54 protein-coding genes and 1 riboswitch (1 of these 55 cut by a window edge) are annotated in these 55,984 nt (G+C 73.3%); of the genes, 23 read left to right on the plus strand and 31 right to left on the minus strand.

From position 1 onward, the window contains the following. Positions 1-83: 83 nt before the first annotated feature. Positions 84-1,193 carry a pyridoxal-phosphate-dependent aminotransferase family protein gene (locus ACZ4MF_RS03330; RefSeq protein ID WP_467489304.1) on the minus strand — a complete coding sequence of 370 codons (1,110 nt, stop codon included), beginning with the start codon at positions 1,191-1,193 and terminating at the stop codon, positions 84-86. A gap of 169 nt (positions 1,194-1,362) precedes the next feature. Between ACZ4MF_RS03330 and ACZ4MF_RS03335 the strand changes: the two genes are divergently transcribed. The 5 genes from ACZ4MF_RS03335 to ACZ4MF_RS03355 all read left to right on the plus strand — a co-directional run bounded on the left by ACZ4MF_RS03335 (position 1,363) and on the right by ACZ4MF_RS03355 (position 6,074). Then, positions 1,363-2,217: a basic amino acid ABC transporter substrate-binding protein gene (locus tag ACZ4MF_RS03335; protein ID WP_467489306.1), complete on the plus strand. Its 855-nt coding sequence runs from the start codon at positions 1,363-1,365 to the stop codon at positions 2,215-2,217. A gap of 4 nt (positions 2,218-2,221) precedes the next feature. Further along, positions 2,222-3,058, plus strand: coding sequence for an amino acid ABC transporter permease (locus ACZ4MF_RS03340; protein WP_467489308.1), 837 nt, complete (start codon positions 2,222-2,224; stop codon positions 3,056-3,058). Then, on the plus strand, positions 3,055-3,849 hold the full coding sequence (locus ACZ4MF_RS03345; protein ID WP_467489310.1) for an amino acid ABC transporter ATP-binding protein: 795 nt from the start codon (positions 3,055-3,057) through the stop codon (positions 3,847-3,849). Before ACZ4MF_RS03340 ends, ACZ4MF_RS03345 begins: the two co-directional genes overlap by 4 nt. Positions 3,850-3,867: 18 nt before the next feature. After that, positions 3,868-4,959 (plus strand): amidohydrolase family protein, encoded by a 1,092-nt coding sequence (locus tag ACZ4MF_RS03350; RefSeq protein WP_467489312.1) that lies wholly within the window; start codon positions 3,868-3,870, stop codon positions 4,957-4,959. A 164-nt stretch (positions 4,960-5,123) separates the two neighbouring features. Then, entirely contained in the window at positions 5,124-6,074 is a 951-nt protein-coding gene (locus ACZ4MF_RS03355) for an SCO1860 family LAETG-anchored protein (protein WP_467489486.1), read from the plus strand. A 100-nt stretch (positions 6,075-6,174) separates the two neighbouring features. Here the strand turns inward: ACZ4MF_RS03355 and cobC are convergent, their stop codons facing one another. Genes cobC through cobM form a run of 6 tightly spaced genes read right to left on the minus strand, consistent with a single transcriptional unit; the run spans position 6,175 to position 12,657 of the window. Next, positions 6,175-7,257, minus strand: a complete 1,083-nt coding sequence (gene cobC / locus ACZ4MF_RS03360; RefSeq protein WP_467489314.1) for an Rv2231c family pyridoxal phosphate-dependent protein CobC — start codon at positions 7,255-7,257, stop codon at positions 6,175-6,177. After that, positions 7,247-8,182 (minus strand): sirohydrochlorin chelatase, encoded by a 936-nt coding sequence (locus ACZ4MF_RS03365; protein WP_467489316.1) that lies wholly within the window; start codon positions 8,180-8,182, stop codon positions 7,247-7,249. Before ACZ4MF_RS03365 ends, cobC begins: the two co-directional genes overlap by 11 nt. Further along, positions 8,179-8,766 (minus strand): precorrin-8X methylmutase, encoded by a 588-nt coding sequence (locus ACZ4MF_RS03370; RefSeq protein WP_402063280.1) that lies wholly within the window; start codon positions 8,764-8,766, stop codon positions 8,179-8,181. Before ACZ4MF_RS03370 ends, ACZ4MF_RS03365 begins: the two co-directional genes overlap by 4 nt. Continuing rightward, entirely contained in the window at positions 8,763-10,475 is a 1,713-nt protein-coding gene (cobJ, locus tag ACZ4MF_RS03375) for a precorrin-3B C(17)-methyltransferase (protein ID WP_467489319.1), read from the minus strand. The genes ACZ4MF_RS03370 and cobJ overlap by 4 nt, the downstream gene beginning before the upstream one ends. Then, a complete protein-coding gene (gene cbiE / locus ACZ4MF_RS03380; RefSeq protein WP_467489321.1) occupies positions 10,472-11,830 on the minus strand; it encodes a precorrin-6y C5,15-methyltransferase (decarboxylating) subunit CbiE in 1,359 nt (452 codons plus the stop codon). Before cbiE ends, cobJ begins: the two co-directional genes overlap by 4 nt. Then, on the minus strand, positions 11,827-12,657 hold the full coding sequence (gene cobM / locus ACZ4MF_RS03385; protein ID WP_467489323.1) for a precorrin-4 C(11)-methyltransferase: 831 nt from the start codon (positions 12,655-12,657) through the stop codon (positions 11,827-11,829). Before cobM ends, cbiE begins: the two co-directional genes overlap by 4 nt. A 117-nt stretch (positions 12,658-12,774) precedes the next feature. Between cobM and ACZ4MF_RS03390 the strand changes: the two genes are divergently transcribed. After that, on the plus strand, positions 12,775-13,509 hold the full coding sequence (locus ACZ4MF_RS03390; RefSeq protein WP_467489325.1) for a ZIP family metal transporter: 735 nt from the start codon (positions 12,775-12,777) through the stop codon (positions 13,507-13,509). Between the two features lie 245 nt (positions 13,510-13,754). Here ACZ4MF_RS03390 and cobI read toward each other — a convergent pair whose 3' ends face one another. The 10 genes from cobI to ACZ4MF_RS03440 all read right to left on the minus strand — a co-directional run bounded on the left by cobI (position 13,755) and on the right by ACZ4MF_RS03440 (position 27,488). Next, entirely contained in the window at positions 13,755-14,504 is a 750-nt protein-coding gene (cobI, locus tag ACZ4MF_RS03395; protein WP_467489327.1) for a precorrin-2 C(20)-methyltransferase, read from the minus strand. Beyond that, entirely contained in the window at positions 14,501-15,883 is a 1,383-nt protein-coding gene (locus ACZ4MF_RS03400) for a cobyrinate a,c-diamide synthase (protein ID WP_467489329.1), read from the minus strand. The genes cobI and ACZ4MF_RS03400 overlap by 4 nt, the downstream gene beginning before the upstream one ends. Then, positions 15,883-16,482, minus strand: a complete 600-nt coding sequence (gene cobO, locus ACZ4MF_RS03405) for a cob(I)yrinic acid a,c-diamide adenosyltransferase (protein WP_467489330.1) — start codon at positions 16,480-16,482, stop codon at positions 15,883-15,885. Before cobO ends, ACZ4MF_RS03400 begins: the two co-directional genes overlap by 1 nt. After that, complete coding sequence (locus ACZ4MF_RS03410; protein WP_467489332.1) at positions 16,482-18,572, minus strand: putative cobaltochelatase; 2,091 nt, start codon at positions 18,570-18,572, stop codon at positions 16,482-16,484. Before ACZ4MF_RS03410 ends, cobO begins: the two co-directional genes overlap by 1 nt. Further along, entirely contained in the window at positions 18,569-22,219 is a 3,651-nt protein-coding gene (gene cobN / locus ACZ4MF_RS03415) for a cobaltochelatase subunit CobN (protein ID WP_467489334.1), read from the minus strand. Before cobN ends, ACZ4MF_RS03410 begins: the two co-directional genes overlap by 4 nt. Beyond that, positions 22,216-23,724 (minus strand): cobyric acid synthase, encoded by a 1,509-nt coding sequence (locus ACZ4MF_RS03420; RefSeq protein WP_467489336.1) that lies wholly within the window; start codon positions 23,722-23,724, stop codon positions 22,216-22,218. The genes cobN and ACZ4MF_RS03420 overlap by 4 nt, the downstream gene beginning before the upstream one ends. Beyond that, on the minus strand, positions 23,721-24,683 hold the full coding sequence (locus ACZ4MF_RS03425) for a cobalamin biosynthesis protein (RefSeq protein ID WP_467489338.1): 963 nt from the start codon (positions 24,681-24,683) through the stop codon (positions 23,721-23,723). The genes ACZ4MF_RS03420 and ACZ4MF_RS03425 overlap by 4 nt, the downstream gene beginning before the upstream one ends. A 101-nt stretch (positions 24,684-24,784) precedes the next feature. Beyond that, positions 24,785-24,923: riboswitch (cobalamin riboswitch) on the minus strand. A 131-nt stretch (positions 24,924-25,054) separates the two neighbouring features. Continuing rightward, positions 25,055-25,282 carry a hypothetical protein gene (locus ACZ4MF_RS03430; protein ID WP_467489340.1) on the minus strand — a complete coding sequence of 76 codons (228 nt, stop codon included), beginning with the start codon at positions 25,280-25,282 and terminating at the stop codon, positions 25,055-25,057. 34 nt (positions 25,283-25,316) lie between these two features. Beyond that, a complete protein-coding gene (locus ACZ4MF_RS03435; RefSeq protein WP_467489342.1) occupies positions 25,317-26,588 on the minus strand; it encodes an inorganic phosphate transporter in 1,272 nt (423 codons plus the stop codon). 156 nt (positions 26,589-26,744) lie between these two features. After that, a complete protein-coding gene (locus ACZ4MF_RS03440) occupies positions 26,745-27,488 on the minus strand; it encodes a lysozyme (RefSeq protein ID WP_467489344.1) in 744 nt (247 codons plus the stop codon). Between the two features lie 268 nt (positions 27,489-27,756). Here ACZ4MF_RS03440 and ACZ4MF_RS03445 point away from each other — a divergent pair, with 268 nt between their 5' ends. The 3 genes from ACZ4MF_RS03445 (at position 27,757) to ACZ4MF_RS03455 (ending at position 31,285) form a co-directional block, all read left to right on the plus strand. Then, positions 27,757-28,419, plus strand: a complete 663-nt coding sequence (locus tag ACZ4MF_RS03445; protein ID WP_467489346.1) for a class II aldolase/adducin family protein — start codon at positions 27,757-27,759, stop codon at positions 28,417-28,419. 135 nt (positions 28,420-28,554) lie between these two features. Then, positions 28,555-29,682, plus strand: a complete 1,128-nt coding sequence (locus ACZ4MF_RS03450) for an alpha/beta hydrolase (RefSeq protein WP_467489348.1) — start codon at positions 28,555-28,557, stop codon at positions 29,680-29,682. Between the two features lie 181 nt (positions 29,683-29,863). Continuing rightward, positions 29,864-31,285 carry a hypothetical protein gene (locus ACZ4MF_RS03455; protein ID WP_467489350.1) on the plus strand — a complete coding sequence of 474 codons (1,422 nt, stop codon included), beginning with the start codon at positions 29,864-29,866 and terminating at the stop codon, positions 31,283-31,285. A gap of 32 nt (positions 31,286-31,317) precedes the next feature. Here ACZ4MF_RS03455 and ACZ4MF_RS03460 read toward each other — a convergent pair whose 3' ends face one another. Next, positions 31,318-31,731 carry a VOC family protein gene (locus ACZ4MF_RS03460; RefSeq protein WP_467489352.1) on the minus strand — a complete coding sequence of 138 codons (414 nt, stop codon included), beginning with the start codon at positions 31,729-31,731 and terminating at the stop codon, positions 31,318-31,320. A gap of 217 nt (positions 31,732-31,948) precedes the next feature. Here ACZ4MF_RS03460 and ACZ4MF_RS03465 point away from each other — a divergent pair, with 217 nt between their 5' ends. From ACZ4MF_RS03465 to ACZ4MF_RS03475, 3 genes are all read left to right on the plus strand, one after another. Beyond that, complete coding sequence (locus ACZ4MF_RS03465; protein ID WP_467489354.1) at positions 31,949-33,547, plus strand: ABC-F family ATP-binding cassette domain-containing protein; 1,599 nt, start codon at positions 31,949-31,951, stop codon at positions 33,545-33,547. Positions 33,548-33,870: 323 nt separating this feature from the next. After that, on the plus strand, positions 33,871-34,092 hold the full coding sequence (locus ACZ4MF_RS03470) for a helix-turn-helix domain-containing protein (RefSeq protein WP_004002281.1): 222 nt from the start codon (positions 33,871-33,873) through the stop codon (positions 34,090-34,092). 134 nt (positions 34,093-34,226) lie between these two features. Beyond that, on the plus strand, positions 34,227-35,030 hold the full coding sequence (locus tag ACZ4MF_RS03475; RefSeq protein ID WP_467489356.1) for an enoyl-CoA hydratase/isomerase family protein: 804 nt from the start codon (positions 34,227-34,229) through the stop codon (positions 35,028-35,030). Positions 35,031-35,075: 45 nt separating this feature from the next. Here ACZ4MF_RS03475 and ACZ4MF_RS03480 read toward each other — a convergent pair whose 3' ends face one another. Then, positions 35,076-35,792, minus strand: a complete 717-nt coding sequence (locus ACZ4MF_RS03480; RefSeq protein WP_467489358.1) for a nucleopolyhedrovirus P10 family protein — start codon at positions 35,790-35,792, stop codon at positions 35,076-35,078. An 87-nt stretch (positions 35,793-35,879) separates the two neighbouring features. On the opposite strand from ACZ4MF_RS03480, the gene ACZ4MF_RS03485 reads away from it, so the two are divergent. From ACZ4MF_RS03485 to amaP, 5 genes are read left to right on the plus strand one after another with little or no spacing between them, the layout of a single operon-like run. Beyond that, positions 35,880-36,362 (plus strand): Asp23/Gls24 family envelope stress response protein, encoded by a 483-nt coding sequence (locus tag ACZ4MF_RS03485; RefSeq protein WP_467489360.1) that lies wholly within the window; start codon positions 35,880-35,882, stop codon positions 36,360-36,362. A gap of 50 nt (positions 36,363-36,412) precedes the next feature. Further along, complete coding sequence (locus tag ACZ4MF_RS03490) at positions 36,413-36,607, plus strand: hypothetical protein (protein ID WP_467489362.1); 195 nt, start codon at positions 36,413-36,415, stop codon at positions 36,605-36,607. Between the two features lie 6 nt (positions 36,608-36,613). Continuing rightward, complete coding sequence (locus tag ACZ4MF_RS03495) at positions 36,614-36,985, plus strand: Asp23/Gls24 family envelope stress response protein (RefSeq protein WP_467489364.1); 372 nt, start codon at positions 36,614-36,616, stop codon at positions 36,983-36,985. Next, entirely contained in the window at positions 36,985-37,584 is a 600-nt protein-coding gene (locus ACZ4MF_RS03500) for a DUF6286 domain-containing protein (RefSeq protein ID WP_467489366.1), read from the plus strand. The genes ACZ4MF_RS03495 and ACZ4MF_RS03500 overlap by 1 nt, the downstream gene beginning before the upstream one ends. A 5-nt stretch (positions 37,585-37,589) precedes the next feature. Beyond that, the gene (gene amaP / locus ACZ4MF_RS03505; RefSeq protein WP_467489368.1) at positions 37,590-38,171 is read left to right on the plus strand and encodes an alkaline shock response membrane anchor protein AmaP; all 582 of its coding nucleotides are present in this window, start codon (positions 37,590-37,592) and stop codon (positions 38,169-38,171) included. Positions 38,172-38,177: 6 nt separating this feature from the next. Here the strand turns inward: amaP and ACZ4MF_RS03510 are convergent, their stop codons facing one another. From ACZ4MF_RS03510 to ACZ4MF_RS03530, 5 genes are all read right to left on the minus strand, one after another. Continuing rightward, positions 38,178-38,933 (minus strand): SDR family oxidoreductase, encoded by a 756-nt coding sequence (locus ACZ4MF_RS03510; protein WP_467489370.1) that lies wholly within the window; start codon positions 38,931-38,933, stop codon positions 38,178-38,180. Positions 38,934-38,938: 5 nt separating this feature from the next. Then, entirely contained in the window at positions 38,939-40,723 is a 1,785-nt protein-coding gene (locus tag ACZ4MF_RS03515) for a glycoside hydrolase family 15 protein (protein ID WP_467489372.1), read from the minus strand. 78 nt (positions 40,724-40,801) lie between these two features. Then, positions 40,802-41,605: an SURF1 family cytochrome oxidase biogenesis protein gene (locus ACZ4MF_RS03520; RefSeq protein ID WP_467489374.1), complete on the minus strand. Its 804-nt coding sequence runs from the start codon at positions 41,603-41,605 to the stop codon at positions 40,802-40,804. 47 nt (positions 41,606-41,652) lie between these two features. Then, complete coding sequence (locus ACZ4MF_RS03525) at positions 41,653-41,886, minus strand: hypothetical protein (RefSeq protein ID WP_467489376.1); 234 nt, start codon at positions 41,884-41,886, stop codon at positions 41,653-41,655. A gap of 114 nt (positions 41,887-42,000) precedes the next feature. After that, positions 42,001-42,984: a DEDDh family exonuclease gene (locus ACZ4MF_RS03530; RefSeq protein WP_467489377.1), complete on the minus strand. Its 984-nt coding sequence runs from the start codon at positions 42,982-42,984 to the stop codon at positions 42,001-42,003. 200 nt (positions 42,985-43,184) lie between these two features. Between ACZ4MF_RS03530 and ACZ4MF_RS03535 the strand changes: the two genes are divergently transcribed. Together ACZ4MF_RS03535 and ACZ4MF_RS03540 are read left to right on the plus strand one after the other, a co-directional pair. Continuing rightward, positions 43,185-43,895 carry a VIT1/CCC1 transporter family protein gene (locus ACZ4MF_RS03535; protein ID WP_467489379.1) on the plus strand — a complete coding sequence of 237 codons (711 nt, stop codon included), beginning with the start codon at positions 43,185-43,187 and terminating at the stop codon, positions 43,893-43,895. 200 nt (positions 43,896-44,095) lie between these two features. Next, positions 44,096-45,142, plus strand: a complete 1,047-nt coding sequence (locus ACZ4MF_RS03540; protein WP_467489381.1) for a zinc-dependent alcohol dehydrogenase family protein — start codon at positions 44,096-44,098, stop codon at positions 45,140-45,142. Between the two features lie 65 nt (positions 45,143-45,207). Here the strand turns inward: ACZ4MF_RS03540 and ACZ4MF_RS03545 are convergent, their stop codons facing one another. The 3 genes from ACZ4MF_RS03545 to ACZ4MF_RS03555 all read right to left on the minus strand — a co-directional run bounded on the left by ACZ4MF_RS03545 (position 45,208) and on the right by ACZ4MF_RS03555 (position 49,347). Beyond that, a complete protein-coding gene (locus ACZ4MF_RS03545) occupies positions 45,208-46,218 on the minus strand; it encodes a CopD family protein (protein ID WP_467489383.1) in 1,011 nt (336 codons plus the stop codon). Positions 46,219-46,318: 100 nt separating this feature from the next. After that, on the minus strand, positions 46,319-47,731 hold the full coding sequence (locus ACZ4MF_RS03550) for a CoA transferase (RefSeq protein ID WP_467489385.1): 1,413 nt from the start codon (positions 47,729-47,731) through the stop codon (positions 46,319-46,321). 77 nt (positions 47,732-47,808) lie between these two features. Continuing rightward, positions 47,809-49,347, minus strand: a complete 1,539-nt coding sequence (locus ACZ4MF_RS03555) for a S8 family peptidase (RefSeq protein WP_467489387.1) — start codon at positions 49,345-49,347, stop codon at positions 47,809-47,811. A 263-nt stretch (positions 49,348-49,610) separates the two neighbouring features. On the opposite strand from ACZ4MF_RS03555, the gene ACZ4MF_RS03560 reads away from it, so the two are divergent. From ACZ4MF_RS03560 to moaA, 3 genes are all read left to right on the plus strand, one after another. Beyond that, positions 49,611-49,967: a DUF485 domain-containing protein gene (locus ACZ4MF_RS03560; RefSeq protein ID WP_356031060.1), complete on the plus strand. Its 357-nt coding sequence runs from the start codon at positions 49,611-49,613 to the stop codon at positions 49,965-49,967. Next, positions 49,964-51,589, plus strand: a complete 1,626-nt coding sequence (locus ACZ4MF_RS03565; RefSeq protein WP_467489389.1) for a solute symporter family protein — start codon at positions 49,964-49,966, stop codon at positions 51,587-51,589. The genes ACZ4MF_RS03560 and ACZ4MF_RS03565 overlap by 4 nt, the downstream gene beginning before the upstream one ends. 171 nt (positions 51,590-51,760) lie before the next feature. After that, positions 51,761-52,750 (plus strand): GTP 3',8-cyclase MoaA, encoded by a 990-nt coding sequence (moaA, locus tag ACZ4MF_RS03570; RefSeq protein ID WP_362819174.1) that lies wholly within the window; start codon positions 51,761-51,763, stop codon positions 52,748-52,750. Here moaA and ACZ4MF_RS03575 read toward each other — a convergent pair. Further along, on the minus strand, positions 52,747-52,965 hold the full coding sequence (locus ACZ4MF_RS03575) for a hypothetical protein (protein WP_467489391.1): 219 nt from the start codon (positions 52,963-52,965) through the stop codon (positions 52,747-52,749). The genes moaA and ACZ4MF_RS03575 overlap by 4 nt on opposite strands. A gap of 218 nt (positions 52,966-53,183) precedes the next feature. Then, positions 53,184-53,573, minus strand: a complete 390-nt coding sequence (locus tag ACZ4MF_RS03580; protein ID WP_467489393.1) for a DUF3099 domain-containing protein — start codon at positions 53,571-53,573, stop codon at positions 53,184-53,186. A 241-nt stretch (positions 53,574-53,814) separates the two neighbouring features. On the opposite strand from ACZ4MF_RS03580, the gene ACZ4MF_RS03585 reads away from it, so the two are divergent. Continuing rightward, the gene (locus ACZ4MF_RS03585; RefSeq protein WP_467489395.1) at positions 53,815-54,096 is read left to right on the plus strand and encodes a GlsB/YeaQ/YmgE family stress response membrane protein; all 282 of its coding nucleotides are present in this window, start codon (positions 53,815-53,817) and stop codon (positions 54,094-54,096) included. Positions 54,097-54,192: 96 nt separating this feature from the next. On the opposite strand, the gene tyrS is transcribed toward ACZ4MF_RS03585, so the two are convergent. Together tyrS and ACZ4MF_RS03595 are read right to left on the minus strand one after the other, a co-directional pair. Continuing rightward, on the minus strand, positions 54,193-55,461 hold the full coding sequence (tyrS, locus tag ACZ4MF_RS03590; protein WP_356031068.1) for a tyrosine--tRNA ligase: 1,269 nt from the start codon (positions 55,459-55,461) through the stop codon (positions 54,193-54,195). Between the two features lie 56 nt (positions 55,462-55,517). Continuing rightward, positions 55,518-55,984, minus strand: partial view of a metallopeptidase TldD-related protein gene (locus tag ACZ4MF_RS03595; protein ID WP_467489397.1) — the final stretch only. Its footprint extends 928 nt past the window's final position; 467 of the gene's 1,395 nt are visible here — the last part of the coding sequence; the start codon falls outside the window, past its right edge; its stop codon occupies positions 55,518-55,520.

The raw sequence follows: 55,984 nt of genomic DNA on the forward strand, positions 1-55,984 counted from the left end.
GGAGGTGTCGGGGGTGCGGCGTGGCCGTCGGCCGTCGTGAGGGAGCTTCCGGCCACGTGGCGGAGTGCCGTAGCGGCGGCGCGCTACCGTCCCTGGGTCCAGGCCTTGTCCACGGCCCGCCGTGCCGCCTCCAGGTCCACGCCCAGGCCCTGCTCGGCGAGCGCCCCGCCCAGGGCCGCGAGGGAGCCCTGGACCGCGCCCGGCGTGGCATCCGCCCCGTAGTGGTTGACCCGGATCATCTCCTTCGCCAGCGCACCCCCGCCCGCGACCAGCGGCAGCGTGGGGTCGCTCGCCAGGGCCCGGGCCACCAGCTCCGAGGCCACCACGCCCGCCGGCACCCGCAGGGTCGTCGCGACCGGCGCCGCGTCCCTCTCCTCGTACACGTACGGCTCCAGGCCGCCGCCCAGCGCCACGGCACCGGCCCGCGTGGCCAGCGCCGCGCCGCGATGCCGGCCCATCACGGCGTCGAGGCCCGCCGACTCGATCCGCTCCAGGCACGCCTGAAGCGCCAGCATCTCCAGCTGGGCCGGAGCGTGCGGCAGCACCGCGCGGCCCGCGTCGGTCCAGCGCTCCTTCCAGTCCAGCAGGGACAGGTAGGAACGGCGCGGCGCGTGCGGGTTGGCCGCCATCCGGGTCCAGGCCCGCTCGCTCACCGAGATCGCCGACACACCGGCCGGACCGCCCATCGCCTTCTGAGCCCCGATCACACACAGGTCCACGCCCCACGCGTCCGGCAGCACCGGCTCCGCGCCCACCGAGGCGACCGCGTCCAGGTAGAAGAGCGCGCCGTGCTCGCGTACCACCTCGCCGATCTCCGCGACCGGGTTGGTGTTGCCGGTCGCCGCCTCGGCGTGGACGAGGGACACGAAGTCGATCCCGGGGTGCTCGGCGAACGCCTCGCGGACCTGCTCGGCCGTGACCGCCGTGTGGAAGGGGACCGCGATGTCGTGCACGGTCGCGCCGCAGGAGCGCAGCCAGTCGCCGAAGGTCTGCCCGTAGGGGCCCGTGATCACGTTCAGGGCCACCGTGCCCGGACCGGCCGCGCCGCGGATCGCGCCCTCCAGCGGCAGCAGCGCCTCGCCCTGGGTGATCAGCACGTCCTGTCGGGTGTCCAGCAGCCGGGCCACCCCGTCCTCGATGGCGGCGAAGCGCTCGGCACTCAGCGGGGGCAGGTCGAGGAAGGGGTGCGTCACGGCGGGCTCTCTCTTCTCGTTCTCGGGTGGTTCCCGGATCTTCGGCCGGTGGGGTCGACTCCATCGATCTTAAGTGGAATGCCCCTGTTACCATCAGTTTGGTTTGAGCTACTCAAACTCTTCCTTATAATCGGAACCCAAAGGTCCCCCACAGAGAAGATCACTCCCCATGAAGACGTTCCTCGGGCGCCGGTCCCGCTTCCTGGCCGCCACCACCGCGACCGCCGCGCTGGCGCTCGTGGTCGCCGGCTGCTCCTCCAGCGGATCGGGAGGCGGTCCGACGACCGTCAAGGGGGTCCACCTCGTCAAGGGCGGCCAGCTGACCACCTGCACCCACCTGCCGTACCCGCCGTTCCAGTCGGAGGTCGACGGCAAGGTGCAGGGCTTCGACGTCTCCCTGATCGACCTCGTCGCCAAGAACCTGGGCGTCAAGCAGCAGATCCTGGACACGCCGTTCGAGAACTTCAAGACCGGCGCCTTCCTGAACTCCGGCCAGTGCGACCTGGCCGCCGCCGGCATGACGATCACCGCCGAGCGCAAGAAGAACGTCGACTTCTCCGACCCGTACTTCGAGGCCACGCAGGCCGTGCTCGTCGCCAAGAACAGCGGCATCACCTCGTTCGCCGGCCTCAAGGGCAAGAAGCTCGGCGCGCAGGCGCAGACCACCGGTGAGGACTACGCCCGCGGCAAGGGCTACGACCCGGTCTCCTTCGCCTCCTCCGACGCGGTCCTCAACGGCCTGCGCACCGGCCAGGTCCAGGCCGTCGTCATCGACTACCCGGTGGTCCAGGGGTGGCTGAAGGACAAGGCCAACGCGAACGCGTTCAAGGTCGTCGACAACCTCAAGACCGGTGAGCAGTACGGCTTCACGGTCAAGAAGGGCAACAAGGCCCTGCTCGACGCCATCAACACGGCCCTGAAGGACGCCAAGGCCGACGGCACGTACAAGAAGATCTACGAGAAGTGGATCGGCCCGTACAGCGCCTCCGTCGCCTCCCCGGCCGCCTCCGCCTCCGCGTCCTGACCCCATGGCCATCGACACGGACGCAGAACTCCAGCCGAGGAGAAGCGGTCTGACGCCCCGTCAGAAGCGTCGGCTGTCGCGCGGGGCGCAGTACGTCGTCTTCGTCGCCGCGGTGGTCGCGCTCGCGGCCGGCGCGGACTGGGGGCGGCTGAAGAACCAGTTCGCGCAGGCCCACATCGCGCGCCAGCTGTTCCCTGACCTCATCACGGTGGCCCTGAAGAACACCGTGCTGTTCACCCTGTCCGGGTTCGTGGTCGGGCTCGCCCTCGGCATGGTCATCGCCCTGATGCGCCTGTCGTCCGTGGGGCCGTACCGCTGGCTCGCCGGCGTCTACATCGAGATCTTCCGCGGCCTGCCCGCGCTGCTGATCTTCATCTTCGTGGGCACCGGCGTGCCGCTGGCCTTCCCGAGCATCGAGTACCCGGGCGGCATCTACGGCAAGGTCGCCGTCGCGCTCGGACTGGTCTCCGCCGCCTACATGGCGGAGACGATCCGCGCGGGCATCCAGGCCGTACCCAAGGGGCAGATGGAGGCGGCCCGTTCGCTCGGGTTCTCGCCCGCCAGGGCCATGGTCTCCATCATCCTGCCGCAGGCCTTCCGCATCATCCTGCCGCCGCTGACCAACGAACTCGTCCTGCTCTTCAAGGACTCCTCGCTGGTGCTGTTCCTCGGCGTCACACTGGAGCAGCGCGAGCTGTCCAAGTTCGGCAACGACCTGGCCAGTACGACGGCCAACTCCACGCCGATCCTGGTCGCGGGCCTGTGCTACCTGCTGATCACGATCCCGCTCAGCCTCGTCGTGCGCAGGATGGAATCCAAGGCCAAGAGGGAGATCAGGTGAGCCGCCCCGAGATCCGTGTCCGGGATCTGCACAAGTCCTTCGGCGACAACCAGGTGCTCAAGGGCATCGACCTGGAGATCGACCAGGGTGAGGTCGTCTGTGTCATCGGCCCCTCCGGCTCCGGCAAGTCCACGCTGCTGCGCTGTGTGAACCTGCTGGAGGAGCCCACCAAGGGGCAGGTCTTCGTCGGCGGAACCGAGATCACCGACCCCGACGTGGACATCGACGCCGTACGCCGCCGGATCGGCATGGTCTTCCAGCAGTTCAACCTCTTCCCGCACCTCAGCGTCACCGAGAACCTCACGCTGCCCCAGCGCCGGGTCCTCGGGCGGGACAGGGCGAGCGCGGCGAGGACCGCCGCCGAGAACCTCGCCCGCGTCGGCCTGTCCGAGAAGGCGGAGGCGTATCCAGCCTCCCTCTCCGGCGGGCAGCAGCAGCGCGTGGCCATCGCCCGGGCCCTCGCCATGGGCCCCCAGGTGATGCTCTTCGACGAGCCGACCTCCGCGCTCGACCCGGAACTGGTCGGCGACGTCCTCGCGGTCATGCGCCGGCTCGCCCGCGAGGGCATGACCATGATGGTCGTCACGCACGAGATGACCTTCGCCCGCGAGGTCGCCGACCGGGTCGTCTTCATGGACGGCGGCGTGATCGTCGAGGACGGCACCCCGGCCCAGGTCATCGGCAACCCGCGGCACGAGCGCACCCGCCACTTCCTGTCCCGGCTGCTCGACCCGGCGATGGCCGAGGTGGAGGAGGAGACCTCCGACCAGGTGGGCGGGCCCGCGCAGTAGCTCATTAAGGTGCAGTACATGAGCGATGGCGCCGTGCTGCACGTGAAGGGGCGGGTCCTCGTCGGGCCCGAGGACGTCCGCGACGAGCTGTGGGTGGTCGGGGGCAGGATCTGCCACGACCGCCCCGTCGGGGCCCGGGACGTCACCACCGTCGAGGGCTGGGTGCTGCCCGGCCTCGTGGACGCGCACTGCCACGTCGGCCTCGACGCGCACGGCCCGGTCGACGCGGACACCGCCGAGAAGCAGGCGCGCACCGACCGGGAGGCGGGCGCCCTGCTGCTGCGGGACGCCGGCTCGCCCTCCGACACCCGCTGGATCGACGACCGCGACGACCTGCCGAAGATCATCCGGGCCGGCCGGCACATCGCCCGCACCCGCCGCTACATCCGCAACTACGCGTGGGAGATCGAGCCCGAGGACCTGGTCGCCTACGTCGCCCAGGAGGCCAGGCGCGGCGACGGCTGGGTCAAGCTCGTCGGCGACTGGATCGACCGCGACCTCGGCGACCTGTCCGCCTGCTGGCCGCGCGAGGCGGTCGAGGCCGGGATCGCGGAAGCCCACCGCCTCGGCGCCCGCGTCACCGCGCACTGCTTCGCCACGGACTCCCTGCGCGATCTGGTCGAGGCGGGCATCGACTGCGTCGAGCACGCCACGGGCCTCACCGACGACCTGATCCCGCTCTTCGCCGAGCGGGGCGTCGCGATCGTCCCCACCCTCGTCAACATCGCCACCTTCCCGCAGCTCGCGGCCGGCGGCGAGAGCAAGTTCCCGCGCTGGTCCGCGCACATGCGCCGACTGCACGAACGCCGCTACGACACCGTGCGCAGTGCCTACGACGCGGGCATCCCGGTCTACGTCGGCACGGACGCCGGCGGCTCACTGGCCCACGGTCTGGTGGGCGCCGAGGTCGCCGAACTGGTCACCGCCGGCATCCCGCCCGTGGCCGCCCTGTCCGCCACGACCTGGGGCGCCCGCGCCTGGCTCGGCCGGCCCGGACTGGAGGAGGGCGCACCGGCCGACCTGGTGGTGTACGAGGGCGACCCGCGCGCCGACGTACGGGTGCTGGCGGCGCCGCGCCGGGTCGTGCTGAACGGGAAGGTTGTGGAGTAGGAGAGGCGCCGGGGAACGCATGTGCTTCACGATTCGAAGAGGCGTGCGGAAACGGCCCGATTGAGTGAAGTAACCGGGGAACACTGACCGTTCACCCGTAGTGCGTACAAGGTTGACGGGTCCCAAGCACGTTTCTTCCGGGGAGTCCCACCGCCTTGAACACCTTGACCAGAGCGAACTTCCGCATGCCCGCCCGTCGTCTCGCCGCCGTGGCGACGGTCACGGCCCTCGCCGCGGCACCCGCGGTCCTGGGCGCGGGCGCCGCGCACGCGACCGGTGACCACGGTCGCGCCTCCGCCGTCGTCCTGCGCACCGGGCTCGACGTGTCCCTGCTCAACAAGACCGTCGACGTCCCGCTCGCCCTCTCCCTCAACGAGGTCCGGGCGCCGCAGAGCGCGGACAGGACCGCGCTGTCCGCCCGGCTCGACGGCGTGGACGGCGGCAGGCCGTTCACCGTCCTCGGCGCGGACGTGGCCTCGGCGAAGGCCACGGTGACCGCGCGGCGCGCCGAGGGCTCGGTCCGGCTCGCCCACGCCCGTCTGCACGTCCCCGGCCTGCCCCTGCTGTCCCTGATCGAGGCCGACGCGGTCACCGCACAGGCGGTCTGCGAGGCGGGCAGGACGCCCGTCGCCGCCGCGAACGTCCTCGGCGTCACGGTCCTCGGCAAGCGCGTCACCCTCACCGCCGACGGCCCGACCGAGGTGAAGGTGCCCGGCGTCGGCGAGGTCCGCCTCGATCTGTCCCAGCGGCGCACCACGACCCGTACGGCCGCCGCCACCGCCCTCCAACTCAAGGTCTCCGTCAACCCGTTGAAGCTCAACGTCGCCGACGTCGAGGGCGCGGTCACGCTCGCCCGGGCGACCTGCGAGTCCCCGACGGCCGCGTCCTCGGGCGACCCGGTGCCGAGCCACGACCCGGCCGCCGGCACGACGTCCGGGGACGCGCCCGGCAAGGCCGCCCCCGCCTCCGACGTGAAGCCCCAGGGCGGCACGTCGAAGAGCAACCTCGCCGAGACCGGCGGCAGTTCGGCGACCCCCTACCTCGCGGGCGGCGCGCTGGCGCTCGTCCTGGCGGGCGGGGGAGCGGTGGCCGTGGCCCGGCGCCGCAGGAGCTGACGCAAGGCTGAGGCAGGGCTGACGCGGCGCTGACGCCCTGGCACCGCCCCCTTCCCGGCTGTCCCACCGGGAAGGGGGCGGCGCCGGAGCGGAGCCCCGGTCACGGGAGTGCGGCGGACAGGGCCGAGAGGAACCCGTTGACCGTGGCCCGGTCGCGCACGGCCACCCGCACCCACTGATCGCCGAGCCCCGGAAACGTGTCACCCCGGCGCACGGCGTAGCCGGCCTCGCGCAGCCGTCGCCGTACCTCCGCCGCCCCCGCCATCCGGACCAGCACGAACGACCCCTCCGCCGGACCGGCCACCGAGACACCCCGGTCGGCGAGCGCCGTCAGCCCCGCCACCAGGTGGGCCCGGTCGGCCGCGATGCGATGCGCCGCGTGCCCCGCCTCCGCCAGCGCCCGCGGTGCCACACACGCCTCGGCGGCGGCCAGCGCCGGCGTCGACACCGGCCACAGCGGCTGGGCCTGCTCCAGCGAGGCGATGATCTCCGGCGCGGCCAGGACGTACCCGATCCGCAGCCCGGCCAGCCCCCAGGTCTTGGTCAGGCTGCGCAGGACGACCAGCCCGGGCACGTCCGTGCGCCCGGCCAGCGCCTCCCGCTCGCCCGGCACCGCGTCCATGAACGCCTCGTCGACCACCAACGTCCGTCCGGGACGGGCGAGTCGGGCGATCCCGTCCGCCGGATGCAGGACCGACGTGGGGTTGGTCGGATTCCCGATCACCACCAGGTCGGCGTCCTCCGGCACCGCCGCCGGATCCAGCCGGAACCCGTCCGTCTCCCGCAGCAGCACCCGCTCCACGGTGTGCCCGGCGTCCCGCAGCGCGGCCTCCGGCTCGGTGAACTGCGGGTGCACGACCACCGGCCGGTTGACCTTCAGGGCCCGGGCCAGCAGCACGAACGCCTCCGCCGCCCCGGCCGTCAGCAGCACCCGCTCCACCGGCAGCCCGTGCCGCGCCGCCACCGCCGCCCGCGCGGCCCGCCCGTCCGGGTAGGCCGCGAGCGAGCCCAGCGACGCGGCGATCCGCTCCCGCAGCCAGGCCGGGGGCGTGTCCGCGCGCACGTTGACGGCGAGGTCGACCAGCTCCGAGCCGTCGTCCCGCACCTCGGCGTCGCCGTGATGCCGCAGATCGTGCCCGGTGTCCCTGATGTCCCCGGTCTCTCCGGTGTCCTCAGTGCGCATGGCTGTGCGTGTGCCCCCCGTGATGGTGATGCCCGTGCCCGTGGTCGTGCCCGTCGTCGTCCGGGTGGAAGTGCGGCTGCTGCGGCAGCCCCACCTTGTCCTCGAAACCGGGCAACGCGATCCGGTACACGCACGAGTCGCAGTTCATCCGCAGATCGCCCTCGACCGCCTCCGCGTACCGCTCCATCACCAGGTCCAGCAGTTCCGGCTCGGGCCCGATGACGTCGGCGGACCGCACCTCGACCTCCGGGTGCGCGGCCGCCCAGCCCTCGGTCTGCTGCCGCACCCGGTCCGGCAGGATCCCGGTGAACAGGAAGTAGGGCAGGACGACGATCCGCTTCGCCCCCAGCCGCGCGCATCGGTCCAGCCCGCTCGGCACGTCCGGCGCCGCCAGCGACACGAACGCCGTCTCCACCCCGGCGTACCCCCGGCCCTCCCACAGCAGCCGCGCCGCCTTGTGCACCTCGGCGTTGGCGTCCGGGTCCGTCGAGCCGCGCCCGACCAGCAGCACGGTCACATCGGCCCGGTCCCCGGGCGTACGGGCGCCGCCCCCGAGGGCCTCGTCCAGCCGCCGCTCCAGCACGCCCAGCAGCGAGGGGTGCGGGCCCAGCGGACGGCCGTAGGTGTACGAGATCCCCGGGTGCCGTTCCTTCTCGCGGGCCAGCGCGGCCGGGATGTCGCCCTTGGCGTGCCCGGCGGACACCAGCATCAGCGGCACCGCCGCGAACCGGCGTACGCCCCGCTCGACCAGCTCGGTGACGGCGTCGCCGAGCGGCGGCGGGGACAGCTCGATGAAGCCGCCCGCGACGGGCAGTTCGGGGTGGCGGCGGCCCAGCTCCCGCACGAAGTCGCGGAACGCCTCGGCTCCGGCCTCGTCCCGGGTGCCGTGGCCGGCGATGAGCAGGGCGGGCGGCGGGGTGGTCACGGGGTCTCCTCGGGTGAAGTGGGGTGGTACAACAGGGCGTTGAGCGCGGCGGCGGCGACCGCCGACCCGCCCTTCTCGGACACGTTGCTCACGGCGGGCAGCCCGCTCTCGCGCAGCGCGGCCTTGGACTCGACCGCGCCGACGAAGCCGACCGGCAGCCCGATGACGAGCGCCGGGGCGGCGTCCAGGGTGAGCAGCTCCTCCAGCGCGGTGGGGGCGTTGCCGATCACCCACAGGGCGCCGGGCCCGACCTGCTCGTACGCCAGCCGGATGGCGTGGGCGGAGCGGGTGAGCCCCGCGACGGCCTCGGCATCCCTGAGCCGGCACACGGTCTCGCGGCGGGTGATCCCGGCGCCGACCATCTCCACGTCCACGACGACGGGCGCCCCGGCGTGCAGTGCGGCATGCGCCCTGACCAGGTCGTCCTCGTCGGTCACGAGGTCGGTCGCGTACTCCAGGTCGGCGGCGGAGTGGATGACCCGCTCCACCACCGCCCGGGTCAGCGGCGGGAAGTGCGAGGTGTCCAGGCGGGCGCGCAGCCGCCGATAGGACTCCTGCTCGATGGGGTGGACGATCCGGTTCACTCGGCTTCCTCCTGCTCGCCGGGCTGCGCCGCCTGCCAGCGGTAACCGCGCGGGGTCACCATGCGGCCCGCGACGATCCGGGTCGCGGTGTTGCCCACCGTCACGACCGTCATCATGTCGACCGTCGCCGGGTCGAGCGCACCGAGCGTGGTCACCCGGCTCGACTCGTCCGGCCGGGTCGCGCTCCGGACGACACCGACCGGCGTCGCCGGCTCCCGGTGTCCGGCGAGGATCGCGAGCGCCTCGGGCAGCTGCCAGTCGCGGCCCCGCGAGCGCGGGTTGTAGAAGGTGACGACGAGGTCCGCCTCGGCCGCCGCCCGCACCCGCCGCTCGATGACCTCCCACGGCGTGTGCAGGTCGGACAGGCTGATGGACACGTGGTCGTGGCCCAGCGGCGCGCCCAGGATCGCCCCGGCGGCCAGCGCCGCCGTCACACCGGGCACCCCGACCACGTCGATGTCGTCGGACGCCTCGGCCAGCGCCGGGGACGCCATCGCGTACACACCGGCGTCCCCGCTGCCGATCAGGGCCACCGCCTGCCCCTTGCGGGCCTCCGCGACCGCCGTACGGGCCCGCTCCTCCTCGGCACCGAGCCCGGACTCCAGCACCCGGGTGCCCGGCCGCAGCAGATCGCGGATCTGGTCGACGTACTGGTCGAGCCCCACCAGCACGGAGGCGCGCCGGAGTTCGGCCGTGGCGCGCGGGGTCAGCAGGTCCCGGGCGCCCGGTCCGAGCCCGACCACCGCGAGCCGCCCGCGCCCCGGACGCCGTACGACGGCACAGGTGGCCATGGCGGGCCGGCCGTCGGCGCGCACCGACTTCCGCTTGGGGACGAGGAGTTCACCGCCGCGCACCAGCGCGGCCGCCTCCGCCACGGAGGGCGTGCCGACCGCCGCGAGCGGCGCCTTCGACGGATGGGGCACCTCGACGCCCGCCAGCTCCCCGGCCGCGTACGTCACCAGCGGGACCCCCAGCCGCTCGGCGGCCGCGACGATCCCCGGCTCCGCCGACTTGGCGTCCACGGTGGCCAGTTCGGCGACCGACCGCGCCGAGAGCCCCGCCTCCGCGAGCGCCTCCTCGACCAGCCCGAGCACCTCCTCGACCGGCGCACCCGCGGACGCGCCGACGCCGACCACCAGCGACGGCGGCCGCAGCAGCACCTCGCGCTCGCCGGGCACGACGGCCCGGTCGGTCAGCCGGACGGTGTACGCCCCGTGCGCGGAGGTGGGCAGGGGCGGCAGGGGCCAGGCGACCTCGGCCTCCAGCGCGACGGGTTCGCCGTCCAGCAGGGCCCGCGAGACCACGGCCACCGAACCCTCGTACGGCAGCCCGAGCGTGTCCAGCCCCGGCAGCCCGACGGAGTCCGTCGCGGTCGTCACCACGGGCTCCGCGCCCAGCAACTCGCCCACCTCGCGGGCGAGTTCGTTGGCGCCGCCGCCGTGCCCGCCGATGAGCGACACCGCGTACCGGCCGCCCTCGTCGACGCACACCACGCCCGGGTCGGCGGTCTTGTCGCCGAGCAGCGGCGCGAGCAGCCGCACGGTCGCGCCCGTCGCGAGGAAGCACACCAGCTGCTCGCACTGCGCGAACGCCGCCCGCACCGCCTCCCCGACGGGACCCTCGTACACCCGCGTCCGCTCCGGCCACGCCGCGGCCAGCCGGTCCCGCGCCGCCGCCCCCGCCGCGGTGGCGGAAATGAGGCCGATCACTCGTCAACTCCCTTACTCGATGCCTGGGTTCGCACGCCCCAGAGCAGAAACACAGGATTGGCCGCCGCCAGCCGGGACACCTCGCCCGGCAGCGGTGCCAGGCGCGACGACTGCAACAGCACCCCGTCGCAGCCGAACCCGGCGGCCGTGAGCGCCGCGCGCGCCGCCGGTACCCGGTCGAGCGCGGCCATGGCGACGACGACGGTCCGCCGCGCCCGCCGCGCACAGGCGCCGATGATGTCCGGCAGCTCCCGGCCGCCACCGCCGACGAACACCGCGTCGGGATCGTCGAGCCCGTCCAGCGCCGTCGGCGCCGAGCCGTGCACCACGGCCACGTCGACGCCGTGGGCGCGGGCGTTGGCCCGCACGCGCCGCACACCGTCCGCCGTCTTCTCCACGGCGACGACGGCCGCGCCGAGCCGCGCGCACTCCACGGCCACCGAGCCCGACCCGGCGCCCACGTCCCAGACCAGGTCGCCGAGCCGGGGCCCGAGCCGGGCCAGGGCCAGCGCGCGCACCTCGAACTTGGTGATCATCGAGTCCCGGTGCGTGAACGCGTCCTCGTCCAGCGCCCACCCGCCGGGCTGCTCCGGCACCCCGGCGACCGTGCGCACCGCGCCGAGCGCACGCGTCTCGTCCAGGCACAGCACCACGCTGACGTCCGTGCCCCAGTCCCGGGCTGCGGCCTCGTCGGGCGTGACCCGTTCGACGCGCTCGTCCACGGAGCCGAGGGCGGAGGCCACGACCAGGACACGCCCGCCGGACGGGTGAGCCGACGCCGACGCAGACGCCGTCTCCGGTCCGGGGGAGTCGTGCGCGGCAGCGGTCACCGGCTCGGCCGACGTGCTGCCCGGCGCCCGCGGGCCGTGCCGCAGCAGCGCCGACCCCAGTTCCGCCGGACCCGCGCCCGGACCCGTCAGCACCGCCACCTTGGGCCGCGCCCGGCACACGTTGACGGCCGTGCGCAGATCCCGGCCGTGCGCGCTGACCACGACCGCGTCGTCCCAGGGCAGCCCGATCCGCGCGAACGCCGTCGCCACGGAGGAGACCCCCGGCCGTACGTCCAGCCGCCCGGCCCCGAACCGCTCGGCCAGCGCCCGCACGATCCCGAAGAACCCCGGATCCCCGGAGGCCAGCACGAGCACCGGCAGCTCCTTGCCGACGTACTCCGCGATCGTGTCCAGGGCGGGCGCCAGCGGCCCGAGGACGACGCGCCCGGTGCCGTCGGGCAGCCGTACGGCGTCCAGGTGGCGCCGGCCGCCGACGACGAGCGCGGCCCCGGCGAGGACCTCTTCGGCAAGCGGCGCGCCCGTCCCCCTCGCTGTCCCTGTCCCTGTCCCGACGACCGTGATCAACTCTTCGCCCTCTGCTCGCGCAGGGCCCGCCGGGCCTCCGGGTCGGCCTTGCGGAAGCCGTGGAAGTGCCCGGGGTGGTACAGGTGCGAGCGGGTGCCGTGGGCGTCGAGCGCCGGGCCGACCAGGAAGAGCGTGTGCTTCCAGAGCTTGTGCTCCTTGACCGTCTCCTCCAGCGTGCCGATCGTGCACTTCACGACCAGTTCCTCCGGCCAGGTCGCCTGGTGCGCGATGACCACCGGGGTGTCGGTCGGGTAGCCGCCCTCCAGCAGTTCGCGCACCAGCTGGCCGCTGCGGGCGGCCGAGAGGAAGATCGCCATCGTCGTACCGTGCCGGGCGAACTCCCGGACCTCCTCCCCGGGCGGCATCGGCGTCTTGCCGCCGCCCAGCCGGGTGAGGACGACGGACTGCGCGACCTCGGGGATCGTCAGCTCGCGCTGCGCGAGGGCGGCCACGGCGGAGAAGGAGGAGACACCGGGGACGACCTCGGTGGCGATCCCGATCTCCGCGCACCGGTCGAGCTGCTCCTGCGTGCCGCCCCACAGCGCCGGGTCGCCGGAGTGGATCCGGGCCACCTTCAGGCCCGCGGCGTGGGCCCGCGCGTAGACGGCGACGACGTCCTCCAGGGACATGGCCGCCGAGTCCAGGATCTCCGCCTCCGCGCGCGCGTGTTCGAGGACCTCCGCCTGGACCAGGCTGGCCGCCCAGATCACCACGTCCGCGTCCGCGATGGCGCGCGCGGCGCGGAACGTCAGCAGGTCGGCGGCGCCGGGGCCGGCACCGACGAACGTCACCTTTCCGGTGGTGGCATCGATGAGGGCATCGGCCATGAGAAAGATCCTCTCGTACGGAAAACACACAGCAGAAGCAGTGAAATGTCAGGGTGTGAGGCGATATGGAAGGTGCCGGATGTGCACGAAGGCGCCTCGATCGGATAGCAAGTCCCTATGGCGGTCTTCGTCGCGCTCGGCGCGTTCCTGATGACGCTGGCCGGCGGCTGGACGGCTCAGCGCGTGACCGACCGTCGGCACCTGGTCCTGGGCCTCGCCGGCGGTCTGATGCTGGGCGTGGTCGGCCTGGACCTGCTGCCGGAGGCGCTGCACGCCGCCGACCGCGAGATCTTCGGCGTACCCGCCGCCCTGCTGCTCTTCGTGGCCGGCTTCCTGCTGGCCCATCTGGTGGAACGCACCCTGGCCGCGCGCCAGGCCGCCCACGGCGGCGACGAGTCCCACCACCACCGGGCGCCCGAGGTGGGCCTGGCGGCGGCCGGCGCGATGGTGGGACACAGCGCCATGGACGGCGTGGCGATCGGCGCGGCCTTCCAGGTGGGCGGCGGCATGGGCGCGGCCGTCGCGCTCGCCGTGATCGCGCACGACTTCGCCGACGGCTTCAACACCTTCACCCTCACGAGCCTGTACGGCAACGCCCGCCGACGGGCCGTGGCGATGCTGGTGGCCGACGCCTGCGCACCGCTGGTGGGCGCGCTGTCGACGGCCTTCGTCCACATCCCCGAACCGGTGCTCGGCGGCTATCTGGGCCTCTTCGGCGGCGTGCTGCTCTATCTCGCCGCCGCCGAGATCCTGCCCGAGGCCCACCACGAGCACCCGGCGCGCTCCACCCTGCTGTGCACCGTGGCGGGCGCGGCCTTCATCTGGCTGGTGGTGGGCATCTCCGCCGGCTGACCCGACGCCCGCCCGACGTGTGAACGGCCGACCGCCTGCCGGGTCGACCGGGTGTCCGCCGGCCCGGTGACCGGCGTCCGTGCTGTCCGAGTGTCCGACGGCCCAGCCGCCCGTGCGTCCGGCGGCCTGCCGACCGACAGCCCGGCCGGCCACGCGGGCCCGGCTGACCTCGGAGGCCCCGCAGGCCCCGCCGACCCGGCTGGCCCCGCAGGCTCGGTGGTCGGACCGGTGGCAGGCCGGAGGGGTCACAGTTTGCCGCCTCGGCCGGCGTCGCGGCGTGGGGGCGCGATCAGCGTGGAGAGGTACGGCAGCGGCTCCGCGCCCAGCTCGGCGGCCGGCCGTACCGACTCCTCCGGCAGCCCGAGCGCCGAGCCCCACACGGCGTCCCCGATCCGCCCGGTCTCCGCGAGGGCCTCGGCCACCTCCGCGGCCTGCCGGCCGAACTTGTACGCCACGACCGTCCCCGGCCCGGCCAGCGCGTCCTTGAGCACGGCGGACCCGGCCGTCACCGGTACGAGGGTCAGCGGCTCGGTGCCCTCGGTCAGCACCGCACCCGAGCGCGCCGCGAGATCCTGCATCGCGGTGATCCCGGGCACGGTCTCCACGACCACCTCCGGCACCAGCTCCACGATGGTCTGCGCGAGATACGTGAACGTCGAGTACACGTTGGGATCGCCGATCGTGGCGAAGGCGACGGAACCGCGTTCCCGCAGCAGTTCGGCGACCCGGCCGCCCGCCGCGTCCCAGGCCGCCTCCCGGCGCGCCCGGTCGGTCCGCTCGTTCAGCGCGAACACCACCCGGACGACCTTCTCGACGGGCACGTAGTGCAACACGGTCGCCTCGGCGCGACCCGGCTCGCCCACATCCCTTCCGTCAGGCGCGGCCATGACGGGTACGACGACGACATCGGCCGCGCGCAGCGCGTTGACCCCCTTGACCGTCACCAGCTCCGGGTCACCCGGACCGACCCCTACTCCGATCAGCCTGCTGCTCATGACGTCCGGCACCTCTCCACGAACCGATGGGCCACACCGGGCTCGGCCGCCCAGTGCGTGTGCAGATAACTCGCGTGCACGCCCCGCTGCACGAAACCTTCCACCCGCCGCACGGGCGTCCTGACCCCCCAGGCGGGGGCCGCACCGGCACCCGGCTCGACGACCGTGCGATGGAACTCGTGTCCCCGCATCCGTGTCCCGGCGACGGCCAGCACACTGTCGCCGACGGCCACGGCGTCCCGGTAGCCGAGGGTGAGCCGCTCCGACATCCGCGCGGTGGCATCGAGCACCCCGCACATGGGCTGCCCGTCCAACTCCCGGCAGAGGTAGAGGAACCCGGCGCACTCGGCCGCGACGGGAGCACCGCCGAGGGCCAGTTCAGCCACGGCCTTCCGCAGCGGTTCGTTGGCCGACAGCTCACCGGCGTACACCTCGGGGAACCCGCCGCCGATCACCAACCCGGCCGTGTCTTCGGGCAGTTGCTCGTCCCGCAGCGGGTCGAAGGTGACGACCTCGGCGCCGGCGGCGGTGAGGAGTTCGGTGTGCTCGGCGTAGGAGAAGGTGAAGGCGGGACCGCCGGCGACGGCCACTACAGGCGTCCGCTTCTCATTCTCAGCCGGGCGAGTCGGGTGGACGTGGCTGGGCAGGGCGGGGGTCCAGGGGGCGGAGTCCCCTGGTACGGCTCCGGCAGCCCGGGCGAGCCCCTCCAGCGCCGCAAGGTCACAGCCCGCCGCCACCTGCGCGGCCATCGCGGCCACGGCCTCGACCGCCGCTCCGCGCCGCTCGGCAACCGGTACCAGTCCCAGATGCCGCGACGGCGTATCCACCTGGGGAACCCGCCGCAGCACACCCAGCACCGGCACACCGGCCGAGTCCAACGCCTCCCGCAGCAGCTCCTCATGCCGGTCGGACGCGACCTTGTTGAGGATCACGCCCCCGACCCGCACCTCCGGATCCCACGAAGCGAACCCGTGCACCAGCGCCGCCACCGACCGGGACTGCGACGACGCGTCGACCACCAGCACCACCGGCGCCCGCAGCAGCTTCGAGACATGGGCGGTGGAGGCCAGCTCGCCTTCCCCCGCCGCCCCGTCGTACAGCCCCATCACACCCTCGACCACGGCCAGGTCGCACCCCCGCGCCCCGTGCAGGAACAGCGGAGCGACCAGCTCCGGCCCGCACAGGTAGGCGTCCAGGTTCCGCCCGACCCGACCGGTCGCGAGCGCGTGGTACCCGGGGTCGATGTAGTCCGGCCCGACCTTGTGCGGGGACACGGCGAGCCCCCGCGCGGCGAACGCGGCCATCAGCCCCGTGGCCACGGTGGTCTTGCCGCTGCCCGAGGAGGGCGCGGCGATGACCAGCCGTGGCATCGACGACATCACCACTCGATGCCCTTCTGGCCCTTCTGCCCCACGTCCATGGGGTGCTTGACCTTGGACATGTCGGTGACGAGATCCGCGAAGTCGACCAGCTTCTCCGGCGCGTTCCGCCCGGTGATCACCACGTGCTGGGTGCCCGGCCGGTTCCGCAGCACGTCCACGACCTCGTCGGTGTCCACCCAGCCCCAGTGCATGGGATACGCGAACTCGTCCAGCACGTACAGCCGGTACGTCTCGGCCGCCAGGTCCCGCTTGACCTGCTCCCAGCCCTCCCGGGCCTTCTCCTCGTTGTCCATCTGGGCGTCGCGCTGCACCCACGACCAGCCCTCGCCCATCTTGTGCCAGTCGACGGTGCCGCCCTCGCCGGAGGCGCCGAGCACGCGCAGCGCGTTCTCCTCGCCGACCTTCCACTTCGCCGACTTGACGAACTGGAACACCCCGATCGGCCACCCCTGGTTCCAGGCGCGCAGCGCGAGCCCGAACGCGGCGGTGGACTTGCCCTTGCCGATCCCGGTGTGCACGACGACCAGCGGGCGATTGCGTCGCTGACGGGTCGTCAGGCCGTCGTCCGGCACGACACTCGGCTGCCCCTGTGGCATTACGCGGCCCTCCTCGACGTACCGTGCGTCCCCTGCACATCCCTGACCAGCCCGGCGATCGAGTCCGCCCGCAGCTCGTCCAGCGTGACGGCCGCACCGCCCAGCTCACCCGCGAGCTGCCCGGCGAGCCCGAGCCGCACCGGCCCCGACTCGCAGTCCACGACCACCGACGCGACCCCCTCGGCCGCGAACAGCCGTGCCGCCCGCCCGGCCAGCGCAACCGGCCCGGTCCCACCCGTCGCCCGACCACCACCCCGGCCGGAGGCTCCCCCAGAGCCGAAAGCCTGGGGGGACCCCCATCGCGCCGCCCCTCCGTCTGTCGCCCGCCCGTCGGTCACCACGACCACCAGCGCCCTGCGCGCCGGATCCCGCAGCCGCTCCACCCGCAGCACCTCGTGCGCCTTGAGCAGCCCGGCCGCCAGCGGCGTACGACCGCCCGTCGGCAGCGACTCCAGCCGTACGGCGGCCGCGTCCACGGACGAGGTCGGCGGCAGCGCGACATCCGCTCCCGCCCCCCGGAACGTCACCAGTCCCACCTTGTCCCGCCGCTGGTACGCGTCCAGCAGTAGCGACAGCACCGCGCCCTTCACCGCGCCCATCCGCTGCCGCGCCGCCATCGAGCCGGAGGCGTCGACCACGAACAGCACGAGGTTGCCCTCGCGCCCCTCCCGCGTCGCCTGCCGCAGATCGTCCCGGCGGATCACCAGCCCGGGCCCGGACCGGCCGCGCGCCCGCTGGTACGGGGCCGCGGCCTGCACGGTGGCGGCCAGGTGCAGCTTGGTCAGCGCGCCCCGCGGCCGCCGGGACCCGGTGGTCCGGCCGTGCTCGGTGCGCGCCCGCGAGCGCCGCCCGGCAGCACCCTCGCCGATCCCGGGCACGCTCAGCACCTTGGTGCGGAACGGCTCGGCGGCCCGTGCGGCCGACTGCTCCCGGGGCGACCCGGACGCCTGCGGTTCCCCGTCCTCACCCGTCTCCGGCCGCGCGGACGTGTCCCCGCCCCCGTGCGGACCGGAGTCGGGCCGAGGCCGGCCACCGCCCCCACCAGGACCGTCGGGGTCGGGATCGTCCTCGGGGGACTCGCCGGAGAACTCCTCCAGCGTCTCGTCGAGCTTGTCCTCGTCCAGACCGGGCGCGTCGAAGGGGTTACGGCGCCTGCGGTGCGGCAGCGCGAGCAGCGCCGCCTGCCGTACGTCCTCCGCCAGCACGTCCGTCCGCCCGGCCCACGCGGCCAGCGCGGTCGCCGTACGGGCCATCACGATGTCGGCCCGCATGCCGTCCACCTCGAAGGCCGCGCAGGTCGCCGCGATCTGCCGCAGCGCGCCGTCGCCGAGGCGCACCTGCGGCAGCAACTCCCGTGCCGCCACGATCCGCCCGCGGACCGCGGCCTCCTCGTCCGCCCACCGTGCGGCGAAGCCGGCCGGATCGTCGTCGTACGCCAGCCGGCGCCGTACGACCTCCACCCGCTGGTCGGGCTCGCGGGAGGCCGCGACCTCCACGGTCAGCCCGAACCGGTCCAGCAGCTGCGGCCGCAGCTCGCCCTCCTCGGGGTTCATCGTGCCGACGAGCAGGAACCGGGCCGCGTGCCGCACGGAGACGCCCTCGCGCTCCACGTACGAGGCACCCATCGCCGCCGCGTCCAGCAGCAGGTCGACCAGGTGGTCGTGGAGGAGGTTGACCTCGTCGACGTACAGGATGCCCCGGTGCGCGTCGGCCAGCAGGCCCGGCTCGAACGCCTTCACGCCCTCCGCGAGGGCCCGCTCGATGTCGAGCGCGCCGACCAGCCGGTCCTCGGAGGCGCCGACGGGCAGCTCGACCATCCGGGCCGGCCGTGCCGTACCCGGTGCCGGCTCGTGCGGGCCGTCGGGGCAGTCCGGGTCCGGTGCCGCCGGGGCGCAGGAGAACCGGCAGCCGGGGACGACGGCCACCTCGGGCAGCAGCGCCGAGAGGGCGCGTACGGCCGTCGACTTGGCCGTGCCCTTCTCGCCGCGCACCAGCACACCGCCGACCGCCGGGGACACGGCGTTCAGCAGCAGCGCGAGCCGCAGGTCGTCCTGGCCGACAACGGCCGTAAAGGGGAAGGGGGTGCTCACTGGTCTCCCTCCAGGTCGCCTTCCAGCTCCAGATAGGTGGCGCGCAGCCGCTCCAGCGTGTCCGCGTCCGGCTCGGCCCACAGGCCCCGGTCCGCGGCCTCCAGGAGCCGCTCGGTGATGCCCCGCAGCGCCCACGGGTTGGACTTCTTCATGAAGTCCCGGTTCTCCGGGTCGAAGACGTACTCCGCGCTGAGCTTCTCGTACATCCAGTCGTCCACCACGCCGGCCGTGGCGTCGTAGCCGAACAGGTAGTCCACGGTCGCCGCCATCTCGAAGGCGCCCTTGTAGCCGTGCCGGCGCATGGCCGCCATCCAGCGCGGGTTGACCACCCGGGCCCGGAAGACGCGGTGCGTCTCCTCGCCCAGCGTCCGCGTCCGCACCTGGTCGGGTACGGCCGAATCGCCCACGTACGCTTCGGGGTTGGCGCCGGTCAGATGCCGGACCATGGCGACCATGCCGCCGTGGTACTGGAAGTAGTCGTCCGCGTCGACCAGGTCGTGCTCGCGGGTGTCGACGTTCTTCGCCGCCACCGCGATCCGCCTGAACGCGGTCTCCATGTCGCCGCGCGCCGCCCGTCCGTCCAGCCCGCGCCCGTAGGCGTAGCCGCCCCAGACCGCGTACACCTCCGCGAGGTCCGCGTCGGAGCGCCAGTTGCGGGCGTCGATCAGCGGGAGCAGACCGGCGCCGTACGCGCCCGGCTTCGAGCCGAAGACGCGGGCCGTCGCGCGGCGCCGGTCGCCGTGCTCGGCGGTGTCCTCGTCGGCGTGCGCCTTCACGTAGTTGCTCCCGGCGGGCTCGTCCAGCTCCGCCACGGCCCGCACCGCGTCGTCGATCAGCCCGACGACGTGCGGGAACGCGTCCCGGAAGAAGCCGGAGATACGGACCGTGACGTCGATGCGCGGCCGGCCCAGCTCCGCCGGGGGCACGATCTCGAAGCCCGTCACCCGGCGCGAGGCGTCGTCCCACACCGGGCGGCAGCCCAGCAGCGCCAGGATCTCGGCGATGTCGTCGCCCTGGGTGCGCATCGCGGAGGTGCCCCAGACCGTCAGGCCGACGGACTTCGGGTACTCGCCCGTGTCCTGGAGGTACCGCTGCACCAGCGAGTCGGCCAGCGACTGGCCGACCTCCCAACTCAGCCTGGACGGAATGGCCTTGGGGTCGACCGAGTAGAAGTTACGCCCGGTCGGCAGGACGTTCACGAGGCCACGGGTCGGCGAACCCGACGGACCCGCCGGGACGTAACCGCCGTTCAGCGCCCTCAGGATGTGCCCGATCTCGTCCGTGGTGCGCGCGAGCCGGGGTACGACCTCGTCGCACGCGAACTCCAACACCCGGGCGGCGTCCGGGAGTTCGGTGCCGAGCACGCCCCGCAGGACGGCGGGGACGACCGCGCGGTCCCACGCCCGCGCCTCCATCCCCTCCGCGACCCCCCGGCACAGCTGCTCCAGCAGGTCGATCGCGTCGGCGGCCGTACGGGACGGACCCTCGGCCAGGTCCGTCAGCTCCACCGGCACCTTCACCGGTGCGCCCGGCTCGGCCAGCAGCTCCTTCTCGACCAGCCCGAAGTGCGCCGCCAGCGCGGCCCTGAGACCCGGCAGGGCGTTCGCCTGCCCGCCCCACACCTGGGACGCCCGCAGCACGGCCAGCACCAGGTTCACGCGCGGCTCGCCGACCGGGCCGCCGCCCAGGATGTGCAGACCGTCGCGGATCTGCACGTCCTTGATCTCGCACAGATAGCCGTCGATGTGCATGACGAACTCGTCGAAGGCGGCGTCGTCCGGCTGCTCGTCCACATGCAGGTCGTGGTGCAGCTCGGCCGCCTTGACCAGCGTCCAGATCTGGGCCCGCACGGCCGGGGCCTTGGCCGGGTCCAGATCGGAGACGAGCGCGTACTCGTCCAGCAGCTGCTCCAGCTTGGCCAGGTCGCCGTAGGTGTCGGCGCGGGCCATCGGCGGCACCAGGTGGTCGACCACCGTGGCGTGCCCGCGCCGCTTGGCCTGGGTGCCCTCACCGGGGTCGTTGACGATGAACGGGTAGACGAGGGGCAGGTCGCCGAGGACCGCGTCCGGGGCACAGCCGGCGCTCAGACCGAGCCCCTTGCCCGGCAGCCACTCCATCGTGCCGTGCTTGCCCATGTGCACGATCGCGTCCGCGCCGAACGAGTTTTCGAGCCACCTGTACGCCGCCATGTAGTGGTGCGAGGGCGGCATGTCGGGGTCGTGGTAGATCGCGATCGGGTTCTCCCCGAAACCGCGCGGCGGCTGGATCATCACCACGACGTTCCCGAACTGAAGGGACGCCAGCACGATGTCCTCACCGTCGACGTACAGGCTGCCCGGCGGCTCGCCCCACGCCTCGGCCATCGCGTCCCGCAGCTGCGGGTCCAGCTTCTCGAACCACGCCCGGTAGTCCGCCAGCGGCACCCGGGCGGGCGCGGCGGCCAGCTGCTCCTCGGTCAGCCACTCCACGTCATGGCCGCCGGCCTCGATCAGCCGGTGGATCAACTCGTCGCCGTTGTCGGGGTATTCGGTGAGCCCGTACCCGGCGTCCCGCAACGCGTCCAGCACCCGCACCGCCGACGCGGGCGTGTCCAGACCGACCGCGTTGCCGACCCGCGAGTGCTTGGTCGGGTACGCGGTGAAGACCAGCGCGACCTTCTTCTCGGCGTTCGGCTTGTGCTTCAACCGGGCGTGGCGCAGGGCGATCCCGGCCACCCGCGCGGCCCGCTCGGGGTCGGCGACGTACACCGGGACCTCGTCCGGACCCTGCTCCTTGAAGGAGAAGGGCACGGTGATCAGCCGGCCGTCGAACTCCGGGATGGCGACCTGCATGGCCGCGTCCATGGGGGACAGGGCGGCGTCCGACTCGTCCCAGGCCTTCTTCGACGAGGTGAGGCACAGGCCCTGCAGCACCGGGATGTCCAGGTCGGCGAGGGCGCCGATGTCCCAGGACTCCTCGTCGCCGCCCGCCGAGGCCTGCGACGCGTGCGTGCCGCCCGCCGCGAGCACGGTCGCGACCAGCGCGTCGGCCCGGCCCAGCAGTTCGTACAGCCCGGCGTCCGCGCCGCGCAGCGAACCGCAGTACACCGGCAGGGCGTTCGCGCCCCTCGCCTCGATCGCCTCGCACAGGGTGTCCACGAAGGCGGTGTTGCCGCTCAGTTCGTGCGCCCGGTAGAAGAGCACGCCCACGGTCGGCCGGCCGTCCCGTGCCGCGTACGAGCCGTGGACGCCGTACTCCGGCATCCTGTGCGGCTCCTCGAAGCCCTCGCCGGTCAGCAGCACGGTGTCCGACAGGAACCGGGACAGCTCCAGGAGGTTCGCCGGGCCGCCCTCGACCAGGTACTTCAGCGCCTCCGCGACCACACCGGCCGGCACCGAGGACTCGGCCATCAGCTCCGCGTCCGGCACGGCCTCGCCGCCCAGCAGCACCGTCGGGATCCCGGCCGCCTTCAGCGCGGCGAGCCCGTCCTCCCAGGCGCGCTTGCCGCCGAGCAGCCGTACGACGGCGAGGTCCGCGCCGTCCAGCAGCCCCGGCAGCTCCTGTCGGACGTCCACCCGGGTCGGGTTGCCGATGCGGAAGCCCGCGCCGGAGGCCCGGGCCGCCAGCAGGTCCGTGTCGGCGGTGGACAACAACAACACTGTGCTCATGCGGGCGCTCCCGGTGGAATGAAAGGCAGTCCTTGCGGCGCGCCCGACTCGATGAGCCGCCACAGCGCGTCCGTGTCCGCGTGCTGTTCGATCAGGTCGCCGAGCCGGTCGAGCTGCTGCTCGCGCAGCGCGGCGAAGGAGGTGCCCGGCGCGGGCACGAAGCGGCGGCCCGCGGCGGCGGCCACCTCGCGCAGGAAGGCCCGCCGAAAGCCGTCCGACTCCAGCGAGCCGTGCCAGTGGGTGCCCCAGGTCTGGCCGACCCGGCAGCCGTCGAGGAAGGGTTCCCCTCCCTCTATGGAGGCGACGCCGTGGTGGATCTCGTACCCTTCGACCCGCTCGCCGAGAGCCTCCCCTTCCGGCCGGGTCAGGGTCTTCTCGCGGGCGAACCGCACCCTTACGGGCAGCACCCCGAGGGCCTCGACCAGCCCCTGCCGGCTCTCGACCTCGTCCTCGATGCGCTCGCCGAGGATCTGGAAGCCGCCGCAGATGCCGAGAACGGGGCGGCCTTCGGCGGCCCTCGCGACGAGCGCCTCCGCCAGTCCGCGCTCCCGCAGCCACCGAAGAGCCCGTACGGTCCCGCGCGTGCCCGGGATCACCGCCAGGTCCGCGTCCGCCAGCTCCTCCGGGCGGTCCACGAACCGCACCACGACCCCCGGTTCGGCGGCGAGCGCGTCCACGTCCGTGAAGTTGGACATCAGCGGGATCGCGCACACGGCGACGCGCAGCACGTCCTCGCCGACCGGGGGAACGACGGCCGACTCGCGGACCGTGCCGCGCAGCGACACGCGCAGGCCGTCCTCCTCGTCGATGCCGAGGCCGTGCCGGAAGGGGAGAACGCCGTAGGTGCGCCGCCCGGTGAGGTTCTGGAGCATGTCCAACCCCGGTGCCAGCAGCGAGACATCGCCCCGGAACTTGTTCACCAGGAACCCGGCGACCAGCTCCTGGTCCTCGGGCGAGAGCAGTGCGACGGTGCCGAAGAAGGAGGCGAAGACGCCCCCGCGGTCGATGTCGCCGACCACGAGCACGGGCAGTCGCGCGTTCCGCGCGATCCCCATGTTCACGATGTCGGTCCGGCGCAGGTTGATCTCGGCCGGGCTGCCCGCCCCCTCACAGATCACCGCGTCATACGTGCCCCGCAACTCGGCGAGGCAGTCCAGCACCGTGCCGAGCAGCTTCTGCTGCCGCCCGCCGTGGTAGCCGCGTGCGCTCAGCTCGCCCACCGGCCGGCCCAGCAGCACGACCTGGCTGCTCTGTTCGCCGCCCGGCTTCAGCAGCACCGGGTTCATCAGCGCGGTCGGCTCGACCCGGCACGCCTGCGCCTGCATGGCCTGCGCCCGGCCGATCTCCGCGCCCTCCCGGGTCACGAAGGAGTTGAGCGACATGTTCTGCGCCTTGAACGGCGCGACCTTCACGCCCTGGCGCACCAGCCACCGGCAGATCCCGGCCGTCACGACGCTCTTGCCGGCGTCGGAGGTGGTGCCGGCGACGAGCAGTCCCCCGTTCACTTCCCACGTCCCTTCGGGCTCTTGAAGTTGCTGACGATCAGGCGCGCGGCGACCGTGGTGCCGAGCGCGAGCAGGCCGACGCGGCGGGAGAGCCGGGCGGCCCGGTCGATGTCGGCGACCCGGACGGACCGCCCGGTGTCCCCGCCCAGCACAGGCCGGTGCTCGACGCGTCCGCCGTAGGAGAGCGTCCCGCCCAGGCGGACGCCGAGCGCGCCCGCGAACGAGGCCTCCACGGGCCCGGCGTTGGGGCTCGGGTGCTTGCGGGCGTCGGCCCGCCAGGCGCGCAGGGCGCCGCGCGGGTCGGGTCCGGCGACAGCGGCGAGTACGGCGGTCAGCCGGGCCCCCGGCCAGCCGGCCACGTCGTCGAGGCGGGCGGAGGCCCAGCCGTAGCGGCGGTGGCGCGGGGACGTGTGACCCACCATCGCGTCCAGGGTGTTGACGGCCCGGAAGCCGAGCAGCCCCGGCACCCCGGCCACGGCGCCCCAGACCAGGGCGCCCACGACGGCGTCGGAGGTGTTCTCGGCGACGGACTCGACCACGGCCCGGGCGATCCCGTCGGCGTCCAGCGACTGGGGGTCCCGGCCGCACAGGTGGGGCAGCCGGGCGCGGGCCGCCTCGACGTCCCCGCGCTCCAGCGCCCGGCCGATCGTGCGGGCCTCGCGGGCGAGCGAGGTGCCGCCCACGACCGACCAGACGGCGGCGGCGGTCAGCGCGGCGGAGGCGGCGGGGAAGGGGCGTACGGCGCGTGCGGCGGCCGCACCGAGTGCGACGGCGCCGCCCGCGCACACGACGGTGTGCAGCGTGCCCCAGCCGCGGTGGTCGCGCCACAACACGCCTTCCACGGCAGCGGCCGCCCGCCCGAACGCGGCGACCGGATGCCCGCGGCGGGGGTCGCCGAGGAGCAGGTCACCGAGGAGGCCGGCGGCGGCGCCGTACGCGTAGGAGCGATCGGCACCCATGGGCTCAGCCGGCCGCGGGTGCGGGAGCGGGCCTGGTGCGGGTCCTTCGGCAGCCGGGCATGGCGATCGGTGTCCTCACTCAGGGTGTCCGCGCCCTGGTTCGACGAGATTCGGCGGTGAGAGTTCCTGGCTCCCGGGGGTTCTTCCCCGGTGACAGTGGCGGGACCGCGCCGGATTCGCACCGGCTTCCTCTCCTGCCGCCGTACATGGCCCGGGCAGTCCACCACGGGCCCGGAACGGCCGTCAACTTGCTGTTGACCTGCACGGGGGGAGTGTGCCGATCCCCACATCGCGGGGCGCGCGTGACCGCCCGGCACGGCGAAGGCTCCCCCGCGTCCAGGACGCGGGGGAGCCTTCGCCGTGCCGTTGTGTCAGCTCTTGGAGACGATCAGGAAGATGCCGTACGCCACCGCCGCCGCGCAGGTCGCGAAGCAGACGTAGGCGCCGGTGACGGCGAGGGCGGCGGAGTCGCCCTGGGCCACGGCCCGCTCGCGCCGGGTCAGGCCCCTGATGCCGAGGGTGAACAGGACCACGAGGCCCACCGTGAACACGAGGCTGACGCCGAAGACGGAGCCGATGGCCGACCAGTCGATCTTCATGGGGATGCTTCCTTGGTAACCGAGGGGGCCGGGGTCAGACGGTGGCGGCCGGGGGAGCGGCCTGGGCGGCGGGGGTCGCGGTCTCGGTGGCGGCCGGGGCGGGGATCGTGGCCGTCAGGTCCTCGCCGATCGTCCCCGAGGGGGGCGGGGCCACCGCTGCGATGGCGGTGGTCACCACACCGGCCGGTTCCTCGGTCTCCTCGACGACGTTGGTGTGGTCGATGACCTCGCGGCGGGAGATCTTCCAGATCGCGGCGCTGGACGCGACCAGGAAGACGGCGACCGCGGCGGTGCCCCAGTCGCCGAGGTCCGTGACGGACTCGGCGCCCGCGCCGACCAGCGCGGCGGCCGGGAGCGTGAGGATCCAGGCGACCAGCATGCGGGTCGCGGTGGACCAGCGGACCACGCCGCCCTTGCGGCCGACGCCGGTGCCCATCACCGCGCCGGAGACGACGTGCGTGGTGGACAGGGAGAAGCCCAGGTGGGAGGAGGCCAGGATGGCGGTCGCGGCGCTGGTCTGGGCGGCGAAGCCCTGGCGCGGCTCCAGGTCGGTCAGGCCCGTGCCCATGGTGCGGATGATGCGCCAGCCGCCGATGTAGGTGCCGAGCGCGATGGCCAGGCCGGCGGAGAGGATCACCCAGGTGGGAGGGTTCGAGCCCGGGGCGATGGCGCCGCCCGCGATCAGCGCGAGGGTGATGATGCCCATCGTCTTCTGGGCGTCGTTGGTGCCGTGGGCCAGGGAGACCAGACCGGCGGAGGCGATCTGGCCGACGCGGTAGCCCTTGCGGGAGGCCTCGCTCTCGGCCTTGCCCTCCGTCTTGCCATCGGCGCCGTACGACAGGCGGGTGGCCAGCATGGCCGCGACACCCGCGACGATCGGCGCGGCGACCGCCGGGAGCAGCACCTTGGTCACCAGTACGTCGCCGTGCACGGCACCGAAGCCGGCCGAGGCGACCGTGGCGCCGATCAGACCGCCCATCAGGGCGTGCGAGGAACTGGACGGGAGGCCCACCAGCCAGGTCACCAGGTTCCAGAGGATCGCGCCGACGAGGGCGGCGAAGATGACCTCGGGCCGGATGCCCTTCTCGTCGACGAGCCCCTTGGAGATCGTGTTCGCGACCTCCACGGACAGGAAGGCGCCGCCCAGGTTCAGGGCGGCGGACATGGCAACTGCGATCTTGGGCTTCAGGGCGCCTGTCGAGATGGTGGTGGCCATCGCGTTGGCGGTGTCGTGGAAACCGTTCGTGAAATCAAACGCGAGTGCGGTTACCACCACAATCGCGAGGATCAGCGAGAAGCTTTCCATTTACCCAGGCAATCGTTCGAGGTCATTGGCTGGATGAACGTAGATAACCTGGGTGAACGGAAGGTGAACTGAGGCAGGCGTGGCGGTGTCCGGAGTGGGCCGATGGGATTCCGTTCGTCTCCGCCCGTCGCCCGCGCCCCAGGCGCCCCATGGCGGTCAGCCGCGCGCGAAGGTCCGCAGCCGCCCGACCGAGCCGTTGAAGAGATCCTGGTCACCCGGCAGGGCGCCGTCGGTGGCGTGCTGCCAGAACGTCCAGTACTGCCAGCCGCCCGGCAGCGCCCCCGGTCCGGAGGTGCCGTTTCCGGCGATCCACAGCGGGTTGCTGGAGGAGAACGCACCGCTGTTGCCGGTGCACAGCCTCCACCACTGGGTCGTGGTGTAGATCACCGGACGGCGCCCGGTCTCGTTCCTCACCTCGTCGCTGAAGGACCGGATCCAGCGGACCATCTGCTTCTTCGTCAGCCCGTAGCACTTGCGCTTCTTGCTGTACGGGTTGTACTCGACGTCGAGCGCGGGCGGCAGGGTCCAGCCGTCCGCCCGCCAGTCGCCGCCGTGCCGCACGAAGTACCGGGCCTGCGCCGTGCCGGAGGAACTGTCCGGCAGCGCGAAGTGGTACGCGCCCCGCACCAGGCCCGCCGCGCGGGCGCCGCCGTACTGCTCGTCGAAGTAGGGGTTGCGGTAGCTCGTCGCCTCGGTCGCCTTGACGTAGACGAACCGCGCGCCGTCGTCCCGGGCCGCCTTCCAGTCGACGTGCTTCTGGTGCGAGGAGACGTCGTGCCCCCGAGGCGCGTCCGAGGCCGCGGCCGGGGGGCCGGCCGCGGACACCGCGAGGGCGAGTGCCGCCGTGATCGCGGCGAGGGCACCGGCGCGGCGACGGAGAAGAGTGCGTACACGGGCCATGTGTCTCCCCGGGTCGGCGGACGGCGTGGCGTCCGGCGAGCAAGAGGGATCATTCAAGGCCTGACGAGCGTCAAATTTGGGCCATTTCCGAGCGATTTGATATGAACTCCGCCCATTCGGGGGTAAGTGATTCCGGCCGCGGGCGCCTTCCGGGCGACCCCCGGTGCCTCCTTCGCGCGCCCCTCACGTGCCTCTCGCGGGTCGCTCGCGGGTCCCCGTGCGCTCCGGAATCGCCACGTCCGGGCCGTGCGGCTGGCAGGATCACGGCATGGCTGAGCAGCGGTGGGACGCGGAACTGGAACGTACGTGGACGGAGCTGGTCGCGACGGCGCGGCGAACCGTAACCGACGGGCTCGTGGTCGGCACCTCGGGCAACGTCTCGGCACGCGTCGGGGACCGCGTGCTGGTGACCCCGTCGGGCGTCCCCTACGACCGGCTCACCCCGGACGACCTCACCTGCGTCGACCTCACCGGCCGCCAGGTGCTCGGCACCCTGGTGCCGACCAGCGAGCTGCCCCTGCATCTCGCCGTCTACCGCACGACCGACGCCCGCGCGATCGTCCACACCCACGCCGTGCACGCCACCGCGGTCTCCACGCTCGTCCCCGAACTCCCGCTCGTCCACTACATGGCCGGCGCCCTCGGCGGCCCCGTCCGGGTCGCCCCCTACGCCACCTACGGCACCGACGAACTGGCCGGGAACATGCTCCGCGCCCTCACCGACCGCTCCGGCTGCCTCCTCCAGAACCACGGCACGATCACCTACGGCACCACCCTCGACCAGGCCTACGACCGCACCGCCCAACTGGAGTGGATGTGCCGCCTGTGGCTGACGGCGTCCAGCGTGCCGGGCCTGAGCCCGTCCCTGCTGACCGGGGCCCAACTGGCCGCGGCGAGCGAGAAGTTGCGCGGGTACGGGCAGCGGAAGTGAGCACGGGGCGTGCCGCCCCCGGCCCCGTCCGCCTGGTTCCGCCCGGTCTTCCGCAGCCGCCTTTCGGCACCGCGCACCTCGATCCGCCCCGCCGCTCCACTGGCCGGTGGCCGTGACCCCTACGACACTGGACAGGTGCGCCCCGTCCGAGCGACCGCCACGGCGGTCACCGCGGTCCTGGCGGCCGGCGCGGCGTCCGTCGCCGCCGGCCGGTACGCCAGCGACGCCGCGCTGAAGGCGCCCGCGGGCCGGCCGCTGCCCACCGAACCCCGCCTGACCGTGCACGGCACGGCCGCCGGCCGGATCGCGCTGACCCGCGCCCTCGCCTCCCTGCGTCCCGGCACCTACGGCCTCGCCGGCGACGGCTCCCACGCGGTCGTCGGCCCCGTCCTGGCGGGGGCGGAGCACAGCGCCGACACCGTCGTACGCCGCCTGGAGCGCGTCACGCACGGCACCCTCGCCTCCGGCGACGCGGTGTGGCTCACCCCGAACCTCTACGTCGGCAACCCGGGCGACGCCCTCGGCCTCGACCACGCCGACATCGACGTGCCCGGCGAACTCGGCAACCTCCCCGCCTGGTTCGTGCCCGCGGCCCGGGACACCTGGGTGATCGCCGTGCACGGCCTCGGCACCACCCGGGAACAGGCCCTGAACCTCATGGGCCCCCTGCACTCCCGCCGCGTGCCCGTCCTCGCCCTCGCCTACCGCGGCGACCTCGGCGCCCCGCGCCCGCCGGACGGCCTGAACCACCTCGGCGAGACCGAGTGGCGCGACGTGGACGCGGCGATCCGCTACGCCGTCCGCTACGGCGCCCGCCGCGTCGTGCTGCTCGGCTGGTCCACCGGCGCCACCATGGCCCTGCGCGCCGCCGAGCACTCCCCGGTGCGCGAGCGCATCGCCGGGCTGGTCCTCGACTCGCCGGTGCTGAGCTGGGAGGCCACGCTGCGCGCCCTCGCCCGGGCCCGGCACACCCCGCCGCCCCTGCTGCCGCTCGCCGTGCGCGCCGCCCAGGGCCGCACCGGCCTGTACGCCGACCGGGCCGCTGGGCCCACCGACCCCGACCTGCTCACCGTGCCGACCCTGATCTTCCACGGCCCCGACGACCAGGTGGCCCCCTGGGAGCATTCCCGCCGCCTCGCCGCCCGCCGCCCCGATCTCGTCGCCCTGCACACCGTGGCCCGGGCCCCGCACGCGGCGATGTGGAACGCCGGCCCACGGGAGTACCAGGAACGGCTGCGCCGGTTCATGACCCCGCTGGTGTGACCGGGGTCCCGGCTGTCCGGCATGCACCGAAAGCCCCGGTGCAGGGCATTCCGTTTAAGGCCGTACGACTGGCCTGATCCACCCTCCTCGCCCCGCGCCGGACCCCGTGCGTTGGCCAGCCCCGTCGCCCGCCGTGACATTCCGTTTGGGTTTTCGGACCGTCAACCGGAAGACTGCACCCGTGACGTCCCGTATCCCGCGCGACTCCAGGCTTCGACTCGTCCGACCGCGACCCCTGGCCGCCGCCCCCAGAGCCGTGAACCAGCGGCACCCGCAGCGCCCCGCACCCCGGCCGCCGGAGGGCACCCCCGCCCCGGCCGAACTGGCCAGAATGGCGCGCACCGGCCTCGCGGGCGCGGTCCGCGTCGCCCGCTGGGCCGACACCGCTCTCGGCTCCGGCAGCCCCGGCGCCACCGCCGACGGCAAGGCCACCCTCTCCGATCCGACGGCCGAACGCGCCGCCGCCGACCTCGGCCTGAACGCCGCTCAGGTCCGCGCCGACTGGGACACCGCCCGCCTCGCCGGACTCGTCGAGGTGCACGGCGACAGCGCGCGGCCCGGCTGGCGGCTGCGCGCCTGGGACCGCGACGACAGCGCCGTGCTGCGCGGCTGGGTCGCCCTCTTCGACGCCTGGTCGCTGGCCTCCCCGGAGCCGGAGGAGCACGAGCCGGCCGCCGTCGCCGAGGTCGTCTCGGCCATGCCCCAGGTGCTCTCCTTCCTCCAGCTGTCCGCCGGGCCCGTCCCGCGCGCGCAGCTGCTCGACCTGCTCCAGCAGCGGGTCACGGAACTGCGCACCGAGCGCTGCGAGATCTCCTACGAGCCCGGCACCGAGCGGCCCGCGGGAACCGACGCCGAGCCCGCGGACCCCGCGCCCGCCGCCGACACCCCGCTTGCCCCGCTCCTCGACTGGGCCCTGCGGGCCCTCGGCGCCGTCGGCGCCCTGACCTACGGCGACGACCAGGCCACCCTCACCCCGCTGGGCAGCTGGGCGGTGTGGGTCAAGCTGGAGCAGATCTGCGTGGCCGCGCAGAGCCCCGCCGGTAACATCGAGCAGTCCGCCGAGGACATGCTGCGCGGCTGCGCCCAGCTCCGGCCGAACGCGGCCCGCGCCGAGTACCGGGCCTGGCTCGCCGCCCGGCCCGTCGGCGGCGCCGTCACCGAGCTGATCGACGCCGCGCGCGGCGAGGACGCCCTGCTGCGCGGCCTGGCCTTCGAGGCGCTGCGCGTCGTCGGCGGCCCCGCCGAGCCCGACGTGCACGCGGTCGTGGACGAGCCGGCCCTGCGGCCGTACGCCCTGCTGTGGCTCGCCGAGCACGACGGGGCCGACCCGGAGGACGCCCACGAGGTCCTCACCCGCGAGGAGGCGACCTGGCTGTGGGTCGACACCGCCGCCGCCGTCGCCGACCACGGGGAGGCGCCGATGCTGGTCCGGCATCTGGAATCCGCGGTGCAGCCCACCGTCCCCCAGCTGCTCGACGAGGTCCGCGCCGTCGGTCACCCGCGCACCGTGCAGGTCCTCGTCGCGCTCGCCGCCGCCCACCCCGACCCGGCCCTGGCCAAGGCCGTGCGCCGGGCCGCGTTCCAGGTGCACACCGGCGGCTGAGCGGCACGGCGGCTCCGGCCGCCTCCGGCGGCTCAGACGCCGATCTCGGGGGCGTACGTCCCGAAGCTCCAGATGTTGCCCTCAAGGTCCCGGGCCAGGTAGTCCCGCGCGCCGTAGTCCTGGTCCGTCGGGGGCACGAGGATCTCCACGCCGTGCTCCAGGGCCCGCTCGTGGTGGGCGTCCACGTCGTCCACGACGACATACACCCCGGCGGGCCCGGCGTCCTTCATCGCCGCGTCGAAACGGCCGCCCCGGCCCTTGGAGCCGATCATCACCGCGCCGTGGCCCTGGACGAGCTCGGCGTGCATCACCGTGCCGCCCTCCGTCTCGTACACCGACAGCTCCGTGAAGCCCAGGGCCTCCGTCAGCTGTCTGATCGCCGCCTTCGCGTCCGCGTACAGCAGCGAGGGGTAGATGCTCGGCCGTCCACCGCCCATGCCCGCCATGCCGATCACTCCTTCGTACGCCCTCGTACGCCGGTTCCGTGGTGTCCCGCCCAGTCTCGCAGCCACCACTGACAGCGCTGCCCGAACGCACGGACGTAGAAAAACCGCTTGCACCGTCCCGTTAGACTTGTCCTATGGCCATTCTCCTCGCGCATTAGACGGCGCGAACGCCCTCAGCCGTCCGCCCGCCCCTTCCTGTACGCCCTGGAGTCTGTCCGTGATCTCCGCCTCCGGTATCGAGCTGCGCGCCGGTGCGCGCGTCCTCATCGAGAACGCCACCTTCCGTGTCGCCAAGGGCGACCGCATCGGCCTCGTCGGCCGCAACGGCGCCGGCAAGACCACCCTGACCAAGTGCCTCGCCGGTGAGGGCATCCCGGCCGGGGGCCAGATCGCCCGCTCCGGCGAGGTCGGCTACCTCCCGCAGGACCCCCGCACCGGAGACCTCGACGTCCTCGCCCGGGACCGGATCCTGTCCGCGCGCGGGCTCGACGTGCTGATCCGCAAGATGCGCGAGAACGAGCAGCGCATCGCCAACGGCCAGGGCGCCACCCGCGAGAAGGCACTCAAGCAGTACGAGCGTCAGGAGACCGAGTTCCTCACCAAGGGCGGGTACGCCGCCGAGGCCGAGGCCGCCACCATCGCCGCCGCGCTCAACCTGCCCGACCGCGTCCTCGGCCAGCCCCTGCACACGCTCTCCGGCGGTCAGCGCCGCCGTATCGAGCTGGCCCGGATCCTGTTCTCCGACGCGGACACCCTGCTCCTCGACGAGCCGACCAACCACCTCGACGCGGACTCGATCATCTGGCTGCGCGACTACCTGAAGACCTACCGCGGCGGCTTCATCGTGATCAGCCACGACGTCGACCTGGTCGAGACGGTCGTCAACAAGGTGTTCTACCTGGACGCCAACCGCGCCCAGATCGACATCTACAACATGGGCTGGAAGCTGTACCAGCAGCAGCGCGAGGCCGACGAGAAGCGCCGCAAGCGCGAGCGCGCCAACGCCGAGAAGAAGGCCGCCGCGCTCAACGCGCAGGCCGACAAGATGCGCGCCAAGGCCACCAAGACGGTCGCCGCGCAGAACATGGCCCGCCGCGCCGACAAGCTGCTCTCCGGCCTGGAGGCGGTCCGCCAGTCCGACAAGGTCGCCAAGCTGCGCTTCCCGGAGCCCGCGCCCTGTGGCAAGACCCCGCTGATGGCCGAGGGCCTGTCGAAGTCGTACGGCTCGCTGGAGATCTTCACCGACGTCGACCTCGCCATCGACAAGGGCTCCCGGGTCGTCATCCTCGGCCTCAACGGCGCCGGCAAGACGACCCTGCTGCGCCTGCTCGGCGGGGTGGAGACGCCCGACACCGGCGAGGTCGTCCCCGGCCACGGCCTCAAGCTGGGCTACTACGCGCAGGAGCACGAGACCCTGGACCCCGAGCGCACCGTCCTGGAGAACATGCGCTCCTCCGCCCCCGACATGGACCTGGTCGAGGTCCGCAAGGTGCTCGGCTCGTTCCTGTTCTCCGGCGACGACGTCGACAAGCCCGCCGGTGTCCTGTCCGGCGGCGAGAAGACCCGGCTCGCGCTGGCGACCCTGGTGGTCTCCTCGGCGAACGTGCTCCTGCTCGACGAGCCGACCAACAACCTCGACCCCGCGAGCCGTGAGGAGATCCTCGGCGCGCTGCGCACCTACAAGGGCGCGGTCGTCCTCGTCACGCACGACGAGGGCGCCGTCGAGGCGCTGCAGCCGGAGCGGATCATCCTGCTCCCGGACGGCGTCGAGGACCTGTGGGGCTCCGACTACGCGGACCTCGTCGCCCTCGCGTGATCCACCGCGGATGGATCATTCGGCTCATCGGTGATCCATCATCTGTGTGAGATCTCCTCGTATCGGGGTGTGTCGTACACGGATTTTCCGGCCGATCCCTTCATCGCCAAGGGGTCGGCCGTTTCGCGTCGCTGACCTGGTACTTCGTGAATCCACCCGTTCGGTCGCACGGGTGCCGCCTCCTGGAACATCGAATTCCGCTTGTGGGGATCCACTCCTGTCGTCACAACGATGTCCCACCGACCTTGCCGAATGGGTGGCCATAGCGACCAGGAGGGGTGATCATGAGGAGACCAGAGCGCACTTCCCATGAGGAGGCACGGGTGGCCGAGACTCTGAAGAAGGGCAGCCGGGTGACCGGCGCCGCGCGCGACAAGCTCGCGGCAGACCTGAAGAAGAAGTACGACTCCGGTGCGAGCATCCGGGCGCTGGCCGAGGAGACCGGCCGCTCGTATGGCTTCGTACACCGGATGCTCAGCGAGTCGGGCGTCACGCTTCGTGGGCGTGGCGGAGCGACCCGGGGCAAGAAGGCCGCATCGTCCTGACTTCGGGCGGCCATCGGCTTCGATGGTGGCCACCCGGTCGGCGGTCTGACCGGCCGGGTGGTTACTGTGCAGTCACTTAAGCGTGTCCAGCACGGCTGGCATGCCTGACCGACCGCACCCATCGGAGGCGCTCCATGGCTTCGCCCGACCAGGACCTCGCTCCTGTACTCGACAAGGACGGCGTACGACTCACCGTCGACGACGCGCTCGCCACGGTGACGCTGACCAACCCGGCCAGGCGCAACGCGCAGAGCCCCGCCCTGTGGCGGGCGCTCACCGAGGTCGGCCGGCTGCTGCCGGGCTCCGTCCGTGTCGTCGTGCTGCGCGGCGAGGGCGTGTCCTTCTCCGCCGGGCTGGACCGACAGATGTTCACCCCGGAGGGGATCCCGGGCGAGCCGACCTTCATCGATCTCGCGCGTCGTGACGACGCCGGGCTCGACGCGAGCATCGCCGAGTTCCAGGAGGCGTTCACCTGGTGGCGGCGCAACGACCTCGTGTCCATCGCCGCCGTCCAGGGGCATGCCATCGGGGCCGGCTTCCAACTCGCGCTCGCGTGCGACCTGCGCGTCGTCGCGGACGACGTGCAGTTCGCCATGCGCGAGACCAGCCTCGGCCTCGTACCCGACCTGACCGGCACGCACCCGCTGGTCGGTCTCGTCGGGTACGCCCGCGCGCTGGAGATCTGCGCCACCGGACGGTTCGTCGGCGCCGAGGAGTCGGTGGCGTCCGGGCTGGCCAACCTCGCGGTGCCCGCCGACCAACTGGACGCGGCCGCACGGGATTTGGCCGCGGCGCTGCTGGCCGCACCGCGGGACGCGGTCGTCGAGACCAAGGCGTTGCTGCGCGGTGCCGCAGACCGTACCTACGACGAGCAGCGGGCCGCCGAGCGGGCTGCTCAGGCACGCCGACTCCGGGACCTGGCCGGCCTCGGCGAATAGCAGGCCAAGGGCGCCCGGGCCGAGGACGGCGGTCGCGTGCGCCGGTCAGCCGACCGCCGTGATCGACACCGTCACCGTCGGCCTGTCCTCCAGCGCCTGCCGTACGGCCGTGCGGACCCGCCGGGCCACGTCGACGGCCCGGTGATCCGCGCCGGTCGCCACCTCCACGCGCGCGTGGAGGCGGGGCAGGGCCGTCGTACCGGTCGCGCGCTCCTCCAGGCGGATCCCGCGCCCGAGGGAGGCGGTCAGCCCCGTCACTCCCGGGACCGACAGCACGGCCGCGGCCGCTCGGGCCTCGTCCGGGTCCGTGGGCTCCGCGGCCGCCGTCGGCCGGGGCGGACGCACCTCCCGGGGCGGCTGCGCCACCTCCAGCAGATCGGTCACCCGCAGGTCCACCTCCCGCACCAGCAGGCCGAGTCCGTCCGTCGCGGCCGTGGCCAGGGCCTGCCGCAGCCGGGACGCCACCACCGGCAGCGGCTCGGCGGCCGTCGCCGCGAAGTCCGCCGTCACCCGCAGCGGGCCCGGTGGCAACGCGCCCGGCGGGGGCGGTACGACGGGGTCGTGCGCCTCCTGCGGATCGGCGAGCCCGATGCGCAGCGCGCCCAGCCGCACCCCGGGCACCCCGTCCGCCGCCGCACGCTCCAGCACGGCCGCGGCCGCCCCCTCCGCGATCCACGCGCCGTCGCGCACCCCGCCGAGCGGGAGCAGCCTGCCCAGCCCCACAAGCTGCCGCGCGGTCTGTGTCCACCGGTCCGCCGTCATTCCACCAGCCTGCCGTATCCCCGGTGTGCGGGCGGGGAACCATGCGTACGGTGGTCCGGAGACGACGACCGAAAGGGACGTACGGCGATGACCGACATGACGACGACCCCCGAGGGCGATCACGAGGGCGAACAGTGGGAGCGGCTGTCGGCCCGCAAGGCCACCCGGCGCGGCGGCGGCGACCCGGCCGGTCGCGGCCGGACGACCATCGCCGACGGCGTCGTGGAGAAGATCGCCGGGCTCGCGGCCCGGGACGTGGTCGGCGTGCACACCATGGGCAGCGGCCTGGCCCGCACCTTCGGCGCCGTGCGCGACCGGGTGCCGGGCGGCTCCAGGTCGGTGACGCGCGGCGTCAAGGCCGAGGTCGGCGAGGTGCAGACCGCGCTCGACCTGGAGATCGTCGTGGACTACGGTGTCTCGATCGCCGACGTCGCCCGGGCCGTGCGCGAGAACGTGATCGCCGCCGTGGAGCGCATGACGGGACTTGAGGTCGTCGAGGTCAACATCGCCGTCAGCGACGTCAACCTGCCCGAGGAAGAGGACGAGGAGCCCGAGCCCCGGATCCAGTGATCCGACCGCACGGCCCCGGACCCGCACGCTGACGAGCTGAGGAGCGCTGCATGAGCATGGCCCTGGTCGGCATGATCGCCGGAATGGCGCTGGGATTCGCCGGGTACTTCGGCGGGTTCGGGGCCTTTTTGCTGGTGGCGGCCTTGGGTTCGATCGGGTTCGTCGCCGGCCGGTTCGCGGAGGGCGACCTGGAGCTGGGCGACTTCTTCCGCACCCGCGACGACCGGCGCGACCGGCGGCGGTGACGGGCGGTGAGCGCCGAGACCGGCGTGGTGCGCCCGCGCCCGGCCCTCGCACCGCCGGGTGAGCGTGGCGCCCTGCGGATCGCCGACCGGGTCGTGGCGAAGATCACCGCGCAGGCCGCCCGCGAGGCACTGCCACCCCCGCCCGCCGACGCCGCCGCCCCGCACGCCACCGTCGTCTGCCACGACGACACGGCCCGCATCCAGGTGCACCTCGAACTCGCCTACCCCTGCGACGTCGGCGCCCACAGCGCGGCCGTGCGTCGCCATGTCGCCCAGCGGGTAAGCGCGTTGGTGGAGAGGAAGGTGACCGAGGTCGCCGTCCGGATCGAGCGGCTGCATCCGGCACCGGCACCCGGCGCGGTCCACGGGAGGGCGTGATGAGCGAGCCACCGACGAGCACCCCGGCCCTCGACAAACCCCCGCCCGCACCCCGGGGCAGCCGGCGCTTCTGGGCGCCGCGCCGCGTCCCGGCCGCCGTCGTCGCCGTCCTGCTCGTGGCCGGCGCCGGCCTGCTGCTCTACGACGTCGCCGCCGTCCGCGCCCACCGCCCGGCGATGCGCTGGCGCCGCGCCCTGGCCCGGCAACTGGCCGAACGGCACCTGGACGACACCTGGGTGCTGGTGGGCGCGGGCGTCGCCGCCGCCCTCGGCCTGTGGCTGATCGTCCTCGCGGTCACGCCCGGCCGGCGCGGCCTGCTGCCGATGCGGCGTCCGCACCCCGACGTCCGCGCCGCGCTCCGGCGCGAGGCCGCGGCGCTGCTGCTGCGCGACCGGGCCCTGGACGTGTCCGGGGTCCGCTCGGTACGGGTGCGGATGCGCCGGAGCAAGGCCGACGTCCGCGCCGTCTCGCACTTCCGCGACCTGGACGACGTCCGCGCCGACCTCTCCCTCACGCTCGGCGAGGCGATCAGGGGCCTCGGCCTGGACCGGCCGCCCACACTGACGCTGCGGGTGACACGGCCCGGACGGAAGGGGTGACGGCGATGCGCGCGGGCCGCCTCAACCGTGTCGTGCTGGGCCTCGTCGGCCTGCTCCTGCTCGTGCTCGGCGGCTCGGTGCTGGCCGTCGGCCTGGGCGCGCCGGTGCCCTCCTGGTGGCCGTACACCGGCCCGCACGACGTCCTGCTGAGCCGGGCCGGGCGCATCCGCTGGCGGCACACCGACTGGTGGTGGCCGGCCGTCCTCGCCGGCCTGGCCGTCCTGGTGCTGCTCGCCCTGTGGTGGCTGACCACGGTCCTGCGCCGCCGCCGGCCGGCCGAGATCGTCGTCGACACCGGCGACGGCGCGCACGCGCTCCTGCGGGGCAGGGCCCTGGAGGCGGCGCTCGCCCAGGAGGCCGTCCGGCAGGACGGCGTGGCCCACGCCGAGGCCGTCCTGCGCGGCCGCCGTACGGCACCCACGGCGCGGATCTGGCTCCAACTGGAGCCGCACACGGACCCGTCGGCGGCCCTGGCCGCCTTCACGGCCGGGGCACTGGCGCACGCCCGCGACTCGGCCCGGCTGGCGTCCCTCCCGGCGGAGGTACGCCTGCGGGTGGTCAAACACCCTGCCGAGAGGGTCACGTGACGACGGTCAGAACCCGTGCCGCATACCGCCGTCCACCGGGAGCATGATCCCCGTCAGGTAGGAGGCCGCCGGCGACAGCAGGAACGCCGCGGCCTTCCCGAACTCCTCCGGCGTCCCGTACCGCCGCAGCGGGATCCGGGACTCGTTGGCGGCCCGGGTGGCCTCGGGGTCGGCGGACAGCCCGTCCAGTTCGCGCACGCGGTCCGTGTCGATGCGCGACGGCAGCAGACCGAGCACCCGGATCCCGCGCGGTCCGAGCTCGTCCGCGAGGGACTTGGCGAACCCGGCGAGACCGGGCCGCAGCCCGTTGGAGATGGTCAGCGCGGGGATCGGCTCGTACACCGACGCGGACAGCACGAAGCCGATGACCCCGCCGGGCTCCAGCTCGGCCGCCGCCGCGCGCGCGAGCCGCACCGCGCCGAGGAACACCGACTCGAACGCGCCGCGCCACTGCTCGTCGGTGTTGTCCGCGACGAACCCGGGCGGCGGACCGCCCACGCTCACCAGCACGCCGTGGAAGCCCCCGAAGTGCTCACGGGCGGCCGCGATCAGCCGCTCGGGAGCCCGCTCGTCGGAGTTGTCCACGGCCATGCCCAGCGCGTTCGGGCCCAGTTCGGCGGCGGCGTCGGCGACCCGCTTCTCGTCCCGGCCGCTGATCACGACCTTCGCGCCGTCGGCGACGAGTTCCCGCGCGGCGGCGTTGCCCAGCCCGCGCGTCGCCCCGGTGACGATGTACACCCGGTCCTTCAGTCCAAGATCCATGCGCTCTATCCTGCCTGTTCGTCGCCGAACAGCGTGAGGGCGGTGTTCACCAGGGCGATGTGGCTGAAGGCCTGCGGGAAGTTGCCCACCTGGCCGCCCAGCGCCGGGTCGTACTCCTCCGCCAGCAGCCCCACGTCGTTGACCAACGCGACCAGCCGCTCGAAGAGTTCCCGGGCCTCGTCCGTCCGGCCCGTCATGTGCAGGGCGTCCGCGAGCCAGAACGAGCAGGCGAGGAAGGCGCCTTCGCCGCCCGGCATGCCGTCGACGCCGACGGCGTCCGTGTCGTAGCGGCGCACGAAGCCGCCGTGGCCGAGGTCCGCTCGGATCGCGTCGACCGTGCCGATCACGCGCGGATCGTCGGGCGGCAGGAAGCCGACCCGGGGGATCAGCAGCAGGGCGGCGTCCAGTTCGCGCGAGCCGTAGTACTGGGTGAAGGTCCCGCGCCGGGAGTCGTAGCCCTGCTCGCACACCTCCCGGTGGACCTCGTCGCGCATCGCCCGCCAGCCGTCCGCGTCGCCCGTCAGCTCCGGGTGCTCCTCCAGAGTCCGTACGGCGCGGTCGGCGGCCACCCACACCAGCACTTTCGAGTGCACGAACTGGCGCCGCCCGCCGCGCACCTCCCACAGGCCCTCGTCGGGCTGGCGCCACGCCGACTGGAGGAACGTCATCAGCGCCCGCTGGAGCGCCCACATGTGCGGCTTGGAGGACAGCCCCGTGGTGCGGGCCAGGTACAGCGAGTCCATGACCTCGCCGTACACGTCCAGCTGGAGCTGGTCGACGGCGCCGTTGCCGACGCGCACGGGCGCGGACTCGGCGAAGCCGGGCAGCCAGGCCAGCTCCCACTCCGGCAGCCGGCGCTCGCCGGCCAGGCCGTACATGATCTGGAGGTCCGCCGGGTCGCCCGCGACCGCGCGCAGCAGCCAGTCGCGCCAGGCCTCGGCCTCCTTGTGGTAGCCGGCGGTGAGCAGGGCGCCGAGGGTGAGGGTGGAGTCGCGCAGCCAGCAGTAGCGGTAGTCCCAGTTGCGCACCCCGCCCAGTTCCTCGGGCAGCGAGGTGGTGGCCGCGGCGACGATCCCGCCCGTCGGGGCGTAGGTGAGCGCTTTGAGCGTGATCAGGGACCGGACGACCGCGTCCCGGTACGGCCCGCCGTAGCGGCAGCGGGCGGCCCAGCGCCGCCAGTCGCTGACGCTGGCGCTCAGCGCCTTGCAGGGGTCGACGAGCGGGGGACGCGGCTCGTGCGAGGGGTGCCAGGTCAGCACGAACGCGACCCGCTGGCCCTCGGCGACGGTGAACTCGGAGTGGGTGCCGAGGTCTTCGCCCCACATCTCCACGGCGGGCTCGGTGCGCAGCCACACCGAGTCCGGTCCGGCGACGGCGACCCGGTGGCCGTCGGCGCGGCGCATCCACGGCACGATCGATCCGTAGTCGAAGCGCAGCCGGAGGGTGCTGCGGACGGTGACGTGCCCGCTGACGCCCTCCACGATCCGTACGACGTCGGGGGCGCGGTCGCGCTGCGGCATCAGGTCGGTGATCCGCACGGTGCCGTCGGCGGTCTCCCACTCGGTGTCGAGGACGAGGGTGTCGGGCCGGTAGGCGCGCCGGGTGCAGACCCCGGCCCCCTTGGGCGCGAGCCGCCAGTACCCGTGGTCCTCGTCGCCCAGCAGCTTCGCGAAGCAGGCCCCGGAGTCGAAGCGGGGCAGGCACAGCCAGTCGATCGAGCCGTCCCTGCCGACCAGGGCCGCGGTCTGCTCGTCACCGATGAGGGCGTAGTCCTCGATGCGCGCGTTCACGGGATGCGGGTTCCCGGCGGGCCCGGGGGCCAACCAGGGGGTGCGCCGGGGGAGTGACCTGCCCTCGCACGCCCAGGGTCACACGGCGGCCGGCGCCGCCTCCTCGGGCGTCTCCTTCGCGGCCTCGGCCGCCGCGGCCGCCGCCCGGTCGCGGAGCTCGCGCCGGACCAGGGACCACCAGCCGAACGGGACGGCCGCGGCGAACAGCCACCACTGGATCATGTACGCGTAGTTCAGCGGGGCGTCCTCGGTGCCCGGGTCGGAGATCTGCTCCGGGGAGTCGGTCTGCGGCCCGGTCTGCTCGACGTAACCGCCGAGCACCTGGGCGCCGAGCCGGTGCGCCTCCTGCGCGCTGTTGATCAGCATGACCTGCCGGGCGGGCAGGCCCTGGATGTTCTTGATGCCGCTCGCCGCGGTGGTCTCGTCGGCCATCAGCCGCCCGGTGATCGTGGTCTTCCCGGCCGGCGGGGCGGGGATCTTCGGGAAGGCGGTCTGGACGCCGTTCGCGGGGATCCAGCCGCGGTTGACGAGCAGCACCTTGCCGTCGGCCAGGACGAACGGGGTGAGCACGTGGAAGCCGACCTCGTCGTCGGAGTTGGTCCGGCGCCGGACCACTTCCTCGCGGGCGGTGTCGAAGGTGCCCGTCGCGGTGACCGTGCGGTACCTCTCGGCGCGGGTCACGGCGTGCCCCGGGGCGGAGAGCCGCTCGACCGGGACCGGTTTGGCGTGCAGCGCGGAGGAGACCAGGTCGTTGCGCGCGGTGCGCTGCTCGTACCGGTGCTGCTGCCAGAAGCCGAGCCGGATCATCGTCGGGATCAGGGCGATCGAGACGAGCGTGAGGATGACCCACTGGACGGACAAAAGGAAGCGGTAGCGACGCACCCCACGACGGTACCCCCGCGCTGTGGGGTGCCCTCAGCCGGGTCGGGTCACACCCGGTCGACGATCCCCACCTTCCCCGCCTCGCGGGCGCAGTGGGCGCCGCAGTAGAAGCTGCCGTCGGCCTCCACACCCTGGCCGATGATCGAGACCTCGCAGCGCTCGCAGAGCGGTGCCATGCGCTGGATCGCGCAGGAGAAGCAGTCGAAGACGTGCACCGCGCCCTGGGCGTGGACCTCGAAGGTCATTCCGTAGTCATTGCCGCAAACTTCACATTTCGCCATACGCCTCAGGGTGAGCCGTCGCCGGGGCCCGGGCGAGCGGCCGCCGGGTGAGTCTCCCGTCAATCACCCGTTCGTACGGTCACCCGTCCGCCGGTCACCGATCGGCCCGTACGGTCACTCGTCGGCGGGTTCGACGTCGCGCAGCAGCTGCCCGAAGGCGGCCTCGTCCACCACCGGCGTGCCGAACTGGCGGGCCTTGACCACCTTCGACGTGCCCGAGTCGGGATCGTTGGTCACCAGCAGGCTGGTCAGCCGCGAGATGCTGGACGCCACGTGCAGCCCGGCCTCGGTCGCCCGGTCCTCCAGCAGCTCGCGCTCGGTCGAGGTGTCCCCGGAGAACGCCACCCGCATGCCCTGTTTGAGGTGTTTGCCGTCTTCGTACCGGCCGGGGTTGGGGTAGGGGCAGGCGGGCCGCCTGCGGGACGGGCGCCAGCTGCTCGGCCGGTAACCGCCGTAGCCGCCGGAGGGCTGGCGGGGCACGGGGCGGTCCGACCACTCCGTCAGCGGCCGGCACTCCAGCAGCGGCAGCCGTACCTCGCCCGCCGCCGCGGCCGCGAGGCTCGGCCGGAACGCCTCCGCCAGCACGCGCGCGTCGTCCAGCGCGTGGTGCGCCCGCTGCTGCACGACGCCGTAGTGCGCCGCCAGCGACTCCAACTTGAAGTTGGGCAGCGGCAGCCCCAGCTCCTTCGACAGCGCGATGGTGCACAGCCGCTGACGCACCGGCGCCTCGCGCTTCGCGCGCGCGTACTCCCGCGCGATCATCTGCCAGTCGAAGACGGCGTTGTGCGCCACGAGCACCCGGCCGTCCAGCCGGGCCGCGAACTCCTCCGCGATGTCCGCGAAGAGCGGCGCGCCATCGAGCGTCTCGCTCGTCAGACCGTGTATCCACACCGGTCCCGGATCGCGCTCCGGATTGACCAGGGTGTACCAGTGGTCCTCGACCTCGCCGCGCTCGTCCAGCCGGTACACGGCGGCCGAGATGATCCGGTCGTCCCGGGCCAGGCCGGTGGTCTCCACGTCAACGACCGCGTATCCCTTCGGATACGCGGCCGGCCACTGGGTGGGGGAGGACACTGCGGTCGCACGGTCTTCGAGCATGGTCATTGAGGATACGGGCCGGGACTGACAGCGCGGTCCCACAGGTCCCGGTGGGTGCCGCCCTCGCGCCCGGGTGCCGCACACGCGTGCGTGCGTGAAGGCACCACCCGAACACGGTTCCGCCAACCCCCGCCCCCGGCAGCGGTGTCGGCGGGCGTCGGTGCGGCGCGAGGGGCTCCGGGAGTGGGATCCTCCCTGCTGTGACGGAACCAACGCACGACGAGGCACACGGGGGCGCGCTCGGGGCGAGGCTGAACTGGCTGCGGGCCGCCGTGCTCGGCGCGAACGACGGCATCGTCTCCACCGCGGGCATCGTCGTCGGTGTGGCCGGCGCGACCCAGAGCCGGTCCGCCCTGCTCACCGCCGGACTCGCCGGGCTGCTCGCCGGATCGATGTCCATGGCGGCCGGCGAGTACGTCTCCGTCTCCACCCAGCGGGACTCCGAGGTGGCCGCGCTGGCTGTGGAGAGGCGCGAACTGCGGGACCGGCCGGAGGCCGAACTGCGCGAGCTGACCGGCCTGTTGGAGGAGCGCGGCCTGACGCGTGACGTGGCCCGGGAGGCCGCGCGGCAGCTCACCGCGCGGGACGCGCTGCGGGCGCACGCGCGCGTGGAGCTGGGCATCAACCCGGACGAGCTGACCAACCCCTGGCACGCGGCGTGGGCGAGCTTCTCCGCCTTCACGGTGGGCGCGCTGCTGCCGCTGCTCGCCATCGTGCTGCCCCCGGCTGGCCTGCGGCTCCCGGTCACCGTCGTCTCCGTCCTGGCCGCCCTCGTCCTCACCGGCTGGACCAGCGCCCGCCTCGGCGCGGCCCGCCCCGGGCGGGCGGTGCTGCGCAACGTGGTGGGCGGGGCCCTGGCGATGGGGGTCACCTACGCGGCCGGCAGCCTGCTGGGCGTGGCCGGTGTCTGACGGGCGGGCCACGAGGGCCGTACGGGCGTCGCCGGCGGGCCGTACGGGTGGCCGGGGCGTGCCGGGCGGGCCGTACGGGCGCCGGGGCGCCGGTCGGGGGCACCCTGGGCGCGCCGCCGGTGGTGACCACGGCGTACCGTGAGGTGCGCCCGCACACCCCCGCGGGCGCCGCACGACCCCGCACGAGAAGGACCCTCGCCATGCGCGCCACCACCATCCACGCCCCGTACGACATGCGCGTGGAGGACGTCCCCGAGCCCGTGGTGCAGCTGCCCACCGATGCCGTCGTCCGAGTGCTGCGCGCCTGCATCTGCGGCAGCGACCTGTGGGCCTACCGCGGCGAGGCGGCCCGGCAGCCGGGTCAGCGCATCGGGCACGAGTTCCTCGGCGTGGTCGAGGAGACCGGCTCCGAGGTGGGCACCGTCCGGCGCGGTGACCTGGTCGTCGCGCCCTTCATGTGGTCCGACGGCGTCTGCGACTACTGCCGCGAGGGTCTGACGACGTCCTGCGAGCACGGCGGCTTCTGGGGCTCCGTCGGCTACGACGGCGGTCAGGGCGAGGCCGTGCGCGTGCCCTTCGCCGACGGCACCCTGGTCCAGCTGCCCAAGGACGCGGCCTCCGACGACCACCTGCTGTCCGCCCTGCTGACCCTCTCCGACGTCCTCGGCACCGGCCACCACGCCGCCCTCGGCGCGGGCGCCCGGCCCGGCGCCACGGTCGCGGTCGTCGGGGACGGCGCGGTCGGCCTGTGCGCCGTGCTCGCCGCCAAGCGGCTCGGTGCCGAGCGGATCATCGCCCTCGGCCGGCACGAGGTCCGTACCGACATCGCGCGCCGCTTCGGCGCCACCGACGTCGTCGCCGAGCGCGGGGACGCCGCCGTGGAGGCCGTCCGCGAACTCACCCGCGGGCAAGGCGCGCACGCCGTGGTCGAGGCCGTCGGCACGGAACAGTCCATGCGTACGGCCGTCAACATCACCCGCGACGGCGGCGCCATCGGTTTCGTCGGTGTGCCGCACGGCAGCGGCACCGGTCTGGACCTCGGCGTCATGTTCGACCGGAACATCGCCCTGCGCGGCGGTGTCGCCCCGGTCCGGGCCTACATCCCCGACCTGCTCCCCGACGTCCTCGACGGCACGATCGACCCCTCGCCGGTGTTCGACCTGACCGTCGGCATCGAGGGTGTGCCGGACGGCTACAAGGCGATGGACGAGCGCACCGCCCTCAAGGTGCTCGTCACCAACGACTGAATCAACGACGACTGAATCAACGACAACTGAGTCAACGTCACGATCAAGAGTCGTCCAGATAGTCATCACGTCCAGCGGATCGGCAGCGGCAGCGCCGTGAGCAGGCCCGAGACCGCGACCACCGCGCCCAGGGCGATCACCTCGCCCCGCGCGGGCGCCGACGCGGCCAGCGGGTCCGGCGCGCGGCGCAGCCGGATCCGCGCCCACAGGGCGAGCACGGCGACGACGGCGACCAGGACGACCTTGGCCAGCAGGGTGCGCCCGTACGCCGTCGTCGTCAGCTGGTCCAGGACCGTGGCCGCCGGCATCCGCCGCAGCGAACTGCACACGCCCGTCGCGGTGATGACCGCGAGCAGCACGAGCGCCGCGCGCGCGTAGCGGCCGAGCAGCGCGGCCCCCGCCGGGTCACCGCGCCACTGCCCGAGCGTGCGCAGGGCGTACGGCAGACCGCCGGTCCACAGCGCCCCGCAGGTCAGGTGCACCAGGGTCAGCGCCGCACCGGTGAGCGGGCCGTGCTCGGTGGCCGGGTGCGCGCGCAGCGCCTCGGCGACCACCACCGCGGCCAGCGGCCACGCCTGCGCCGCCGGACGCCGCGAGAGTGCGCAGAACCCCGCCAGCAGAAAGCCGTTGACCTCCAGCAGGGCCAGCTTGCCGTCGCGGGAGCCGTAGAGGCCGCCCACGTCGATCTGGCCGAGGCCGTGCGGGATCAGATCGCCGGCCGAGACCACCGAGGCGAGCGCCAGCGCGGCGACGAATCCGGCCCCGGCGGCCGGCGGCGCCCAGCTGCGCGGCCGCCCGGCCGGGGCGCCGGGTACGCGCCCGGCGAGCCCCCGCACGAACAGCTCGCCCAGCGGCACGCTCAGCGCGGCGAACAGCACCGCGCGCAGCAGTCCGATGCCGCCCACGCCCGGCGCGGCGGCCTCCCCGGTGCCGCGCAGCGCCGCCGCCGGCCCGAGCAGCGGGATCAGGGCGCCCAGCGCCGTCAGGACGAGGAGGGCGACGGCCCGGCCGGTGCCGGACCGCCGGTCGGGGCCGCCCTCGTCGGTGGCCTCGGCGGCCGGTCGTGTCGCGCTCACCCCGGGATCTTCGCCAGTCGCCGCAGAACCGGGCAAGTCCCGGAAAACAACTGGGGCTACGGCATTCCACCCATACGTACGTTTCCGGCCGCCCGCACGCTCACCGCCAGCGGGCCGGGGACGACCCCCAGGGCACCGGGGACGCCGCCCAGTCCCCGGGGCCGTCCGCGAAGGTCACCGGTGGCAGGGCGTGGCGCAGCCGGCCGAGCGGGCCGTCCGTCTCGGCCAGCCAGGCGTCCGGGCCCGGGTACGGCGCGCCCGTGGCCGCGGTCGGCCGGATTCCGTCCGTCAGCCAGTGCGCCGTGCGGGCCAGCGCCAGCCGCACCGACCGGCCGCCGCCGTCGTACGACTGCTCGGTCAACGCCCGCAGCACGGCCGCCGTCAGCAGATAACCGGTGCCGTGGTCCAGGGCCTGCGCGGGCAGCGCACCGGGCTCCTCGGTCGAGCCCTCGGCCACGGCGATGCCGGTGGCGACCTGCACCAGGCTGTCGAAGCCGCGGCGCCCGCCCCACGGCCCGTACGCGCCCCACGCCGAGACCTGCGCCACCACCAGCCCGGGCCTGCGCTCGGCCAGGGCCTGCGGCGAGAGCCCGAACGCGTCGAGGGCGCCGGGCCGGTAGCCGGTGACGACGACGTCCGCCGACGCCAGCAGCTTCTCGAAGGTGTCCCGGTCCGTGCGCAGGTCGAGGGCGGCGGACCGCTTGCCGAACCCCGTGTCGGCGTGCTGGTCGGGCAGTTCGGGCAGCCAGGGGGCGTCCACCCGCAGGACGTCCGCGCCCAGCAGGGCGAGGGTGCGGGTGGCGACGGGACCGGCGAGGACCCGGGTCAGGTCCAGCACGCGCAGCCCCGCGGCGGGCAGCAGCGGAGCCGTGGCGGGGTCGAGCGGCGCGAGCACGCGCGCGCGTGCACAGTCCAGGCGCACGCGCTCGACCAGCGGGCGCGCGGCCACCTCGGCCGCCTGCTCGGTGGCCGCCCACTCCTGCCGGGTGCGCAGGGCCACGGCGAGACCGCCGGCGCCGAGGACCGCCTCCTCGACCTCCAGGGCCGGCCGCTCGGCGAGCCGGGCGGCCGCCCGGTCCGCCGAGGCGTCCTCGGGCAGGCCCAGCGCACCGAGCAACCGGGCCCGGTGGTGCGGGTAGTTGGCGTGGGTGCGCACCCAGCCGTCGGCCGTCCGCCAGAACCGCGACAGCGGCGCGAAGGCGACCGGGGCCCGGCCGTCGACCCGCAGGTGCCGCTCGCTGTGGAAGGCGGTCGCGACGGCGCCGTCGTCGACCCGGACGCCGGGCACCTCGGCGAGCCCCGCCCGGCGGGCCGCCAGCTCCGCGGCGGCCAGTGCGCAGGCACCGGCACACGCGCGGGCCAGCTGCCGTACGGGCAGGCGCGCCGGGAGGGCGTCCGGGCGCTCGACCGTCGTCACCCGGGACAGGAGGGCGGGATCGCCGCCCAGTGCGGTCCATGCGGACGCGATGTCCGCCGAGATGCCGGACGCGATGTCTGACGCGGTATCTGTCATGACTACACTATGCATTATTGATGAATCAATATTGATTCAATCAACTTTGCTTCCCGCCCGACCACGCGGCCAATGGGTCACCAGGTCACCGCGGCCAGTGCGTCCGCCGTGCCCCGGCCGTAGAAGCCGTTGTGGTTCTTCACCCCCTCGCACACCGCGTCGACCTTCCCGTCACCATTGATGTCGTACGGGTCCGTGCACGGCGCGGCGTCGGCCTCCGCGTAGAGCAGCGCCTTCACCAGGCTCGCCGGAGCGTGCGGATGGGTTGACTTGATCAATGCGGCAACACCCGCGACATGCGGGGTCGCCATCGAGGTGCCCGCCATGTACCCCCACCTGCCGCCGGGCAGCGGGCCGAGGATGAGGCCGCTCGTCGCCGGGGGTTCCGGCTTCTGGTAGGCCGTCGAGTCGCCACCCGGCGCGGCGATGTCGATCACGCCGAGGCCGTAGTTGGAGAACGACGACTTCAGGCCCTTCGCGCCGGTCGCCGCGACCGTCACGACACCTGGCAGCTGGGTCGGTATGTCGTAGCACGCGTGCGGGTCGATCACGCGGTCCGACGGGGTGCCGTCGTTCGGGGAGGCCTTGTCGGTGATCGAGTCGGACGCGAGGTCGTAGCTCTCGTTGCCCGCCGCCGCGACGTTGACCGTGCCCTTCTTCTCCGCGTACCGCGAGGCCCGGGTGACGGCGTCGGCCAGCGCCCTCTGGTCCGGGTCGCCGGTGCAGTTGAAGTACCACGGGTCGGTGTAGTAGCTGTTGTTGGTCACGTCGACGTGGTGCTCGGCCGCCCACATGAAGCCGCAGACCACGGCTTCGGTGTAGAAGTAGCCCTTCGGATCGGCGACCTTGATGCCGGCCACCTTGACGCCCGGCGCGACGCCCGTGATGCCGACACCGTTCTTCGCGGCCGCGATCTCGCCTGCCACGTGGGTGCCGTGCGGGCTCTCCGACGCGCTCGGCCGCCAGGCGCCGTCCGTCGTGTCGGGCTTGCCGGACACGCAGTTGACCGAGTCCGCGCGGTCGAAGTTGGGCGCGATGTCCGGGTGGGTGTCGTCCACGCCGGTGTCGATGACGGCGACCGTGACGTCCGGGCTGCCCAGGGTCTTCTCGTGCGCCTTGTCCGCCTTGATGGCCGGCAGGTCCCACTGCAACGGCTCCAGCGGATCCTGGCCCCCCGTCGCCTTCGCGCCGGCCGCGGCGATCTCCTGGGCGCTGAGCGCCTTCGGCGTGCCCATGTCCGCGGTGGACTGGGCGGGCAGCGGCGCGTTGCGCGTGGCACCGGCCGAGTCCACCCCGCGTACCGCACGCATCCGCGCGCCGAACCCGGGGTCCGGGGAGTGGACGACGAACACTCCGATCCCGTCGTAATCGGCCACGAGGGAACCGCCGTTGCGCGTGATCTCCCGGCGTACCGACTCGATCGTGCGGCGGTCGGTCCGGGTGTTGACCACGTAGGAGAGGTTCGGGCCGTTCGCCGCCGCCCGTGCCGCCCGTGCCGCCGGTGTCGTGGCGGGCGCCGCCGAGGCCGCCGCCGGGAGGAGGCCGAGCGAGGCCGTCAGGGACAGCACGACGGGCACGGCGGGCGCGAGCCTGCGTCTGGAGTGCGAATGAGGCACGGGGTCTCCACATCATCCGGATACGGAACCGCCCGAGACACGGATGGCGCTCGGGCAGGTACATGACGGGTCGGTTATGCATGGTGAAGCTATCCCGTCGGTTGCTGATCATCAATGACTTGGCAATGACTCGACAAGACCACTTGCGGATCAACTCATAAGACTTGAACCGGTCCTCGCGTGGCGCCGTGGACCTTGGGCAGGGAGCACGAGCACCATCAAGCCCCCCGTCGTCATGGCAACCGCGAACGCGAGGAGACTCCGTGGCCACCGAGACACCGCCCCCCACACCGTCGGGGACATCCCTTCCCTCCACCGAGGAGTTCGCGGAGGTGCAGCAGAGCGCGGAGTTCGGTGAACTGCGCCGCGCCCACCGCTCCTTCGCCTTTCCCCTGACCGTCGCCTTCATCGCCTGGTACCTGCTCTACGTGCTGCTCTCCAACTACGCGGACGGATTCATGGGCACCAAGGTGGCCGGCAACATCAACGTCGCCCTCGTCCTCGGCCTCGCCCAGTTCGTCACCACGTTCCTCATCGCCTGGTGGTACGCACGGCGCGCGTCCGCGCAGCTCGACCCCAAGGCGGAGGCCATCAAGTCCCGGATGGAGGGCGGCGCATGAGCCCCGCACAGCACACCCTGCTCGCCGCCGGCGAGGCGAGCCAGCACCGGACGCTGATCGTCACCCTGTTCGCGGTGTTCGTCGCCGTGACCCTCGGCATCACCGTCTGGGCCGGCCGCCAGACCAAGGACGCCGCCGACTTCTACGCCGGCGGACGGCAGTTCACCGGCTTCCAGAACGGCCTCGCCGTCTCCGGCGACTACATGTCCGCCGCGTCCTTCCTCGGCATCGCCGGCGCCATCGCCCTCTTCGGCTACGACGGCTTCCTGTACTCCATCGGCTTCCTCGTCGCCTGGCTGGTCGCCCTGCTCCTGGTCGCCGAGCCACTGCGCAACTCCGGCCGCTACACCATGGGCGACGTCCTCGCGTACCGCATGCGCCAGCGCCCCGTCCGCACGGCGGCGGGCACGTCCACCATCGTCGTCTCGATCTTCTACCTGCTCGCCCAGATGGCCGGCGCGGGTGTCCTCGTCTCGCTCCTGATGGGCATCACCAGCGACGGCGGCAAGATCGGCATCGTCGCCCTGGTCGGCGTCCTGATGATCGTCTACGTCACCGTCGGCGGCATGAAGGGCACCACCTGGGTCCAGATGGTCAAGGCCGTCCTGCTGATCCTCGGCGCCCTGCTGCTGACCTTCCTGGTCCTGCTGAAGTTCCACTTCAACGTCTCCGATCTGCTCGGCAAGGCGGCCGACAACAGCGGCAAGGGCACGGCGTTCCTGGAGCCCGGCCTGAAGTACGGCGCCACCGGCACCACCAAGCTGGACTTCCTCTCGCTCGGCCTCGCCCTGGTCCTCGGCACCGCGGGTCTGCCGCACATCCTGATCCGCTTCTACACCGTCCCCACCGCCAAGGCCGCCCGTAAGTCGGTCATCTGGGCCATCGGCCTGATCGGCGCCTTCTACCTGATGACCCTCGCGCTCGGCTTCGGCGCGGCGGCCCTCATCAAACCGGCCGAGATCATCGCCTCCAACAAGGCGGGCAACACCGCGGCCCCCCTCCTCGCCCTGCACCTCGGCGGCGTCGACTCCAACTGGGGCGCCGTCATGCTCGCCACCATCTCCGCGGTCGCCTTCGCCACGATCCTCGCGGTCGTCGCGGGCCTGACCCTGGCCTCGTCCTCGTCGTTCGCGCACGACATCTACGCCAACGTCATCAAGAAGGGACAGGCCACCGAGAAGCAGGAGCTCGGCGCGGCCCGCTGGGCCACCGTCGGCATCGGCGCGGTCTCCATCGTCCTCGGCGCCCTCGCCCGCGACCTGAACGTGGCCGGCCTCGTCGCGCTCGCCTTCGCCGTCGCCGCCTCGGCAAACCTGCCGACCATCCTCTACAGCCTGTTCTGGAAGCGGTTCACCACCGCCGGCGCCCTGTGGTCGATCTACGGCGGCCTGGTCACCGCGGTCGGCCTCGTGCTCTTCTCGCCGGTGGTCTCCGGCAGCCCGGCCTCGATGTTCCCCGAGGTCGACTTCCACTGGTTCCCCCTGGAGAACCCCGGCATCATCTCCATCCCCGTCGGCTTCCTGCTCGGCGCCCTCGGCACCCTGCTGTCGAAGGAGACCCCGGACGCCGGCAAGTACGCCGAACTGGAGGTGCGCTCGCTGACCGGCACCGGAGCGCACTGACACCTTCCTACGACGGCCGCGCCGTACCGGACTGTACGGTCCTACGACGCGGCCTCGTCGTAGCTCGTGGGATCGGGCCGCTGTCGTTGTCAGTGGCGTCACGTAGGCTCGCCAGCGACGGACGACTCATCCGCGACGGACAATTGAGTGACCGAGAGGGAGGGGGCCCACGTGCTCATCGACACCTACGGCCGGGTGGCCACCGACCTGAGGGTCTCGCTGACGGACCGGTGCAACCTGCGCTGCACCTACTGCATGCCCGAGGAGGGCCTGCAGTGGCTGGCCAAGCCCGACCTGCTCACGGACGACGAGATCGTCCGCCTCGTCGACATCGCCGTACGGCTCCTCGGCATCGAGGAGGTCCGCTTCACCGGCGGCGAGCCCCTGCTGCGCCCGGGCCTGGTCGGCATCGTCGAGCGCGTCACGGCCCTCGCCCCCCGCCCCCGGACGTCGCTGACGACCAACGGCATCGGCCTCAAGCGCACCGCGGCGGCCCTGAAGGCGGCCGGCCTGGACCGGGTCAACGTCTCCCTGGACACTTTGCGCCCGGACGTCTTCAAGACCCTGACCCGCCGTGACCGGCACAAGGACGTCATCGAGGGCCTGGAAGCCGCCCACGCGGCCGGCCTCACCCCCGTGAAGATCAACTCTGTCCTGATGCCCGGCCTGAACGAGGACGAGGCCCCCGACCTGCTGGCCTGGGCGATCGAGCACGGCTACGAGCAGCGCTTCATCGAGCAGATGCCCCTCGACGCCCAGCACGGCTGGAAGCGCGAGGGCATGGTCACCGCCGGGGACATCCTCGCCTCCCTGCGCACCCGCTTCGACCTCACCCCCGAGGGCGCGGAGGAGCGCGGCTCGGCCCCGGCCGAGCGCTGGCTGGTCGACGGCGGCCCGCACCGGGTCGGTGTCATCGCCTCGGTCACCCGCCCGTTCTGCGCGGCCTGCGACCGCACCCGCCTCACGGCCGACGGCCAGATACGCACGTGCCTGTTCGCCACCGAGGAGACCGACCTGCGCGCCGCCCTGCGCGGCGACGCGTCCGACGAGGAGATCGCCCGCATCTGGAAGCTGGCGATGTGGGGGAAGAAGGCGGGGGCGGGCCTGGACGACCCGTCGTTCGTACAGCCGGACCGACCGATGTCGGCGATCGGCGGCTAGCTCTCTTCGGGCGCTTCCCACTCGTCGAACGTCACGACGTCCTTCAGGAAACCCCGCATTCCGAGAAACTGCGAAAGATGCTCGCGGTGCTCCTCGCACGCGAGCCACGTCTTGCGCCGCTCCGGCGTGTGGATCTTCGGGTTGTTCCACGCCAGTACCCACACGGCGGCGGCACGGCAGCCCTTGGCGGAGCAGATCGGGATCTCTTCAGGCACGGGTTCGTCTCACAGAAAAGGGGCCGGAACAAGGCGACGCCGGGCAGCCACGGGGGGAGCTGCCCGGCGTCGGTCCGTCGCTCCGACGGGGGATGCGGAGCGCGTACGCAGTATGTCACGGGTACCCCACGACCCGGCACCGGAACTGCACGATTGATCTGAGCTTTTCTTGAGCTTCATGGGTAGGCCGAATTCCGCTTCCACCACTGCTCTGCGGGTCACACCGGGTCGGGCCGCTCACCGCGCGCGCCGGCCGGACGCGCCGAGGCTCCCTCCGCGGTGGACTGCTCCCGAGTGTCCTCGGCGCGCGGCGGCGTGATCATCGGCTTCGCCGGCATGCTGACGAACGTCGACGGCAAGGACGGCGGCCGCTCGCGGCCGGCGTTCGCGATCACCACGGCGACATAGGGGAGCAGCGCACCGAGCACCAGCGCCACGACGGCGACGTACCGCTCGACGTTCCACAGGGCGACCGCGAGGATCACCGACACCGTGCGGACGGTCATCGAGATCACGTACCGCCGCTGCCGGCCCCGCACGTCCTCGGCGAGGCCCGTCCGGGCTCCGGTGATCCGGAACACCTGGACGCCGCCGTGCTGTTTCCGCATCACAGTCCACCATCCGCCCGCATCGGACTCTCCCCGGCCCGCCGTCGTCCGCACCCGGCCGGGAACCGGGCGGGGACACGTTCCACGGTACGCCGCGGCCGGGTCACCGACGAGACCGGGGCACCCACTGCCTGCGGCAACGCCCCCGCACCGCCCGTACGGGTGATCCCGACATGCGCCGTACGGCCCACCCGCCGACACTGGCCCTAATGCTCACGTCGAGCCGTTCGAGGAGGCAGCCATGGGCTGGTTGTGGGCGATCATCGTGGGATTCGTGCTCGGCATCATCGCCAAGGCCGTCATCCCGGGCAAGCAGCACAGTCCACTGTGGCTGACCACCATCTGCGGCATGCTCGGCGCCATCGTGGGCAACGCCGTCGCCCGCGCACTCGGCGTCGCGGCGACCCCGGGCATCGACTGGAGCCGGCACATCTTCCAGATCGTGGCGGCGATCATCATCGTGGCCGCGGTGGACGCCCTCTACATGGCTACGCTGGGGAAGAAGAAGGCCCAGAGAGCCTGAGAACCCCCTGCGGAAAGCACCCCGAACGGGGCGCGGTGGACTGCGCGACACGCCACGACACAGCCGCAGCGCGCAGACCACCGCGCCCCGACGGCACTACCCGGCGACAACCTCCACCGCGGCCAGGTTCTTCTTCCCGCGCCGCAGCACCAGCCACCGTCCGTCCAGCAGATCCTCCTTCGCCGGGACGGCGTCCTCGGAGGCGACCTTCGCGTTGTTCACGTAGGCACCGCCCTCCTTCACCGTCCGCCGCGCGGCGGACTTGCTGGCGACGAGACCGACCTCCGCGAGCAGATCGACCACCGGGCCCAGCTCGGTGACCCGGATGTGCGGCACCTCGGACAGCGCGGCGGCCAGCGTCGCACCGTCCAGCTCCGCCAGCTCGCCCTGACCGAAGAGGGCGCGGCTCGCGGCGATCACCGCGGCCGTCTGGCCGGCGCCGTGCACCAGCGTCGTCAGCTCCTCGGCGAGCGCGCGCTGCGCCGCCCGGGCCTGCGGACGCTCCTGCGTCTGCTGCTCCAGCTCCTCGATCTCCTCGCGGGACCTGAAGCTGAAGATGCGCAGGAACTTCGAGACGTCCCGGTCGTCCGCGTTCAGCCAGAACTGGTAGAACGCGTACGGCGTCGTCATCTCGGGGTCGAGCCACACCGTGCCGGACTCGGTCTTGCCGAACTTGGTGCCGTCCGCCTTGGTGATCAGCGGCGTGCCGAGCGCGTGCACCACGGCGTGCGGCTCGACCCGGTGGATCAGGTCGGTGCCCGACGTGAGGTTGCCCCACTGGTCGCTACCACCGGTCTGCAGGGTGCAGCCGTACCGCCGGTACAGCTCCAGGAAGTCCATGCCCTGGAGGATCTGGTAGCTGAACTCGGTGTAGCTGATGCCCGCGTCGGAATTGAGCCGCCGCGCGACAGCCTCCTTCGCGATCATCTTGTTGACCCGGAAGTACTTGCCGATGTCACGCAGGAACTCGATGGCCGACAGACTCTGCGTCCAGTCGAGGTTGTTGACCATCACCGCGGCGTTCGGGCCCTCGAAGTCCAGCAGCGGCTCGATCTGCGCGCGCAGCCGCTCCACCCACTGGGCGACGATCTCGGGTGCGTTGAGCGTGCGCTCCGCGGTGGGCTTCGGGTCACCGATCAGACCGGTGGCACCCCCGACCAGGCCCAGCGGGCGGTTGCCCGCCTGCTGGATGCGGCGCATCGTCAGGATCTGCACGAGGTTGCCGAGGTGCAGGCTGGGCGCGGTCGGGTCGAAGCCGCAATAGAACGTGACGGGGCCGTCCGCGAACGCCTTGCGCAGTGCGTCCTCGTCCGTGGAGAGGGCGATGAGCCCGCGCCACTTCAGCTCGTCGACGATGTCCGTCACGGTTCTCGTATCTCCTTGCTGGTCTTCGGGCAGTCGAGCGACTGCCGCCTACGAGGTTATACGCCCTGACTGACAGAGCTCATATTGAAATCCGGGATGCGCAGCGCGGGCATCGCGGCCCGGGTGAACCAGTCGCTCCACTCGCGCGGCAGCGTCTTCTCGGTGCGCCCTGCCTCCGCGGCCCGCCCCAGCAGGTCCACCGGCGACTCGTTGAACCGGAAGTTGTTCACCTGCCCGGTCACCTCGCCGTTCTCCACGAGGTAGACGCCGTCCCGGGTCAGCCCGGTCAGCAGCAGCGTCGCCGGGTCGACCTCGCGGATGTACCACAGGCAGGTCAGCAGCAGCCCGCGCTCGGTGTCCGCGACCATGTCCTCCAAGGAGCGCTCGCCCCCGCCGTCCAGGATCAGGTTCCCGAGCGCCGGGGCGACCGGCAGCCCCGTCAGCGCCGCGCTGTGCCGGGTGGTCGTCAGATGCCTCAGCACGCCCTCGCCGACCCACTCGGTGGCGTGCGCCGGCAGCCCGT

It is taken from the genome of Streptomyces sp. NPDC025793 (assembly GCF_055558375.1).

What these genes read in the sequence shown, in the direction of transcription:
- ACZ4MF_RS03510 (WP_467489370.1), bottom strand. Translation starts at nt 38,933, where the DNA reads ATGGATCTTGGACTGAAGGACCGGGTGTACATCGTCACCGGGGCGACG.
- ACZ4MF_RS03475 (WP_467489356.1), top strand. Translation starts at nt 34,227, where the DNA reads ATGGCTTCGCCCGACCAGGACCTCGCTCCTGTACTCGACAAGGACGGC.
- ACZ4MF_RS03500 (WP_467489366.1), top strand. Translation starts at nt 36,985, where the DNA reads ATGAGCGAGCCACCGACGAGCACCCCGGCCCTCGACAAACCCCCGCCC.
- ACZ4MF_RS03550 (WP_467489385.1), bottom strand. Translation starts at nt 47,731, where the DNA reads ATGACAGATACCGCGTCAGACATCGCGTCCGGCATCTCGGCGGACATC.
- ACZ4MF_RS03580 (WP_467489393.1), bottom strand. Translation starts at nt 53,573, where the DNA reads ATGCGGAAACAGCACGGCGGCGTCCAGGTGTTCCGGATCACCGGAGCC.
- ACZ4MF_RS03460 (WP_467489352.1), bottom strand. Translation starts at nt 31,731, where the DNA reads ATGGCGGGCATGGGCGGTGGACGGCCGAGCATCTACCCCTCGCTGCTG.
- ACZ4MF_RS03585 (WP_467489395.1), top strand. Translation starts at nt 53,815, where the DNA reads ATGGGCTGGTTGTGGGCGATCATCGTGGGATTCGTGCTCGGCATCATC.
- ACZ4MF_RS03525 (WP_467489376.1), bottom strand. Translation starts at nt 41,886, where the DNA reads ATGGCGAAATGTGAAGTTTGCGGCAATGACTACGGAATGACCTTCGAG.
- ACZ4MF_RS03425 (WP_467489338.1), bottom strand. Translation starts at nt 24,683, where the DNA reads ATGGGTGCCGATCGCTCCTACGCGTACGGCGCCGCCGCCGGCCTCCTC.
- ACZ4MF_RS03480 (WP_467489358.1), bottom strand. Translation starts at nt 35,792, where the DNA reads ATGACGGCGGACCGGTGGACACAGACCGCGCGGCAGCTTGTGGGGCTG.
- cobN (WP_467489334.1), bottom strand. Translation starts at nt 22,219, where the DNA reads ATGAGCACAGTGTTGTTGTTGTCCACCGCCGACACGGACCTGCTGGCG.
- cobO (WP_467489330.1), bottom strand. Translation starts at nt 16,482, where the DNA reads ATGCCACAGGGGCAGCCGAGTGTCGTGCCGGACGACGGCCTGACGACC.
- ACZ4MF_RS03335 (WP_467489306.1), top strand. Translation starts at nt 1,363, where the DNA reads ATGAAGACGTTCCTCGGGCGCCGGTCCCGCTTCCTGGCCGCCACCACC.
- ACZ4MF_RS03540 (WP_467489381.1), top strand. Translation starts at nt 44,096, where the DNA reads ATGCGCGCCACCACCATCCACGCCCCGTACGACATGCGCGTGGAGGAC.
- ACZ4MF_RS03485 (WP_467489360.1), top strand. Translation starts at nt 35,880, where the DNA reads ATGACCGACATGACGACGACCCCCGAGGGCGATCACGAGGGCGAACAG.
- cobI (WP_467489327.1), bottom strand. Translation starts at nt 14,504, where the DNA reads ATGAGCAGCAGGCTGATCGGAGTAGGGGTCGGTCCGGGTGACCCGGAG.
- ACZ4MF_RS03445 (WP_467489346.1), top strand. Translation starts at nt 27,757, where the DNA reads ATGGCTGAGCAGCGGTGGGACGCGGAACTGGAACGTACGTGGACGGAG.
- ACZ4MF_RS03565 (WP_467489389.1), top strand. Translation starts at nt 49,964, where the DNA reads ATGAGCCCCGCACAGCACACCCTGCTCGCCGCCGGCGAGGCGAGCCAG.
- ACZ4MF_RS03400 (WP_467489329.1), bottom strand. Translation starts at nt 15,883, where the DNA reads ATGTCGTCGATGCCACGGCTGGTCATCGCCGCGCCCTCCTCGGGCAGC.
- ACZ4MF_RS03350 (WP_467489312.1), top strand. Translation starts at nt 3,868, where the DNA reads ATGAGCGATGGCGCCGTGCTGCACGTGAAGGGGCGGGTCCTCGTCGGG.
- cobM (WP_467489323.1), bottom strand. Translation starts at nt 12,657, where the DNA reads ATGGCCGATGCCCTCATCGATGCCACCACCGGAAAGGTGACGTTCGTC.
- ACZ4MF_RS03530 (WP_467489377.1), bottom strand. Translation starts at nt 42,984, where the DNA reads ATGCTCGAAGACCGTGCGACCGCAGTGTCCTCCCCCACCCAGTGGCCG.
- amaP (WP_467489368.1), top strand. Translation starts at nt 37,590, where the DNA reads ATGCGCGCGGGCCGCCTCAACCGTGTCGTGCTGGGCCTCGTCGGCCTG.
- ACZ4MF_RS03440 (WP_467489344.1), bottom strand. Translation starts at nt 27,488, where the DNA reads ATGGCCCGTGTACGCACTCTTCTCCGTCGCCGCGCCGGTGCCCTCGCC.
- ACZ4MF_RS03390 (WP_467489325.1), top strand. Translation starts at nt 12,775, where the DNA reads ATGGCGGTCTTCGTCGCGCTCGGCGCGTTCCTGATGACGCTGGCCGGC.
- ACZ4MF_RS03340 (WP_467489308.1), top strand. Translation starts at nt 2,222, where the DNA reads ATGGCCATCGACACGGACGCAGAACTCCAGCCGAGGAGAAGCGGTCTG.
- ACZ4MF_RS03430 (WP_467489340.1), bottom strand. Translation starts at nt 25,282, where the DNA reads ATGAAGATCGACTGGTCGGCCATCGGCTCCGTCTTCGGCGTCAGCCTC.
- ACZ4MF_RS03435 (WP_467489342.1), bottom strand. Translation starts at nt 26,588, where the DNA reads ATGGAAAGCTTCTCGCTGATCCTCGCGATTGTGGTGGTAACCGCACTC.
- cobC (WP_467489314.1), bottom strand. Translation starts at nt 7,257, where the DNA reads ATGCGCACTGAGGACACCGGAGAGACCGGGGACATCAGGGACACCGGG.
- ACZ4MF_RS03490 (WP_467489362.1), top strand. Translation starts at nt 36,413, where the DNA reads ATGAGCATGGCCCTGGTCGGCATGATCGCCGGAATGGCGCTGGGATTC.